At 69.9% G+C, this 57,671-nt stretch carries 47 protein-coding genes and 3 pseudogenes (2 of these 50 only partly in view); 32 read left to right on the plus strand and 18 right to left on the minus strand.

The features are described 5' to 3' along the window. The 5 genes from ABZ321_RS25560 to ABZ321_RS25580 form a co-directional block, all read left to right on the plus strand. On the plus strand, positions 1–641 hold the 3' portion of the coding sequence (locus ABZ321_RS25560; RefSeq protein ID WP_354895365.1) for a polysaccharide pyruvyl transferase family protein. It extends 472 nt beyond the left edge of the window; 641 of the gene's 1,113 nt are visible here — the last part of the coding sequence; its start codon lies beyond the left edge, outside the window; it ends in the stop codon at positions 639–641. Next, the gene (locus ABZ321_RS25565; protein ID WP_354895368.1) at positions 638–2,077 is read left to right on the plus strand and encodes an FAD-dependent oxidoreductase; all 1,440 of its coding nucleotides are present in this window, start codon (positions 638–640) and stop codon (positions 2,075–2,077) included. Before ABZ321_RS25560 ends, ABZ321_RS25565 begins: the two co-directional genes overlap by 4 nt. Before the next feature lie 79 nt (positions 2,078–2,156). After that, positions 2,157–3,158 (plus strand): hypothetical protein, encoded by a 1,002-nt coding sequence (locus ABZ321_RS25570; RefSeq protein ID WP_354895371.1) that lies wholly within the window; start codon positions 2,157–2,159, stop codon positions 3,156–3,158. 887 nt (positions 3,159–4,045) lie between these two features. Then, a complete protein-coding gene (locus ABZ321_RS25575) occupies positions 4,046–4,693 on the plus strand; it encodes a 4'-phosphopantetheinyl transferase superfamily protein (protein ID WP_344503302.1) in 648 nt (215 codons plus the stop codon). Continuing rightward, a complete protein-coding gene (locus ABZ321_RS25580; protein WP_344503301.1) occupies positions 4,693–5,220 on the plus strand; it encodes an HD domain-containing protein in 528 nt (175 codons plus the stop codon). The genes ABZ321_RS25575 and ABZ321_RS25580 overlap by 1 nt, the downstream gene beginning before the upstream one ends. Here ABZ321_RS25580 and ABZ321_RS25585 read toward each other — a convergent pair. The 8 genes from ABZ321_RS25585 to ABZ321_RS25620 all read right to left on the minus strand — a co-directional run bounded on the left by ABZ321_RS25585 (position 5,205) and on the right by ABZ321_RS25620 (position 14,793). Continuing rightward, positions 5,205–6,572, minus strand: a complete 1,368-nt coding sequence (locus tag ABZ321_RS25585; RefSeq protein ID WP_354895374.1) for a rhamnulokinase family protein — start codon at positions 6,570–6,572, stop codon at positions 5,205–5,207. The genes ABZ321_RS25580 and ABZ321_RS25585 overlap by 16 nt on opposite strands. Further along, positions 6,569–8,554 (minus strand): bifunctional aldolase/short-chain dehydrogenase, encoded by a 1,986-nt coding sequence (locus ABZ321_RS25590; RefSeq protein ID WP_344503299.1) that lies wholly within the window; start codon positions 8,552–8,554, stop codon positions 6,569–6,571. Before ABZ321_RS25590 ends, ABZ321_RS25585 begins: the two co-directional genes overlap by 4 nt. After that, positions 8,551–9,729, minus strand: a complete 1,179-nt coding sequence (gene rhaI / locus ABZ321_RS25595) for an L-rhamnose isomerase (RefSeq protein WP_354895377.1) — start codon at positions 9,727–9,729, stop codon at positions 8,551–8,553. Before rhaI ends, ABZ321_RS25590 begins: the two co-directional genes overlap by 4 nt. Then, on the minus strand, positions 9,726–10,049 hold the full coding sequence (locus tag ABZ321_RS25600; RefSeq protein ID WP_344503297.1) for an L-rhamnose mutarotase: 324 nt from the start codon (positions 10,047–10,049) through the stop codon (positions 9,726–9,728). The genes rhaI and ABZ321_RS25600 overlap by 4 nt, the downstream gene beginning before the upstream one ends. Before the next feature lie 11 nt (positions 10,050–10,060). Continuing rightward, positions 10,061–11,113, minus strand: coding sequence for a rhamnose ABC transporter substrate-binding protein (gene rhaS, locus ABZ321_RS25605; protein ID WP_344503296.1), 1,053 nt, complete (start codon positions 11,111–11,113; stop codon positions 10,061–10,063). A gap of 53 nt (positions 11,114–11,166) precedes the next feature. Continuing rightward, complete coding sequence (locus ABZ321_RS25610) at positions 11,167–12,183, minus strand: ABC transporter permease (RefSeq protein WP_354895381.1); 1,017 nt, start codon at positions 12,181–12,183, stop codon at positions 11,167–11,169. Beyond that, positions 12,180–13,199 (minus strand): ABC transporter permease, encoded by a 1,020-nt coding sequence (locus tag ABZ321_RS25615; RefSeq protein ID WP_344503294.1) that lies wholly within the window; start codon positions 13,197–13,199, stop codon positions 12,180–12,182. Before ABZ321_RS25615 ends, ABZ321_RS25610 begins: the two co-directional genes overlap by 4 nt. An 82-nt stretch (positions 13,200–13,281) precedes the next feature. Beyond that, complete coding sequence (locus tag ABZ321_RS25620) at positions 13,282–14,793, minus strand: sugar ABC transporter ATP-binding protein (RefSeq protein WP_354895384.1); 1,512 nt, start codon at positions 14,791–14,793, stop codon at positions 13,282–13,284. Positions 14,794–14,908: 115 nt separating this feature from the next. On the opposite strand from ABZ321_RS25620, the gene ABZ321_RS25625 reads away from it, so the two are divergent. The 4 genes and pseudogenes from ABZ321_RS25625 (at position 14,909) to ABZ321_RS25640 (ending at position 19,421) form a co-directional block, all read left to right on the plus strand. Further along, a complete protein-coding gene (locus tag ABZ321_RS25625; protein WP_344503292.1) occupies positions 14,909–15,952 on the plus strand; it encodes a LacI family DNA-binding transcriptional regulator in 1,044 nt (347 codons plus the stop codon). 3 nt (positions 15,953–15,955) lie between these two features. Further along, a complete protein-coding gene (locus ABZ321_RS25630) occupies positions 15,956–16,681 on the plus strand; it encodes a (Fe-S)-binding protein (protein ID WP_344503291.1) in 726 nt (241 codons plus the stop codon). After that, positions 16,678–18,132 (plus strand): annotated as a pseudogene (locus ABZ321_RS25635) (LutB/LldF family L-lactate oxidation iron-sulfur protein); the annotation flags it as partial. The gene ABZ321_RS25630 and the pseudogene ABZ321_RS25635, both read left to right, overlap by 4 nt. A 668-nt stretch (positions 18,133–18,800) precedes the next feature. Then, positions 18,801–19,421: an LUD domain-containing protein gene (locus ABZ321_RS25640; RefSeq protein ID WP_354895388.1), complete on the plus strand. Its 621-nt coding sequence runs from the start codon at positions 18,801–18,803 to the stop codon at positions 19,419–19,421. A 649-nt stretch (positions 19,422–20,070) separates the two neighbouring features. Here the strand turns inward: ABZ321_RS25640 and ABZ321_RS25645 are convergent. The 4 genes from ABZ321_RS25645 to ABZ321_RS25660 form a co-directional block, all read right to left on the minus strand. Next, positions 20,071–21,000 carry a helix-hairpin-helix domain-containing protein gene (locus tag ABZ321_RS25645; protein WP_354895391.1) on the minus strand — a complete coding sequence of 310 codons (930 nt, stop codon included), beginning with the start codon at positions 20,998–21,000 and terminating at the stop codon, positions 20,071–20,073. A 136-nt stretch (positions 21,001–21,136) separates the two neighbouring features. Then, entirely contained in the window at positions 21,137–21,589 is a 453-nt protein-coding gene (locus tag ABZ321_RS25650) for a hypothetical protein (protein ID WP_354895394.1), read from the minus strand. A 32-nt stretch (positions 21,590–21,621) separates the two neighbouring features. Further along, entirely contained in the window at positions 21,622–22,137 is a 516-nt protein-coding gene (locus tag ABZ321_RS25655; protein ID WP_354895397.1) for a M15 family metallopeptidase, read from the minus strand. Positions 22,138–22,162: 25 nt separating this feature from the next. Beyond that, positions 22,163–22,978 (minus strand): cyclase family protein, encoded by an 816-nt coding sequence (locus ABZ321_RS25660; RefSeq protein WP_354895400.1) that lies wholly within the window; start codon positions 22,976–22,978, stop codon positions 22,163–22,165. 247 nt (positions 22,979–23,225) lie between these two features. Between ABZ321_RS25660 and ABZ321_RS25665 the strand changes: the two genes are divergently transcribed. The 3 genes from ABZ321_RS25665 to ABZ321_RS25675 all read left to right on the plus strand — a co-directional run bounded on the left by ABZ321_RS25665 (position 23,226) and on the right by ABZ321_RS25675 (position 25,353). Continuing rightward, on the plus strand, positions 23,226–24,092 hold the full coding sequence (locus tag ABZ321_RS25665; protein WP_354895403.1) for a DUF929 family protein: 867 nt from the start codon (positions 23,226–23,228) through the stop codon (positions 24,090–24,092). Positions 24,093–24,094: 2 nt separating this feature from the next. Next, a complete protein-coding gene (locus ABZ321_RS25670; RefSeq protein WP_344503283.1) occupies positions 24,095–24,559 on the plus strand; it encodes a vitamin K epoxide reductase family protein in 465 nt (154 codons plus the stop codon). A gap of 80 nt (positions 24,560–24,639) precedes the next feature. Continuing rightward, positions 24,640–25,353, plus strand: a complete 714-nt coding sequence (locus ABZ321_RS25675; protein ID WP_354895406.1) for a YcnI family protein — start codon at positions 24,640–24,642, stop codon at positions 25,351–25,353. Between the two features lie 145 nt (positions 25,354–25,498). On the opposite strand, the gene ABZ321_RS25680 is transcribed toward ABZ321_RS25675, so the two are convergent. After that, entirely contained in the window at positions 25,499–26,089 is a 591-nt protein-coding gene (locus tag ABZ321_RS25680) for a TlpA disulfide reductase family protein (protein WP_354895409.1), read from the minus strand. Between the two features lie 237 nt (positions 26,090–26,326). Here ABZ321_RS25680 and ABZ321_RS25685 point away from each other — a divergent pair. From ABZ321_RS25685 to ABZ321_RS25715, 7 genes and pseudogenes are all read left to right on the plus strand, one after another. Then, positions 26,327–26,650 (plus strand): annotated as a pseudogene (locus tag ABZ321_RS25685) (hypothetical protein); the annotation flags it as partial. Further along, entirely contained in the window at positions 26,632–26,778 is a 147-nt protein-coding gene (locus ABZ321_RS25690; RefSeq protein ID WP_354895411.1) for a helix-turn-helix domain-containing protein, read from the plus strand. The pseudogene ABZ321_RS25685 and the gene ABZ321_RS25690, both read left to right, overlap by 19 nt. Beyond that, a pseudogene (locus tag ABZ321_RS25695) lies at positions 26,778–27,786 on the plus strand (site-specific integrase); the annotation flags it as partial. The gene ABZ321_RS25690 and the pseudogene ABZ321_RS25695, both read left to right, overlap by 1 nt. Positions 27,787–27,856: 70 nt before the next feature. Next, a complete protein-coding gene (locus tag ABZ321_RS25700; protein WP_344503280.1) occupies positions 27,857–28,057 on the plus strand; it encodes a hypothetical protein in 201 nt (66 codons plus the stop codon). A gap of 712 nt (positions 28,058–28,769) precedes the next feature. Further along, on the plus strand, positions 28,770–31,292 hold the full coding sequence (gene fxsT / locus ABZ321_RS25705) for an FxSxx-COOH system tetratricopeptide repeat protein (RefSeq protein ID WP_354895414.1): 2,523 nt from the start codon (positions 28,770–28,772) through the stop codon (positions 31,290–31,292). Positions 31,293–31,533: 241 nt separating this feature from the next. Next, positions 31,534–32,019, plus strand: a complete 486-nt coding sequence (locus ABZ321_RS25710) for a TIR domain-containing protein (protein WP_354895417.1) — start codon at positions 31,534–31,536, stop codon at positions 32,017–32,019. Positions 32,020–32,160: 141 nt separating this feature from the next. Next, the gene (locus ABZ321_RS25715; protein ID WP_354895420.1) at positions 32,161–32,592 is read left to right on the plus strand and encodes an HIT domain-containing protein; all 432 of its coding nucleotides are present in this window, start codon (positions 32,161–32,163) and stop codon (positions 32,590–32,592) included. Here ABZ321_RS25715 and ABZ321_RS25720 read toward each other — a convergent pair. Then, the gene (locus ABZ321_RS25720; protein WP_354895423.1) at positions 32,584–33,021 is read right to left on the minus strand and encodes a hypothetical protein; all 438 of its coding nucleotides are present in this window, start codon (positions 33,019–33,021) and stop codon (positions 32,584–32,586) included. The two genes, ABZ321_RS25715 and ABZ321_RS25720, sit on opposite strands and share 9 nt — an antisense overlap. 312 nt (positions 33,022–33,333) lie before the next feature. On the opposite strand from ABZ321_RS25720, the gene ABZ321_RS25725 reads away from it, so the two are divergent. Beyond that, a complete protein-coding gene (locus tag ABZ321_RS25725; protein ID WP_354895426.1) occupies positions 33,334–34,818 on the plus strand; it encodes a toll/interleukin-1 receptor domain-containing protein in 1,485 nt (494 codons plus the stop codon). Between the two features lie 329 nt (positions 34,819–35,147). On the opposite strand, the gene ABZ321_RS25730 is transcribed toward ABZ321_RS25725, so the two are convergent. Both ABZ321_RS25730 and ABZ321_RS25735 read right to left on the minus strand, forming a co-directional pair. After that, complete coding sequence (locus ABZ321_RS25730) at positions 35,148–35,672, minus strand: NUDIX hydrolase (RefSeq protein WP_354895429.1); 525 nt, start codon at positions 35,670–35,672, stop codon at positions 35,148–35,150. After that, the gene (locus ABZ321_RS25735; protein WP_354895432.1) at positions 35,672–37,009 is read right to left on the minus strand and encodes a hypothetical protein; all 1,338 of its coding nucleotides are present in this window, start codon (positions 37,007–37,009) and stop codon (positions 35,672–35,674) included. Before ABZ321_RS25735 ends, ABZ321_RS25730 begins: the two co-directional genes overlap by 1 nt. 294 nt (positions 37,010–37,303) lie before the next feature. On the opposite strand from ABZ321_RS25735, the gene ABZ321_RS25740 reads away from it, so the two are divergent. The 11 genes from ABZ321_RS25740 (at position 37,304) to ABZ321_RS25790 (ending at position 46,236) form a co-directional block, all read left to right on the plus strand. Beyond that, positions 37,304–37,738, plus strand: a complete 435-nt coding sequence (locus ABZ321_RS25740; protein WP_354895435.1) for a hypothetical protein — start codon at positions 37,304–37,306, stop codon at positions 37,736–37,738. Then, positions 37,735–38,463: a hypothetical protein gene (locus ABZ321_RS25745; protein WP_354895438.1), complete on the plus strand. Its 729-nt coding sequence runs from the start codon at positions 37,735–37,737 to the stop codon at positions 38,461–38,463. Before ABZ321_RS25740 ends, ABZ321_RS25745 begins: the two co-directional genes overlap by 4 nt. A gap of 14 nt (positions 38,464–38,477) precedes the next feature. Further along, positions 38,478–39,275 carry an ABC transporter permease gene (locus ABZ321_RS25750; RefSeq protein ID WP_354895441.1) on the plus strand — a complete coding sequence of 266 codons (798 nt, stop codon included), beginning with the start codon at positions 38,478–38,480 and terminating at the stop codon, positions 39,273–39,275. A gap of 89 nt (positions 39,276–39,364) precedes the next feature. Continuing rightward, complete coding sequence (locus tag ABZ321_RS25755; protein ID WP_354895444.1) at positions 39,365–39,787, plus strand: DUF3307 domain-containing protein; 423 nt, start codon at positions 39,365–39,367, stop codon at positions 39,785–39,787. A 99-nt stretch (positions 39,788–39,886) separates the two neighbouring features. Further along, the gene (locus ABZ321_RS25760) at positions 39,887–42,049 is read left to right on the plus strand and encodes a cell division protein FtsK (RefSeq protein WP_354895447.1); all 2,163 of its coding nucleotides are present in this window, start codon (positions 39,887–39,889) and stop codon (positions 42,047–42,049) included. A gap of 137 nt (positions 42,050–42,186) precedes the next feature. Next, positions 42,187–42,477, plus strand: coding sequence for a hypothetical protein (locus tag ABZ321_RS25765; RefSeq protein ID WP_354895450.1), 291 nt, complete (start codon positions 42,187–42,189; stop codon positions 42,475–42,477). Next, entirely contained in the window at positions 42,474–42,800 is a 327-nt protein-coding gene (locus ABZ321_RS25770; RefSeq protein WP_354895453.1) for a hypothetical protein, read from the plus strand. The genes ABZ321_RS25765 and ABZ321_RS25770 overlap by 4 nt, the downstream gene beginning before the upstream one ends. Further along, on the plus strand, positions 42,793–43,659 hold the full coding sequence (locus ABZ321_RS25775; protein WP_354895456.1) for a bifunctional DNA primase/polymerase: 867 nt from the start codon (positions 42,793–42,795) through the stop codon (positions 43,657–43,659). Before ABZ321_RS25770 ends, ABZ321_RS25775 begins: the two co-directional genes overlap by 8 nt. Then, positions 43,656–44,909 carry a DUF3631 domain-containing protein gene (locus ABZ321_RS25780; RefSeq protein WP_354895459.1) on the plus strand — a complete coding sequence of 418 codons (1,254 nt, stop codon included), beginning with the start codon at positions 43,656–43,658 and terminating at the stop codon, positions 44,907–44,909. The genes ABZ321_RS25775 and ABZ321_RS25780 overlap by 4 nt, the downstream gene beginning before the upstream one ends. A 44-nt stretch (positions 44,910–44,953) precedes the next feature. Beyond that, positions 44,954–45,100, plus strand: a complete 147-nt coding sequence (locus tag ABZ321_RS25785) for a helix-turn-helix domain-containing protein (protein ID WP_354895589.1) — start codon at positions 44,954–44,956, stop codon at positions 45,098–45,100. Then, positions 45,097–46,236: a site-specific integrase gene (locus ABZ321_RS25790; RefSeq protein WP_354895462.1), complete on the plus strand. Its 1,140-nt coding sequence runs from the start codon at positions 45,097–45,099 to the stop codon at positions 46,234–46,236. Before ABZ321_RS25785 ends, ABZ321_RS25790 begins: the two co-directional genes overlap by 4 nt. Positions 46,237–46,663: 427 nt before the next feature. Here the strand turns inward: ABZ321_RS25790 and ABZ321_RS25795 are convergent, their stop codons facing one another. Together ABZ321_RS25795 and ABZ321_RS25800 are read right to left on the minus strand one after the other, a co-directional pair. Then, complete coding sequence (locus ABZ321_RS25795) at positions 46,664–50,995, minus strand: CHAT domain-containing protein (RefSeq protein WP_354895465.1); 4,332 nt, start codon at positions 50,993–50,995, stop codon at positions 46,664–46,666. 955 nt (positions 50,996–51,950) lie between these two features. Continuing rightward, complete coding sequence (locus tag ABZ321_RS25800) at positions 51,951–56,306, minus strand: hypothetical protein (RefSeq protein WP_354895468.1); 4,356 nt, start codon at positions 56,304–56,306, stop codon at positions 51,951–51,953. Positions 56,307–56,788: 482 nt separating this feature from the next. Between ABZ321_RS25800 and ABZ321_RS25805 the strand changes: the two genes are divergently transcribed. Next, on the plus strand, positions 56,789–57,671 hold the 5' portion of the coding sequence (locus tag ABZ321_RS25805) for an alpha/beta hydrolase (protein ID WP_354895471.1). 413 nt of this gene lie beyond the right edge of the window; only the first 883 of its 1,296 coding nucleotides appear in the window; its start codon is at positions 56,789–56,791; its stop codon lies beyond the right edge, outside the window.

Consider the following 57,671-nt stretch of genomic DNA (forward strand, 5'->3'; position numbering starts at 1 on the left):
TGACCGCCGACCCGGCGCTGCTGCTGACGCCGGAGGAGTTCGACGCCGGGCTGCTGAGCGACTCGCTGCCGCACGGGCGGCGGGTCGTCGGCATGAGCGTCCGCGAGCCGGGCCGCGCCGCACAGCACCTCGACGCCGACGGATACCACCAGCTGCTCGCCCACGTCGGCGACTTCATCGTGCACCGGCTCGACGCGTCGCTGCTGTTCGTGCCGATGGAGCGCTCCGACATCCAGCACGCCCACGCGGTGCTGGCCCGGATGACGGCGGCGGAGCACTGCCGGGTGCTGCACGGCGACTTCCGGCCGGGCCAGGTCCTCGGCCTCATGAAGCACCTGGAGCTGGCGGTCGGCATGCGGCTGCACTTCCTGATGTTCGCCGCGCTGGCGGGCGTGCCGCTGCTGGCGCTGCCGTACGCGGGGAAGGTCTTCGACTTCGCGCAGCGCATCGGCGCGCCGGTGCCCCGCGGGGTGGTCCGGGAGGCCGCCGGCCCGCTGCTCGCCCAGGTCGACCGGCTGTGGGACGAGCGGCCGCAGCGCCTGGACGAGACCGCGTCGCGGGTCGCGGCCCTCAAGCAGCGCGCCACGGAGACCGGCCGCCGTCTCGACGCCCAGCTCGAACGGACGAAGGTGGCGGCATGAGCGAGCCGGAACGCAACGAGGGCAACAACCTGACCGCGTTGGCGAAACCGGCGGACTCGCACCGCGTACACCTGCCGCCGAGGACAGCGGAGTACGGCGGGCACACCGAGGTGCTCGTCGTCGGCGGTGGCCCGGCCGGGTTCGGCGCGGCGATGGGCGCGGCCGCCGCGGGCGCCGACGTCGTGCTGGTCGAGCGCTACGGGTTCCTCGGCGGCAACGCCACCGCGGCGCTCGTCATGCCGCTCATGAGCTTCCACAACGAGATGAAGCAGGCCGTCGGCGGCGAGGACAACCGTCTGCTGCCGACCGACCACGGCGAGGGCGAGCCGGTCGTCGCCGGTGTGCTGTGGATGCTGCTGGACCGCCTGGTCAGAGCCGGTGGGGCGATCAGGCCGGCCCCGGACACCGGCTACACGGTGCCGTTCGATCCCGAGGTGTTCAAGCTCGTCACGTACGACATGCTCGGCGGCTCGGGCGTGAAGCTGCTGCTGCATGCGTTCGCCTCCGACCTGATCACGCTGCCGGACTCGTCGCGGGTGGTGTTCGAGACGAAGTCCGGCCCGGTCGTCATCGACGCCGACGTGGTCGTCGACTGCACGGGCGACGGCGACCTGGCCGCGTCGGCGGGCGCGCCGTTCGAGGTCGGCCGCCCCGAGGACGGCCTGACCCAGCCGATGACGCTGATGTTCCGGATCGGCGAGATGCAGCGCGACGGGTTCGCGTCGTACGTACAGGAGCATCCGGATCAATGGAAGGGCGTGCACGGCCTGTGGGACCTGATCCGGGCCGCGCGGGACGCCGGCGAGCTGGACCTGCCGCGCGAGGACATCCTCTTCTTCGCCACGCCGCACTCCGGTGAGGTGTCGGTGAACTCGACCCGCTTCGGCGGCCTCGGCATCAGCGTGTGGGACCTCACCCGGGCCGAGCTGGCCATGCACCAGCAGCTCGACAGCATCTCGCGGTTCCTGCGCACGAGGGTGCCCGGCTTCGAGTCCTCCTACGTCATCCAGAGCGGCGTGCAGGTCGGCGTGCGGGAGACCCGCCGCGTGCTGGGCGACTACCAGCTCACCGGCCAGGACGTCCTCGACGCGCGGAAGTTCTCCGACGTGGTGGCGCGCGGCGCGTACCCGGTGGACATCCACAACCCGAACGGCCCCGGCACCATCCTGCGGCGCCTCCCGCAGGGCACCTCCTACGACATCCCGCTGCGCACGCTGCTTCCCCGTGACGTGGACCGCCTGCTCGTCGCGGGCCGCTGCATCTCCGGCGACCACGTGGCGCACAGCTCCTACCGCATCATGCCGATCTCGATGGCGACCGGCCAGGCGGCGGGCGTGTGCGCGGCCCTGGCGGCGCGGGCCGGCAAGCCGCCGAGGGAGATCCCTGTCACGCAGGTTCAGCGTGTACTGCGAGCGCAAGGCGCCTCGCTGAGCTGACCGTACCGACGGCATCACGCTGCGTCCATTTCGAGGGAACGGGGTCGCTCCGATCCGCACGATGCGTCAGGATCGATCCATGGTTCTGGCTGTCTCGCACCGGCCGCAGTCCACCACGCGCCGCGACCTCGCCGCGGCGCTCGCCACGCTGTGGCTCACCAGTGGCCTGTACCTGGACGGCTGGGCGCACTCGCACGTGCCGGAGCTGGAGACGTTCTTCACCCCGTGGCACGGCGTGCTCTACAGCGGCTATGCGGCGCTCGCCATCGCCATCGTGCCGTCCGTGCTGTGGCGCGGCCGCCCGGCCGGCCCGGTCCGCGACTGGGTCCCCGCGGGCTACGGCCTCGGCCTGCTCGGCGCCGTCCTCTTCGCCGTCGGCGGCGTGGTCGACATGACCTGGCACACCCTGTTCGGCGTCGAGGTCAGCCTGGAGGCCCTCCTCAGCCCGCCGCACCTGCTCCTCCTCACCGCCGGCACGCTCATGATCACCACGCCGGTCCGCGCCGCCGCCGCCCGCCGCGCCGCGCCTTCCCTCGCCGGCGACCTGCCCGTCCTCCTGAGCCTGCTGAGCGCGGTCGGCGTCGCGGCCTTCTTCCTCAACTACCTGTCGCCGTTCACCGACGCGCCGGCCGCCTTCAACGGCTTCCGCAACGGGCAGGCGTTCGGGCTCGCGCAGTACCTCGCCTTCACGGTGCTCGTCGTCACCGCCTGCCTGTTCGCCTGGACCCGTCTCGGCCGCGTCCCCGCCGGCCTGGTCACGGTCGTGGTGGCGGCGGCCTCGATCCCCGACGGCGTGTTCAACGACTTCGCGCACCTCGCCGCCCAGCTCTGGCCACTGCTCGGCGCCGTCCTCGCCGACCTCGCCGTCCAGTGGGTCGCCGCCCAGCGCCCCGACCTGGTGCCGGTCACGCTCGGCGCCCTGGTCCCACCGCTGATCTGGTCCACGCACCTGATCGGCGTCCAGCTCTCGCTGGGGGTGGCCTGGACGGAGGAGCTGTGGTCGGGCGTCGTCGTCCTGACCGCCCTGGCCGGCGCCGCACTCGGCGGCCTGTCAGCCCCATCGACCCGGCCCGCCGCCTGAGCCCGCCGCCGATGCTCCTCGGCTGTGGACCGTCCGGTGCCGCCGGCGCAGCCTGTTCGTAGTCGGCGGCGGCGGGACATGGGCGATGCTCAAGCAAGGCTCGTCGCGCTCGCCGGGGCGGACGGTGACATCGGCTGGAAACGCCCAGGTCGACTCGACCATCGTCCGCGGCCGGTGCCCGAACTTCGACCGTGTCGAAATGCTCGCCCGGCTACGTGCCGTCCCCGACAGTCATGATCCGCGAGACAGAACCCTGTCACTTCGTCCCGCGGATCCGGCACCGAGATCGCTTCGCCGGCAGCAGGGAGCGTGCTGCACGGCGGGACCGGCATGTTCCTCGGGCTGGACGTGGGCAAGGGCGAGCACCACGCGGTGGGCTCGGCACCGGACGGCAAGCGGGCTGCACGACGCGCCGCCGCCGACACCGAGGCGAGCACGCAGGCGCGTCCCACGAAGCCGGCCTCTGCTCGTGGTGCAAGGGGCCGGCGGTCGACTGTGCGTGAGCCGGGCTTCGGCGAGGATTTCCAGGCCCATGTAGCGGCGGTCCTCGCTCCATTCGTCGGCTTGTTCAGCGGGGACAGCGCCGATGAGGCGGATGATCGCGGCGCGGGTTGTCCCAGTCACGCAGCCGGCAGCCGTTGCGCGCTTTGGTCAGTTCGAAGGATCAAGCGGTGACCGTCTCCATATCCGCAACCACGGCCGGCCCGCAGGATCGGCTCCGCGTCCTCCTCGAAGGGCCTGCCCGCCTGGATCCGCCCGTCCTGGAACGGGATTGATGCGCACCCTCGGTGCCCGGCGTCGGGGTCAGGGGCGGCGCGACAAGGTTGTGGCTGGCGGGCAGGACGAGCGCGGCGGGGAGGGGTGGCGGCGGGGTAGAGTTCCGGGTCGTGCGGGACCTGTTGCCAGAGATCGTCGTCGTTGAGGTGGCTGGGGAGGACGACTGGACGGGGGTGCTGCTGCCCGACGAGGCGGCCGGGTTGTCGCCGCGGGCGGTTGACGGGCGGCGGCGGGAGTACACCGCGGGGCGGGTGTGTGCACGGCGGGCGCTGAGCCGGGTCGGGGTGCACGGGGCGCCGGTGCTGTCGGCGCCGAGCCGGGCGCCGGTGTGGCCGGCGGGGACGACCGGGAGCATCACGCACACCAAGGGTTACTGTGCGGTCGCCGTCGGGCGGGCGCCCGAGCTGCGCGCGGTCGGGATCGACGCGGAGCGCAGGACGGTGCTGCCGGCGAACATCGTCGCGTCGATCTGCCTGCCGGAGGAGATCGCCTGGTGCGCGGAGCGGGCGGATGAGCCGTGGTGGCCGGCGGTGCACTTCAGCGCCAAGGAGACGGTGTACAAGATGTGGTCGCCGATCATGGGGACGTGGCTCGACTTCCACGACGCGAGGCTGAGCATCGACCCGGTGAACGGGACGTTCGAGGCGGCGATCCTGCCGGAGAAGCTCGACCAGGAGCCGGGGGCGCCGGCGGTGTTCCGGGGCCGGTTCGCGGTGGAGCCCGACCTGATCCGCACCGCCGGCTACATCACGCGATGATGGACGACCTGCGCCCGCTGCCGGCGGAGGTGGCGGCGCTCCTGCGGCGGGTCGGTGCGCCGCCGCGGCTCGCCGCGCACCTGCGGCTGGTGCACGACGTCGCTGCGCAGCTCCTCGACTGGCTGGCGGCACACGCGCCCGGGCTGGTCGTGGACCGGGCGGCGGTGCTGTTCGGGGCGGCCACCCACGACATCGGCAAGACCCTGCACCCGGAGGAGCTGGCGGGCCCCGGCAGCGCGCACGAGGCCGCCGGCGCGCGGATGCTGGAGGAGTTCGGCGACCTCGCCAGGTTCGCGGCCAACCACGCGCGGTGGGACCGGCCCGACGCGACCCCGGAGGAGCTGCTGGTCACGCTCGCCGACAAGGTGTGGAAGGGCAAGCGGGTCGACGACCTCGAACGCCGCGTCGCCGGCCTCCTTCCGGGCGAGCCGTGGGAGGCGTTCATGGCGCTCGACGACGAGCTGACCCGGATCGCCGACACGGCCGACGAACGCCTGGCCTTCCAGAACGCCTACCCCACGGCCTGAGCGGCGCGGGGCTCGTACCGGCGAGAGGACCGCAGCAGGGCGCGCATCGACGGCAGGTCGGCGGGGATCAGGCCCAGGGCACGGGCCTGGACGAGGATGTTGCCGAGGGCGCCGGCCTCGACCGGGCCGGCCTCGACGGGCAGCTCGCAGGCGTCGGCGGTGAGCTGGCACAGCAGGGCGTTCTGCGCGCCGCCGCCGACGAGGTGGACGACGTCGACGGGGCGGCCGGTGAGGCGCCGGGCGTCGTCGATCGCGCGGCGGTACGCGAGGGCGAGGCTGTCCAGGATGCAGCGGGTCATCGCGTACGGGTCCGCGGGCGCCGGCTGGTCGGTCTCCTTCAGCGCGGCGGCGATGCGGGCCGGCATGTCGCCCGGGGCCAGGAACCGCGGGTCGGTGGCGTCCACGACGCTGCGCCGGGCGGGCGCCGCGGCCGCGCCCGACAGGAGGTCGGACAGCGTGACAGCGGGTCCCCAGGCGCGCATGCACTCCTGCAGGAGCCACAGGCCCATGACGTTGCGCAGGTACCGCACGGTGCCGTCGACGCCGGTCTCGTTGGTGAAGCCGGCCTCGAAGCTGTCGGTGGTCAGTACCGGCGACGGCAGCTCGACACCGACGAGGGACCAGGTGCCGCAGGAGATGTACGCGAACCGGTCCGTGCGCGCGGGGACGCCCACGACGGCGGAGGCGGTGTCGTGCGAGGCGACCGTCGTCACCAGGGTCTCGGGGGCGTGCAGCATCGGCCCCGCGACGGTGCCGGGGTCGCGCAGCGGCGGCAGCAGCGACGCCCGGATGCCGAGCCGCGCCACCAGCGGCAGGTCCCAGGCCCCGCCGCCGGCGGTGAGCAGGCCGGTGGTGGACGCGTTGGTGCGTTCCGCGCCGATCGTGCCGCTGAGCCAGTACGTGATGAGATCCGGGATCAGCAGCAGCGTGCGCGCGGTGTCGAGCTGTGCGGTGCCGCCGGCCGCGAGGAGCTGGAACACGGTGTTGAACGGCTGGTTCGCGATCCCGGTCGCCGCGTAGTGCGCAGCGGCCGGGACCGGCGAGACGACCGTGTCGGTGCGGGCGTCGCGGTAGTGGACGGGGTTGCCGAGGAGCCGGCCGTCGCCGTCGAGCAGCCCGTAGTCGACGGCCCACGAGTCGACGCCGACGGACTGGACCGGGCCGGCCGCGTCCAGTCCGTCGAGGATCCCCTGGTACAGGCCGAGGATGTCCCAGTGCAGGGTGCCCTGGACCTGCACCGGGGTGTTGGCGAAGCGGGCGACCTCGGTGAGGTGGACGGTGCCCGACCCGACCGAGCCCACGATCACCCGGCCGGACGAGGCGCCGAGGTCGACGGCCGCGAGGCGGTTCATCGCAGGAACGCCGCGGCCACGCCCGCGTCGACCGGGACGTGCAGGCCGGTGGTGTGCGACAGCTCGCCGCCGACCAGGGCGAACACGGCGTTCGCCACGTGCGACGGCAGTACCTCCCGCTTCAGGATCGTGCGCTGGGCGTAGAACGCGCCGAGCTCGGACTCCGGGACGCCGTAGACGGCGGCGCGCTGCGCGCCCCAGCCGGAGGCGAAGATGCCGGAGCCGCGGACGACGCCGTCGGGGTTGACGCCGTTGACCCGGATCCCGTGCTCGCCGAGCTCGGCGGCGAGCAGCCGCACCTGGTGCGCCTGGTCGGCCTTGGTCGCGCCGTACGCGACGTTGTTGGGCCCGGCGAAGACGGCGTTCTTCGAGGCGATGTAGACGATGTCGCCGCCCGTGCCCTGGTCGATCATGACGCGGGCGGCCTCGCGGGCGACGAGGAACGACCCACGGGCCATCACGTCGTGCTGCAGGTCCCAGTCGTCCACGGTGGTTTCCAGCAGCGGCTTGGAGATGGACAGGCCGGCGTTGTTGACGACGAGGTCGACGCCCCCGAACGCGAGGACCGCTTCGGCGAACGCCGCCTTGATCGCCGCCTCGGACGTCACGTCGACGGTGACGGCCACCGCCTTGTCGGAGGTACCGATCTCGGCGGCGACCGCGGCGGCCGCATCGGTGGCCCGGTCTGCGACGACCACGCAGGCGCCCTCCGACGCCAGCCGCAGCGCGATGGCCCGCCCGATCCCGGAGCCGCCGCCGGTCACGAACGCGACCCGCGACGCGAGCGGCCGGGGCGCGGGGCGGCGGGCGAGCTTCGCCTCCTCCAGGGCCCAGTACTCGATCCGGAACTTCTCCGACTCGGGGATCGGCGCGTAGGTCGACACCGACTCGGCGCCGCGCATCACGTTGATCGCGTTGACGTAGAACTCCCCCGCGACCCGCGCGGTCTGCTTGTCGGCGCCGAACGAGAACATCCCGACGCCGGGCACCAGCACGATCGCCGGGTCCGCGCCGCGCATCGCCGGCGAGTCCGGGGTGGCGTGCCGCTCGTAGTAGGCCGCGTACTCGGCGCGGTACGCGGCGAACTGTTCTTCCACGGAGGAGGATGTCAGCACGAGCGGCCGCACCTTGGTCCGCAGGAAGTGGTCCGGGCACGAGGTCCCCCGCGCTGCGAGGTCCTCCAGGGCGGCCCGCGACACGAAGTCCAGCACGACGTCGGTGTCGGTGAAGTGCCCGACCTGCGGCCGGTCGCTGGACGCCAGCCCGCGCAGCACCGGCATCAGCTCCGCCGCCCGCGAGCGGCGCTCTTCCAGCGGCAGCGGCGGGTGTACGACCGGCCCGAACGGCTCCGGTCGGCCACGGGCGGCGAGGAACTCGGTCGCGGTCCGGATGATCTCCAGGGAGTTCGCCTCGCACTCGTCCGACGTGGCGCCCCACGCCGTGATCCCGTGCCCGCCGAGGATGACGCCGATCGCCTGCGGGTTGGCCCGGTGGACGGCCGCGATGTCGAGGCCGAGCTGGAAGCCGGGCCGCCGCCACGGCACCCACAGCACCCGGTCGCCGAAGCACTCCTTCGTCAGCGCCGGCCCGTCGGCGGCGGTGGCGAGGGCGATGCCCGCGTCCGGGTGCAGGTGGTCGACGTGCGCGGCCTCCACCAGGCCGTGCATGGCGGTGTCGATCGACGGTGCGGCCCCGCCACGGCCGTGCAGGCAGTAGTCGAACGCGGCGACCATCTCGTCCTCGCGCTCCACCCCCGGGTACACGCCGGTGAGCGCGCGCAGGCGGTCCAGGCGCAGCACGGCGAGGCCCGCCTCGGTGAGCGTGCCGAGGTCGCCGCCGGATCCCTTGACCCACAGCACCTCCACGTCGCCGCCGGTGACGGGGTCCGCGGCGAGGCCGACGGCCGAGGTGTTGCCGCCGGCGTAGTTGGTGTTGCGGGGGTCGGCGCCCAGGCGGCGGGAGCGGGCGATGAGGTCCTTCACGCGCCCCACCCGGCCTGCGTGCCGCCGACCCGCTCGGCGCGGACCTTCTCCAGGTACCCGGACCGCTTGTACGCGCCGATCGGGTCCGGGTCGAGGCCCATGTCCTCCCGAACCGAGCGCAGCAACGGCCGCACGTCGGTGTTGTACGCGTCCATGAGGACCTCGTTGGCGCCCAGCACGTCGCCCTCCAGCTGCGCCGCGCGCAGGGCGGCATGGTCGACGAGCAGCGCCTTCGCGGTCGCCTCCTGCACGTTGAGCACGGACCGGATCACCGCCTGGATCTTCGGCTCCAGGTTGTGGCACTGGTCGAGCATGAACGCGATCCCCTTCCCCGTCAGCGCGTCGTCGAGCACGATCTCGTGCATGATCCGGAACAGCTGGAACGGGTCGGCGGCGCCGACCATCAGGTCGTCGTCGGCGTAGAAGCGGGAGTTGAAGTCGAAGCCGCCGAGCTTCCCGGCCCGCAGCAGGACCGCGACGATGAACTCGATGTTGGTGCCGGGCGCGTGGTGCCCGGTGTCGATGACGACCTGCGCCCGCTCCCCCAGCGTGAGGCAGTGCGCGTAGGCGGTGCCCCAGTCGGGCACGTCGGTCATGTAGAAGGCCGGCTCGAACAGCTTGTACTCCAGCAGCATCCGCTGGTCGGGCCCGAGCCGGTCGTACGTCTCGCGCAGCGCCTCGGCGAGGCGGTCCTGCCGGGTCCGCACGTCGTCCTGGCCGGGGTAGTTGGTGCCGTCGGAGAACCACAGCTTCAGGTCCCGCGAGCCGGTGCGGTCCATCACGTCGACGCACTCCAGCAGGTGCCCGATCGCCTTGCGGCGGATGCCGGGGTCCGGGTTGGTGACGCTGCCGAGCTTGTAGTCGTTGTCCTGGAACACGTTGGTGTTGATGGTGCCGAGCGCGACGCCGAGGTCCCGGGCGTGGCGGGCGAGGTCGGTATAGTCGTCGACGAGGTCCCACGGAATGTGCAGCGCCACGGTCGGCGCCACGCCGGTGAACCGGTGCACGGTCGCCGCGTCGGCGAGCTTCTCATACGGGTCCCGGGGCACGCCCTCCTGCGGGAACACCTTGAACCGGGTGCCCGAGTTGCCGTATGCCCAGGACGCCGTCTCGATCCGCTGGCCGCGCAGCTGGGCCGCGACACGCGTGCGCGTCTCCGGGGCGAGCTCTGTCATTGCAACGCTCCAAGCTGGTGGTCGAGGTTGAACACCTCGTCGAGGACGACGAAGTGCCGACCGTTGATGAAGAACTCCGCCATCTCCGCCTGCCAGCGCCGGTCGACGTCGGTGGCGTCCATGGCGGCCTGCGCGGCGGCGAAGTCCTCGGTGAGGAGATAGCCGACGAGCAGGCCGTCGTCGCGGAGGAAGAGCGAGTAGTCGTGCCAGCCCGCGTCCCGCAGCGCGGCGAGCATCTCGGGCCAGACGTGGGCGTGGCGGCGCCGGTACTCATCCAGCCGATCGGGTTTGACCTGGAGGGTGAAGCAGACCCGACGCACGCCGAACCCCCTTAGAAGTTGAACTGGTCCACGTTGGAGGCGTTGAACGTGAACGGGTCACCGAGGAGGATGGTGCCGTCCTTGCCGACGGTGAACTCGCCGAGCTTGCCGGCCTTGAACTTGTCGCCCTCCTTGCCCTTGATGACGCCGGAGGCGAGCGACGCGCCCGCGTAGGCGGCCAGGTAGCCGAGGTCGGCCGGGTTCCACAGCGCGAACGCCTTGACGGTGCCGTCCTTGACGTAGGCCTTCATCTGGTTCGGGGTGCCGAGACCGGTGAGCTGGACCTTGCCCTTGTACGTGGAGCCGGACAGGTACCGGCCGGCGGCGGCGATGCCGACGGTGGTCGGCGAGATGATGCCCTTCAGGTTGGGGTGCTTGGCGAGCAGGCCCTGCGCCTCCTGGAAGGACTTCTGGTCGTCGTCGTCGCCGTAGACGGTGTCGACCAGCTTGAGCTTGCTGTACTCCGGCTTCGCCAGCTCGGTCTTCATCATCTCGATCCAGGCGTTCTGGTTCGTGGCGTTGGCCGTCGCCGACAGGATCGCGATCTCGCCGCCGTCGGCGCCGATCGCCTCGGAGATGAGCTTGATCTGGACCTTCGCGATGCCCTCGGAGGTCGCCTGGTTGATGAAGAGGTCGCGGCACTCGGGCTTGGTGTCGGAGTCGTACGTGACGACCTTCGCGCCGGCCTTGCGGGCCTCGTTGAGGGCGCCGCAGATGGCGTCCTTGTCGTTGGCGGACACCGCGATCACGTTGGTGCCCTGCTGCGACAGCGTGTTGATGTAGCTGACCTGCGCCGACGGGCTGGCCTCGGACGGGCCGGTCTCGGTGTAGGAGCCCTTGAACTCCTCGACGGCGACCTTGCCGCCCTTGTTGTCGGAGGTGTCGAAGTACGGGTTGTTGACCTGCTTCGGCAGGAACGCGACCTTCAGGCCGCTCTTGATGGTGTCGGAGGTGGCGGTGCCGGTGTCGCCGGTGCTGCCGGTGTCGGAGTCCTCGGCGCAGGCGGTGGTGCTGAACGCGAGCGCGGCGGCTACCGCGACCGCGATGAGCTTGCCAGCTCTCATGGGATTGAATCCTTTCAGCGGGGGTCGCGCGGAAACGGGGGTGGGGGGTGTCGTTACGTGGTGCGCCGCCGGCGCAGGCGCTCGCGCGCCATGCCGATGACGTTCGGCCCGACGACCGAGGCGATGAGCAGCGAGCCGGTGATGATGGTGAGGGTGTTCGCCGGCACGTTCGCCAGTTGCAGGGCGTTGCGCAGGGTGCTGAGCAGCAGGACGGCGCCGATGACGCCGATCATGCCGCCGCGGCCGCCGAAGATGGAGACGCCGCCGAGCAGGACCGCCGCGACGACCGCGAGCTCCAGGCCGTTGCCGTTGTCGGCGCGGGCGCTGGCGAACCGGAACGTCCAGAAGACCCCGGCGAGCGACGCCATCGTGCCGGTGGCGACGAAGAGCCAGAACTTGGTGCGGGCGACCGCGATCCCGGCGAAGCGGGCCGCCTCCGTGTTGTTGCCCATCGCGTACAGGCCGCGGCCGACCGGGGTGGCGTGCAGCAGCACCCCGAACAGCACCGCGAGGACCGCGACGACGATGATCACCCACGGGATCGTGAGGCCGGGGATGGGGTCGATCGCGGCGTCGGTCCAGGCGACCGGGTAGTCGGCGACGGCCTTGTCGCCGAGGACGACGTACGCGAGCCCCCGGTACAGCGCGAGGGTGCCGATCGTGACCGCCAGCGACGGCAGCCCGAACACGGTGACGAACAGGCCGTTGACGGCGCCGAGGACCGCGCCGAGCAGCAGGCACAGCGCGATCAGCAGCGGCAGCGACGTGACCCCGTGCGCCCACAGGTCACCCATGACGGCGCAGGTGAGGCCGAGCGTGCTGGCGACGGACAGGTCGATCTCGCCGGTGATGACGACCAGGGTCATCGGCAGCGCGATGATCGCGATCGGCACGACCTCCAGGGTCACGAACCGCCAGAACCGCGGGCTGGCGACGCCGTCGATGGTGGCGGCGCCGATGACGGCGACCAGGACGAGGGCCACGAGGACCACGACGTCCCAGGAGACCACCAGGCTTCTTCTCCCGGGCGCGGCCGGCGCGGCCTTGGCCGTGGTGCTGAGCTCGGTCATTTGCCCGGGCCTCCCTGCAGGCTGCGTGCGACGCGGAGCGACAGGACCCGGTCCAGGCCGATCGCCGCGAGGATGAGCGCGCCGATCGCGGCCCGCTGCCAGAACGGGTTGATGCCGAGCACCGGCAGGGCGCTGGCGATCGTGGTGAGCAGCACGGCACCGAGCGCCGCGCCGTAGACCGAGCCGCTGCCGCCGAAGATGGCGACCCCGCCGACGACGACCGCGGCGACGACGTTGAGCTCCAGGCCGAGGCCGGCGTTGGCGTCGAGGGTGCCGAACCGGGCGACGTACAGCACCCCGGCGAGCCCGGCGAGCGCGCCGCTGGCGGTGAACGCGGCGAACACCCGCCGGCCCACCCGGATGCCCGAGAGCCGCGCCGCGGCGGGGTCGGAGCCGATCGCGTACAACTCCCGCCCGCTGCGATAGGAGCGCAGGTAGAACCCGGCGCAGAGGACGACGACGACCGCGAACAGGGTCAGCACCGGCACGCCGAGGACGGTGGCGGTGCCCATGCGCAGGAACCCGTGCGGGATGTCGGCGGCGTTGATCTGCTTGCCGGTCGCCCACCGGTAGTCGATGCCGCGGAAGACGTACAGCGTGCCGAGCGTGACCACCAGCGCCGGCACCCGGGCGGCGGCGATGAGAGCACCGTTGACCGCGCCGCACACCGCCCCGAGCGCCGTGCCGGCCAGGAGCACCACCGGGATCGGCAGCCCGGGATGGTCGAGGAACAGGGTGCCGGTCGCGAACGCCGACAGCCCGAGCACCGAGCCGACGGACAGGTCGACGTTGCGGGTGACGACCACGATCGCCTGGCCGGTCGCGAGGATCGCCAGGATCGTCGAGCCGAGCAGCAGGTCCTTGACGCTCTGCGCGTGCAGGAACCGCGGGTTGCTGATCGCGGTGCCGCCGATGAGCAGCACCAGCGCCACGAGGATGCCGAGCTCGCGGACCAGGAACACCCGGTGGGTGAGCTTCGAGGTCTTCACCTCTGCTCTGTCGAGCACGGCGGTCATGCCGCCACCTCCGCTGCGCTCCGGCGTCGGCCTGCCCCGAACCTGCCACATGATGACCGGCCCGAGCCGCTTCGCTGGCCGGTCATGACGCCTGTCCTGTCGCCGCCAGCATCACGGACTCCTCGTCGGCTCGGGTACGGGGGATGTCGGCGGCGAGCCGCCCTTCGTGCATGACGAGGACCCGGTCCGCCATGCCGAGGACCTCGGGCAGCTCGCTGGAGACCATGAGCACGGCGACGCCCTGGTCCGCAAGCTCGCTGAGCAGCCGGTGCACCTCGGCCTTGGTGCCGACGTCGATGCCGCGGGTCGGCTCGTCGACGATGAGCACCCGCGGCGCCGTCGACAGCCACTTCGCCAGGACGACCTTCTGCTGGTTGCCGCCGGAGAGGGTGGCGACCGGGTCGCTCAGCCTGGCCGCCTTCACCTGCAGCCGCTCCGTCCAGGTGCGGGCGTCGTGGCGCTCCGACGGGCCGAGGAGCAGCCCGATCCGGCTCAGCGACCAGCGCCGCGGCAGGGTCGCGTTGCGCTCCACCGACAGCTCCATCACCAGGCCCTGCTGCCGGCGGTCCTCGGGCACGAGCGCGAGGCCGGCGGCGATCGCCGCGGACGCGCTGCCCTTCTGCAGCGGCCTGCCGTCGACGCGGACCTCGCCGGCGTCGTGCCGGTCGATGCCGAAGACGGCGCGGATCACCTCGGAGCGGCCGGCGCCGACGAGCCCGGCGAGGGCGACGATCTCGCCGCTGTGGACGGTGAACGACACGTCCTGGAAGACGCCGGCACGGGTGAGCCCGTCGACCTCCAGCCGGGCCTCGCGGACCTCGGCGGTGCGCTGCGGGTACATGGTGGAGACCTCGCGGCCGACCATCCGCCGCACGACCTGGTCGACGGTGAGCGCGTCGGCGGGGTCGGTGGAGACCCACTGGCCGTCGCGCATGACGGTGATCCGCTGGCAGAGCGAGAAGACCTCGTCGAAGCGGTGCGAGATGAACAGCACCGCGGCCCCGGCGTCGCGCAGCGACCGGGCGACGGCGAAGAGCCGCTCGACCTCGACCCCGGACAGCGCGGCGGTCGGCTCGTCCATGACCAGGATCCGGGCGTCGAACGACAGCGCCTTGGCGATCTCGACCAGCTGCTGGTCGGCGATCGACAGCCCGCGGGCCGGCCGGTCCGGGTCGAGGTGCACGCCGAGCCTGGCGAACAGCTCGGCGGACCGGGCCCGCATCGCGGCGGTGTCGACGCGGCGCAGCGAGCGCAGCGGCTGCCGGCCGATGAAGATGTTCTCCGCGACGGTCAGGTCCGGGAACAGCGTCGGCTCCTGGTAAATGACGGCGATGCCGGCGTCGCGGGCGTCGGCGGGGCCGCCGAGCCGCAGCGGCTGCCCGTCGAGCGTGATCGTGCCGGTGTCGGGGGCGTGCGCGCCGGCCAGGATCTTCACCAGCGTCGACTTGCCCGCGCCGTTCTCCCCGACGAGGGCGTGCGCCTCGCCGCCGCGCAGCTCCAGGCGCACGTCGCGCAGCGCGGCCACGGCGCCGAACGACTTGCTCACGCCCTCGAGAACCAGCACCTCGCCGTCCTCCCTTGTGAAACGTTTCATACAATGACTACAGTGACGGTAGAAGCAGACCGTCGATGGCGTCAAGAGTTTCAATGGCGTTACCGGTTTGATACACCCTCTTCGAGTTGACACGTTTCAGAGGTACGGGAGATCGATGTCCACCACGACCGGCATCAAGGAGGTGGCCCGCCGCGCGGGCGTCTCCATCGGCACCGTCAGCAACGTGCTCAACCGTCCCGAGCTGGTCGCCTCGTCGACCCGGCAGCGGGTCCTCGACGCCATCGCCGAGCTGGGCTACGTGCGCAACGACTCGGCGCGGCAGCTGCGGGCCGGGCACAGCCGGCAGATCGCGCTCGTCGTGCTCGACGTGACCAACCCGTTCTTCACCGACGTGGTCCGCGGCGCGGAGGCGGCCGCCGAGGAGCACGGCGTCATGGTCGTGGTCTGCAACAGCGGCGAGGACGCCGGACGCGAGCATCGCCACCTCGACCTCCTCGAGGAGCAGCGGGTCCGCGGTGTACTGATCACGCCCGTCGACGAGTCGCCGAACTCGCGCCTGGAGCTGCTCATCCAGCGCGGCACCCCGGTCGTGCTGGTCGACCGCGGCACCGGCCGGCACAGCCGCTGCTCGGTCGCGGTCGACGACGTGCTCGGCGGCCGGCTCGCCGGCGAGCACCTCGTGGAGCAGGGCCACCGGCGGATCACGTTCGTCGGCGGGCCGGCCTCCATCACCCAGGTCCGGGAGCGGCACGCCGGGATCTCCGCGGCCGTGGCCGGGAAGGCCGAGCTCTCGGTGGTCCCCACGCCCAACCTCACCGTCGCCGCGGGCCGGGCGGCCGCCGCCGAGATCGACGCCGCGGCCGGCTCCACGGCGGTCTTCTGCGCCAACGACCTCGTCGCGCTCGGCGTGCTGCAGGGCCTCACCCAGCGGGGCATCCGCGTGCCGCAGGACGTGGCGATCGTGGGATATGACGACATCGAGTTCGCCGCGGCGGCCGCGGTGCCGCTATCCTCCGTGCGACAGCCTCGGGAACAGCTCGGTCGCACCGCCACGGCCCTGCTGCTCGAGGAGATCGAGGACGACGGCCGCCATGAGCACCGCCACGTGGTGTTCCAGCCGGAGCTGATCGTCCGCGAGTCGAGTGGCCGGCCCCGCACCCGCCGGTCATCTCAGCGGGATCCTCTGAAAGGGCGGTGATCGATGCGTGTGGCACTGTTCGTGACCTGTCTCGCCGACGCGATGTTTCCGCAGGTCGGCCGGGCCACGGTCGAGCTGCTGGAGCGGCTCGGCCACGAGGTCGTCTTCCCCGAGGCGCAGACCTGCTGCGGCCAGATGCACATCAACACGGGCTACCAGCGCGAGGCCGTCCGCCTGGTCGAGCACCAGGTCGACACGTTCGCCGGCTACGAGGCGATCGTCGCGCCGTCGGGCTCGTGCGTCGGCTCGATCCGCCACCAGCACGCGGCCGTCGCCCGCCGGGCCGGCCGGGTCGCGCTGTCGCACCGGGCGGAGGAGCTCGGCGAGCGCACCTATGAGCTGTCGGAGTTCCTCGTCGACGTCCTCGGCGTCACCGACGTCGGCGCCCGCTTCCCGCACCGCGTCACCTACCACCCGACCTGCCACTCGCTGCGCATGCTGCGGGTCGGCGACCGGCCGCTGCGGCTGCTGCGCGCGGTCCGCGACATCGACCTCGTCGAGCTGCCCGGCGCCGACCAGTGCTGCGGCTTCGGCGGCACGTTCGCGCTGAAGAACGCCGACACGTCCGCGGCCATGCTCAGCGACAAGCTCCGCAGCGTCCTGTCCACCGGCGCCTCGGTCGTCTCGGCCGGCGACTCGTCCTGCCTCATGCACATCGGCGGCGGCCTGTCCCGCCTGTCCACCGCTGCCCGCCCCGTGCACCTCGCAGAGATTCTGGCGGCGACATGACCTCCGTGTTCCTTGGGATGCCGGTGTACGCGCCGCGAGGTGTCGGCGCGTTGCGTGGCTCAACGTCCTTCCCGGTCGCGGCCCGGACGGCGCTCGCCGACGACCAGCTGCGGCGCAACCTGGGCCATGCCACGAGCACCATCCGCGGCAAGCGCGCCGCCGTCGTGGCCGAGGTGCCCGACTGGGAGGAGCTGCGCCTCGCCGGTGAGGCGATCAAGGGCTACGTCATGGCCAACCTCGACACCCTCCTCGTCCAGCTGGAGGAGCAGGTGACCGCCCGCGGCGGCACCGTGCACTGGGCCCGCGACGCGGTCGAGGCCAACGCGATCGTCCTCGACCTGGTCCGCGCGGCCGGCGCCACCGAGGTCGTCAAGGTCAAGTCGATGGCGACGCAGGAGATCGGGCTCAACGAGGCGCTCGCCGAGGGCGGTGTCACCGCGTGGGAGACCGACCTGGCGGAGCTCATCGTGCAGCTCGGCGACGACAAGCCGTCGCACATCCTGGTCCCCGCCATCCACCGCAACCGCACCGAGATCCGCGACATCTTCCGCCGCACGATGCCTGCCGCCGCCTCGCTCTCCGACGATCCGCGCGAGCTGGCGATGGCCGCCCGCGCGTACCTGCGCGAGAAGTTCCTGACCGCTCGGGTCGCGGTGTCGGGGGCCAACTTCGCGGTCGCCTCGACCGGCACCCTCGCCGTCGTCGAGTCCGAGGGCAACGGCCGCATGTGCCTGACCCTCCCGCAGACCCTGATCACGGTCATGGGCATCGAGAAGGTCGTCCCCACGTGGACCGACCTGGAGGTGTTCCTGCAGCTGCTGCCCCGCTCGTCGACCGGCGAGCGGATGAACCCCTACACGTCCCTCTGGACCGGCGTCACCCCCGGCGACGGCCCGCAGGACTTCCATCTCGTCCTGGTCGACAACGGCCGCACCGCCGTCCTGTCGGACCCTTCGGGCCGGGCCGCCCTGCACTGCATCCGGTGCAGCGCCTGCCTCAACGTCTGCCCCGTCTACGAACGCACCGGCGGCCACGCCTACGGCTCCGTCTACCCCGGCCCGATCGGCGCCGTCCTCAGCCCCCAGCTCACCGGCGTCGAGGACAACGCCTCCCTCCCCTACGCCTCCAGCCTCTGCGGCGCCTGCTTCGACGCCTGCCCCGTCCGCATCGACATCCCCTCGATGCTGGTACACCTGCGAAACCGCCACGTGGAAGCGCGCGCCGCTTCCCCGCTCCCCTCCCCCGAGGCCATCACCATGGCCGCCATGTCCTGGGTGATGTCCCGCCCGGCCCGCTTCCGCAGCGCCGAACGCCTCCTACGCCTCGGCCGCCTCCTCGGCCGCCGCACCAACCACATCACGACCCTGCCCCCACCCCTCTCCGCGTGGACCACCTCCCGCGACCTCCCCCGCCCCCCGGCCCAGTCCTTCCGCGACTGGTGGCGCACCCGCCCCGCACCACCTTCAGATGCCCGGCCCACCTCGCCCGCCGACCCCAACTCACCCGCCAACCCCGGTCCCGGCCTGTCCGCTGCCCCCGGTCCTACCTCGCCTCCTGCCCCCCGCTCCAGCCCGCCTTCTGACGCCCACCCCAACTCACCCGCCAACCCCGGTCCCGGCTCTCCTCCTGACCCCCGCTCTGGCCCACCTCCTGTTGCCCAGCCCGATCTGCCCGCTGACGCCCATCCCGGCCCGGCTCCTGACTCCCTGCCCGCCGCCCCCCACCCCGGCTCGCCATCAGACGCCCGGACCGGCTCGGCTTCTGACGCCCAGCCCGGCTCGGCTTCTGACGCCCAGCCCGGCTCAGCCTCTGACGCCCAGCCCGGCTCAGCCTCTGACGCCCAGCCCGGCTCGCTTGCCGACCCCCAGCCCAGCTCGCCTGCCGATCTCCTTCCGGGCTCGCCTGCCGACCTCCGCTCCGGTCCGCCTTCTGAACCGCTTCCCGAGCCGTCATCTGATCCTGGTCCCGGCCCCGCTTCTGACCTCCGCTCCGATTCGCCGGCTGATCCCCGGCCGGGGTCGCCCGCTGATGGCCGGCCGGGGTCGCCCGCTGATGGCCGTCCTGGCGAGTCTTCTGATCAGCGGCGTGACCTCCCCCATCTCGATGCGCAGGAGGGCCGATGACTGACGCCCGCGCCGACGTGCTGGCTCGTATCCGGGCCGCGCTCGGGCCCGACCCGGCCGTGCCCGCCGTGCCACGGGACTACCAGCGCGCCGGGGCGGTGCCGACCGGCTCCCCCGAGCTGCTGTCCCTGCTCGCCGACCGCCTGACCGACTACAAGGCCACGGTCGTCCCCACCACCCCCGCCACGCTCGAGACCGACCTGCGCGCCGCCCTCGCCGCCACCATGCCTCCCGGCGGCCGGCTGATCGTGCCGCCGGCCCTGCCGTTCGAGCTCCCCGGCGCCCACGTCGACGACGGCACCCTCACCCCCGCCGACCTGGACACCTTCGCCGGCGTCGCCACCGCCTGCGCCGCCGCGTGCGCCGAGACCGGGACGATCGCCCTCGACGGCAGCCCCGACCAGGGCCGCCGCGCGATCACCCTCGTCCCCGACCGCCACTTCTGCGTGGTCCGCGCCGACCAGGTCGTCCGCACCGTTCCCGACCTGCTCGCCCGCCTCACCCCGACCCGCCCCCTGACCCTCATCAGCGGCCCCTCCGCCACCAGCGACATCGAACTCAACCGCGTCGAAGGCGTCCACGGCCCCCGCACCCTGGTCGTCCTCCTCGTCCACTAGCACCCCCGCCGCACCCAGAACCACCCCCGACCCAGCTGAAGCAGCCCCCAGCGCCGGCGAAGCTCCGCCCGACCCGACCGAAGCTCCTCCACAAACTGCGTCGACCGGGGCGGCCCTCGGCGGAAGTGCGTCGAGCACGAGATCGATCGGGAAGAGTGCCAGCTGGACCGCCGCGACCCGCGTGCGGGCGGCTGGTCGGCGCGATCGTCGGTGAAGACACGCAACGTGCGGGACCACAACAGCCGGCCGGGCAGTGGACCAGTCAGCAGGCCGGGCAGCGCGCGAAACCGCAGCAGTGGGCCGGGCAGTGGGCGGAGCCACTGCAGCAGGCCGGTCAGCGGGCTGGGCTGCGAACCGGGCTGCGGTGTGTGGCCTGTTGGACGGTGGCGGGCGGAGGCGGGCCAGCTTCACGGCGTGTCGGGCTGCGAGTCCGTGCGTGCGCGCCTCAGCGAACTCGGCCCTGGCCCGCCGGCGTTCCTCGCGGCGACGGGCGTGCTGGCCGGCCACCACATCAGATCGACACGTCTCAGACAATGGCAGAGCGAACATGCGCCGCCTCCCCCGATTGGCGCTGCCCCACCATTCTCCCTCCCGCGCAACGCCGAATCCAGTCGCGTCACGCTGTGCGATGGAGCCGGCACACGCCGGATCAGTACCGGCGAGGGGGTGTGAGGGTCAGGCGGTGCTGGATGCGGTCGAACTGGTGCGGGGACAGCTGGGCGGTCGTGGCGAACTCGGAGAGGCTGGTGAAGCCGCCGCGGCGGTGGCGTTCGGAGAGGACGTACGCGACGCGGGCGGCGTCGAAGTCGTCGAGGGTGGCGAGCAGCGTGGCGTCGGCGGTGTTGACGTCGACAGACGCGGCGGTCGGCGTCCAGGGTGTCGGGGCGGGCCACGGGGTGGTGGAGGTCGACGGGATCGGGTCGACCGTGAACTGCTGCGACGTGAACCCGCCGGACTGGGCCGGAAAGCCGGCCGACGGCGTGGCCTGCGGACCGAAGCCGGCGGGCGGCGTCGCCTGCGCGGGGAAACCGGCCGCCGGCGTCGCGTACGGATTGAACCCGGCGGGCGGGGTCGCCTGGGCAGGGAAACCGGCCGGCGGCACGGAATACGGCACCGCGGACGCCGGACCCACCGGCGAACCGAACGCCGCAGGCGAACCGAAGGCGGCCGGAGACCCGAACGCCGCGGGCGACCCGAAGGCGGCTGGGGAGCCGAAGGCAGCGGGGGAGCCGAACGCCGCCACGGCGCGGCGCTGCTCCAGCCAGCGGAGCCAGTACACGTTGAGCACGAACGAGTGCACGACGCACACCACCCACAGCACGAGCCAGAGCGCCGCGAAGCCACCGCCGCTGGAAGGATCGTCCGGCACCGTGGCCTTCTCGGACAGCACGACCATGGCGGTGCCGATGAGGAGGTACCCGACGCCGCAGCCCCACCACGCCGGCTTCCGGGCGCGCAGGCCGACGAGGACCAGGCCCGCGCCGCTGAAGCAGCCGAACCCCAGGATCGAGATGAGGACCCACCAGCTCTGCAGGAGCTTCCAGCCGAAACTCGGGCGGGCGGCGGGTGCCGGATACATCAGGTCCTCCTGTCAGGCCGGGCGGCCAAATGCATCGACGCTGGTCGCCCCGCGAACACTAACAGCGGGCGGCCCAGGCCGTTGCCCACAGCACCGCCCACCAGAACGACGATCGGGAACACACAGCCGACCGGAGTCAGGACGCACCCGTCCAGACCCACGCCGACGTCCACAGCGCGGTGGTGAAGGCCGCGCCGACCAGGACCAGCATCGTCCAGGCGCGTAAGCGGAGGGCGCGGCGCAGGCCGGAACGCTCGGCGGGCAGCGCGAACACCCGGGTCGGCCAGTGCCGCCAGGACACGTCGGCGAACACGGCGGCGGCAGCGCAGTACAAGAGCAACACCGCGATGAAGACGGCACTGCCCGTCAGTGTGAGGATGACGGCGGCCGTGGCCAGCAGGGCGGCGACGATCGGGACGACCTTCCAGCGGTTGCCCTGGGCGAGCAGCGTCAGCAGCTCCTCCAGCTGGTCGTCGCCGAGCCCGGCGCGGGCCAGCTTCGGCTGGACGACCAGCAGGCTGTAGCCCATCGAGCCGCACCACATGGCGGCCAGGCCGAGATGCGCGGTGAGCAGCAACGACAACACCATGCCCGGCAGAGTAACCGCCGGGTACGACAACTTCAGGCGGTGAACTTCCAGTGCCACGGCTCGCGGGGCGTGTTCTCGGTGAAGCCGAAACGGCCGCCGTTGGCCCGCATCCAGGCCTGCGCCTTGGCGTCGAGGTCCAGGTCGACGGCGAGGCCCCAGCCGTGGTCGCTGGTGCCGGGCTTCGCCGCCAGGCCGCCCTGGGAGTAGAGGCCCTTGCGGCGGGCGAGGTCGACCTGCTCGTCATAGCTGCGGTACGAGTCGGTGATCCCGATCTTCACGCCGTCGCGCTGCGCCGCGCGCAGGAGGCTCTCGAGCGCGGCCGCGGCCGGGGCGGCGAGGCGGTGCCCGGTCGAGCCGACCTCGGCGAGCGCCGTGACGGGGATGCGGCCGTTCTCGTAGCGGTCCTGCAACGACGTCGCCGCCGACAACGCGGAGGCGAAGGACGACTCCGGCGCGGCCTGTACAGCAGGAGGCGGGGTCAGGGCGGCGAGCTGCGAGCGGATCTCTGCCATCCGGGTGGCGATGCCGGTGATGCCTTCCACACGCACCGCATCGGCACCCGGAGGCGCGACTTTAGTGAGGAAGGACGCCGTAGATGAGCGCGGTCGACCCGGAGCCCTTCGCGTTGATGAAGCCGCCGCACAGGATCGACCCGCCGGTCGCCGGGAACTTGGCCAGGTTGGCCAGGATCTCCAGGCTGATGCGGTGCCGCCGGTACACCAGCAGCGACGCCCTGAAGTCGGGGTCAGTGCCCAGGTCGGGGCCGAACGTGTCGATGCCGGTGCCGCCGTTGCGCCCGATCCGGCCGGTGTCGATGAACCACTGGACCGTCTCGGGTGCGAAGCCCGGCTGGTGCAGGACCCCGTCGGCGTCGAGGTTCGGGAACGCGTCGGTCCCCCACTTGTACTCCCAGCCGGTCCACATGATGATCATCGACTCGTCGGGGATGCGGCCGTGCCGGCGCTCCCACTGCTTCACGTCGTCGACCGTCAGCGCGTAGTCGGCGTTGCGGGCGCACTTGTCCCGCACGTCGATCTTGACCGCGGGCAGGAACAGGTCGTTGGGGTCGAGGTCGTCCGCCAGGGGCTCGCCGGCGTTGAAGTGCCCGGGTGCGCCCCAGTGCGTGCCCGTCGCCTCGCCCTCGCGGACGTACTGCAGGTAGTAGCCCTCGTTCTCGATGGTGGCGATGGTCTCCAGCTCGAACGCCGGATCGCCGGGGTAGATGTTGGTCGTCGCCGGGTCGTTGACGTGCGACAGGCTGATCAGCCGGGTCTTGCCGGGCTTCAACGCTGGGCCCCCGCTCTCGCCGGCCGCCGCGGTGCCGGCCAGGCCCGCGGCGCCGGCGACCGCACCGCTCGCCGCCGCTGTCAGAAGATGTCGTCGCTGCATGGTCGTTTAGCCCCTCGCGTCCGTGTCCAGGTGCCGACAAGCCACATTGCACCGCCGCACCGGCCCGCGCAAGATCTGCCGCTGTACCCGGCGTGGCGAGACCTTCGACCCAGTGCGACGGACGCGCGTCTGCCTAAATTCAGCCACGGAGGGAACCAACGGGCGGGTCCGATACGACTAATAGACAGACGAGTGGGGGTTGCGCGTGTCGAAGCGCCAGCGGGACTCGCGCGAATACGCGCGACGGATGCGACTGATCCAGGAGCGGGCGACCGCCAGGCGGGGCAGGATGCGCAAGGCGACGGCCGCGATCGCCGCCGTCCTGGTCGTGTTCGCGGTCATGATCGTGGCCAAGCTCGGCGGCGCCGGAGGGCCCGAGACCAAGCCCACACCGGCCTTCCCCACCGGCGAGGCGGCCGCCGCGATCGTCGCGCAGTTGACGTCCGTGCCGCCCGCGGTCCTCGACCAGGTCGGCGTCGGATCCGCCGAGATCCTGCCGAAGGCGGTCACCGGCCAGCCGGTGCTCACCGAGGGCGGCAAGCCCCTGGTGCTGTATGTCGGCGCCGAGTACTGCCCGTTCTGCGCCGCGCAGCGCTGGCCGGTGGTCGTCGCGCTGTCCCGGTTCGGGACGTTCAGCGGCCTGACGATCACCGCTTCGGCGTCCGACGACGTGTACCCCGACACGCCGACGGTGTCGTTCCACGGCAGCACGTACACCAGCGACGTGCTCACCTTCCAGGGCGTCGAGACCAGCGGCAGGACCCGCAAGGGCGGCTCGTACACGCCGCTGGACCAGCTGACCCCCCAGCAGGCGCAGCTGGTGCAGAAGTTCAACGCCCCGCCCTACGTGGACGCGAAGTCCGCCGGATCGATCCCGTTCGTCGACTACGCCAACCAGGCGATCACCTCCGGCGCGACGTTCAGCCCGGACCTGCTCGCCGGCATGACCGCCGAGCAGGTGACCAAGGCGCTGTCCGACCCCGGCAGCGAGATCGCGAAGGCGGTCAACGGCAACGCCAACGCGATCACCGCCGTGCTGTGCAAGGTGACCGGCGGCAAACCGGCGAACGTCTGCACCTCCCAGGCCGTGACCGCCTTCCAGGGAAAGGTCTGAGCATGACCGAGACCACCACCGACCAGCTGGTGCAGCGGTGGGTGCCGCCCGTTTCGCTGGTGCTGTCCGTGCTCGGCCTGGGCGTGTCCGCGTACCTGACGTATGAGCACTTCACGTCGTCGACGACCCTCGCCTGCCCGGACACGGGAGCGCTCAACTGCCTGAAGGTCACCACCAGCGAGCAGTCCGCGGTGTTCGGCATCCCCGTGGCGGTGCTGGGTCTGCTGTACTTCGTCGCCATGCTCGCCCTGTCGGCGCTGTGGCGGACACCCCGACGGGACGTGCGGCTCGCCCGCCTCGCCTGTACCGGCGTCGGCGTGCTGTTCGTCGTCTGGCTCGTCTACGCGGAGCTCTTCACCCTCGACGCGATCTGCCTGTGGTGCACGGCGGTGCACGTCCTGGCGATCGGCCTGTTCGCCGTCACGGCGCTCGGCACGGCGTATGCCGACCCGGCGGACTTAGCGTAGAACCGCGGGGAACTTTCCGGCGGTCCGGGGCGACTACCCGGTTGACCTTGTCGTTCCTGCCCGAGAGGACAGCCCGCATCATGCGCCTGACCCACGTGGTCCGCGCGGGTGTCGCCGTCGCCGCGGCCGCCGCCGCTGCACTCGCCTTCCCCGCCGCCGCCTCCGCTCACGTCACCGTCAACCCCAACACCGCCACGCAGGGCGGCTACACCAAGGTGACGTTCCGGGTGCCCAACGAGCGCGACGACGCCTCCACCACCAAACTCGAGATCGCGCTGCCCACCGACAAGCCGATCGCGTCGGTGTCGCTCAAACCGCTCCAGGGCTGGACCGCCGTCGCCGAGACCAGCAAGCTCGCCACACCGATCAAGACCGACGACGGCGAACTCACCGACGCCGTCTCCAAAATCACCTGGACCGCGTCAGCCGGCGCGGAGATCAAGCCCCACCAGTTCCAGGAGTTCGACGTCTCCCTCGGCCCCCTGCCGACCACCGACCAGATCGTCTTCAAGGCCCTCCAGACCTACTCCACCGGCGAGATCGTCCGCTGGATCGACGAGCCCGCCGCCGGCGCCGAGGCCGAGCACCCCGCCCCCGTCCTCAAGCTCACCAAGAAGACCGACGCCACGGCATCCGGGGCCTCCGCGGCACCTGCCGCTTCGGTCGCCGCGAAGGACGATGGCGGCGGCAGCGGCGACGGTACGGCCATCGGCCTGGGCATCGCAGGCCTCGTCGCCGGCCTGGCCGGCCTGGTCGTCGCCGTCCTGGCCCTCCGCCGCTCCCGGACGTCCTGAGGACAGCACCCCCGCTTGATCGAACAGCGGATCCGGTCACCACCACGACCGGATCCGCTTTTTGATCACCGCAGCCGCCGGCTCACAGGTGGCCCTGGGTCACAGTGGGAGCCAGTGCCCTGAGCGCGGAGCGTTTGGCTGCCAGTCACCCGGTTGCCACCGACTCCGCGGCGAGGGCTCGAACAGCGGCCTCGAGTTCGGTGCGGGTGACTTTGCGGCGAGCGACGGCTGCCACGTTGCCGGCCCGGTCAAGGACGACGGTGTTCGGGAGCGTGCGGGGCGAGATCGCGGGAAAGATCAGCGGAATCTCACCGGCCGGATCGAACAGGCTCGGGTAGGTCAATTGGTAGGCGTCGACAAACTTCCTGGCCGCGTCGCGGTCATCGTTGATGTTCACGCCGAGCATGCGCACGCTGAGGCCAGCCGTGGCATCGGCGACGGCCTGCAGGTCCGGTGCTTCGTCACCGCAGGGCGCACACCAGGACGCCCAGAAGTTGACGACCACGACGGAACCACGCCATTCGGCGAGGCGGAAGGCGCTGGTGTCGAGGAGTTGCCCGGTCAGCGCCGGCGCGGCCTGACGGCTCGCCGGCGGAACTTGGACGATGGCGGCAGCGGAGGGACGCGCTGCGACGTCCCCCGGGCCGCTTGTGGTGGCCGTGTCCTGCAAATACCACGCCGCCGCCAGGCCAACTACGACGATTGTGCATGCAACAACGCGATGATGTGCGGACACCATGCCCCCTTGGAGGTCGACACACCTCTCGAATTTCGTGTAGACGGTAGCCGATCCCTGCCTCTCATCTGAGCCGCGCCGCCGGAACGCACGCCGTCGATCGCCTCCGCGTCCGGATCACGCTCGGTGCAGCGCCGGCAGCTGTACGAGTTGGACACCGGCGAGCTCGTCCGCTGCCCGCCGAAGGACGGCTCGCCCCGGACGGTGTTCGCCCCCTCGTGGCTGGCCGATCTGGTGAAGGATCTCGACGGCCCGGCCACCGATCACGCCGTCGGCGAGACCCGCGCCAAGCTCCTGCGCTGGCTGCGCGGCAACCCTGGCAGCCGACCCAAGGTCATCGCCGAAGGCACCGGCCTCGACAACGAGCTGGTCAAGAAGACCCTGCAACGCATGCTCGCCGACGGACAGGTCGCTGCCGATGCAGGCGGCCGGTACCGACTTCCCCGTGCGGCCGGGGACACCCTCGCAGGAAGCGTCCCCGGTGTCCCCGAAGTCCCCGGCGCTGCCGTGAACAGCAGTGACGCTACCGCGTCCCCGAAGCGATGGAGATGCTCAGCATGAGCCGCAGCGTCCTGTACGCACAGATCCGCGCCGGGCGCCTGCGCACCGGGCAGCAAGGCCGTACCCGCCTTATCCCGGCATCGGCGATCGCCGAGTACGTCTCCCTGCTCGAAGACGAGGCCGCCTGATGGCGGGCAAGCGCCGCGAGCGCGGCGAGGGAGCACTGTACTGGGACGAGGCGCGGCAACGGTGGATCGCCGAGGCGGACGTCGGCTACTCGCCCGCGACCGGCCGCCGGATCAGGCGGCGCGGGGTCGGCAAGACCAAGACCGAGGCCAAGGAGCGGCTGAAGAAGGCAGTGGAGGCATACGAGGCCGGTCTGACGGTCGACGCCGCTCGCCTCACCGTCGCCGACGCGGTGGAGGACTGGCTCACGTACGAACTCCTACCTGTGCCGCCCTCATCTGGTGCCGTACCTCGGCGCCCGGAAGCTCAAGGACCTGACCGCCACGGACGTCGACCGGTGGCTCGCCGACCGGCGAAGGTCCTGAGCACGGCGACTCTGGGCAGCCTGTTCTCGTGCCTCAATGGAGCAGGGCACCGCGCTGTTGGAAGCGGCCAGGGACACGCCGCTGTATGCCTACGTGGTGCTGTCCCTGCTCACCGGGTTGCGTATCGAAGAGGTGCGGGCGCTGCGCTGGGAGCTGCTCGACCTCAAGGGACGGCCGGACGACACGCCGCCGGTCCCGCCGTCGGTGTCGGTCTGGCGGTCCGACCGGGTGGGCGGGGACACCAAGACCCCGAAGTCACGGCGCACGCTCGCCCTGCCGGCACTCTGCGTCTACGCGCTTGACCTGCACGGCCAGGAGCAGGACAAGGCGCGGCGGCGGGCTGGCGACTCATGGCACGAGACCGGCCTGGTGTTCGTGTCGGCCGTCGGTACGGCGCTCGACGCCGCGAACGTCCGGCGATCCTTCCGCCGGGTGGTGAAGGCGGCCGGGCTGGCGGCCGACGACTGGACACCGCGCGAGCTACGGCACAGCTTTGTGTCGATCGCGTCCGCACACGGGATGACCCTGGAGCAGATCGCCGACCTCGTCGGGCACGCGGGGACGAGGGTCACGGAGGCGGTCTACCGCCACCAGCTCCGCCCGGTGCTGCTGAATGGCGCCGAGGTCATGAACCAAATGTTCGGCTTGCCTGGTGGGACGGCCGCAGCACGTAAGCCCCTGGACAACCACAGCGGTGGCGAGATACTAGAACCAAATGATGAAGGCTGACAGCTCGCCGCCTTCCCGTAACGCCGGGTTCGTCGCCGGATTCGGCGTCTATCTCGCGCTGGACGTGACGTCACCCCTCTGGCTGCCTGGATACCCCGACTGGCAGAAAGCTCCGGCAGCCGCATTGGTCGCCCTCGCCGTGGGCAAGATCGTTCAACGCATCGCTCGTCGATTGAAAGACCGATGACGGTGATGGCGTCGCGGCGCCTCCGGGCCGCTGCCGCGCCGTAGACCCCCTGTTAGACCCCTGCATACCAAAAGGCCCGTTCTCGATCTCCGAGAACGGGCCTTTTTGCTGGTGGGCGATACTGGGTTTGAACCAGTGACCTCTTCCGTGTCAAGGCTTCCCTGAGTCCGCCCTGCCTGCATGGACAGGCGATCGGCCTGACGCGAGTGACTGTCGGCGTCCGCCAGCGTCCGGCCGCGTGCGCGGCAATCGGCACTCAGTTGGGCACTCATCGAACCCTCACCAGACCTGAGAGAGCTTGGGGCTGAGAGCACCAACACCTCTGCGTCACCTGCGCAGTATGGTCGCCGCGCCAGTTACGACCTCTTCGGTGTGAACGCATGATCGGCTGCATCTGATCAGGACTGCCAGACCAGCTGAGCTGCTCAAACAGTCCACTGGATTACGCAACGGTCCGCCTGCGTGCAGGGCTGTTGCCACTCACTCTGTCACTTCGGGCCATCGGCGGACGGCGCGGGCACACGGACCCCTGCGTCTGCCGCAGTTGCCTTCTCAGCCCATCGATCACAAGTCGAGACGCCGCACGACCCAGCTGTGTAGGGAGCAGCCCCAGGATGGCACCGAACTGCGATGAGGCATTTGGCTGATGTCGTGCTGGGTATGTGTGCGCGATGCTGTCCGGGTGGGCGGGAAGAGAAAGCGTTCGGATGGCTTGGATCTGTTCGTCTCATATGCGGGGCCGGACCGTGCGTGGGCTGAATGGATGGTGTGGCATCTGCGGGCGGGCGGGTACACGGTCGAGTTGGATGTATGGGACTGGGCCGCTGGGGACAACGTGGTACTGCGGATGAGCGACGCGCTCGACCGGGCCGATCGAGTGCTTGCGTTGTGGTCGCCGACGTACTTCGAACGCGACCGGTTCACCACCGACGAATGGACTTCGGTCATGGGACAGCGGCCCGACGGGACGGGGCAGCGTCGGCTGGTGCCGATCCGGGTGGCCGAGGTGATCCCGCCGTCGGTGCTGGCGCCGCTGGTCTACCGTGACGTGTTCGGCTTGAACGAGGAGCAGTCGAAGACGGTGCTGCTGGACGCTGTGCGTGGGCCACGTGACGCAAGTGGGCGTCCGGAGTTTCCCGGCACCGGTAAGCGCAAGCCGCCGCGGGATGCCGCGCCGCGGCTGCCCGGGGTGCTGCCGACGGTGTGGAACGTACCCCGCCGCAACACGGCCTTCACCGGCCGGGCCGCCCACCTAGTGGAGTTGCGCCAGCAGTTGTGTCGTGGGAGCACAGCTGTGGTGCAGGCGCTGCACGGGTTCGGCGGGATCGGCAAGACGACGTTGGCGATCGAGTATGCGCACCGCTTTGCTGGCAGCTATGAGCTGGTGTGGTGGATCAACGCCGAGCAGGCGGCCCTGATCGGTGAGCAGTTCACCGCGCTGGGCACGGAGGCGGCCTGGGTCTCCGGCGAAGCCCCGACCCCCAATCCTGTGGCGTTGGTGCTGCAGCGTCTGCGTGTGGAGACTGGCTGGCTGCTGATCTTTGACAACGCTGAGAACCGCGCCGATCTGCTGCCCTGGTTGCCGCAGGGCGCCGGACATGTCTTGATCACGTCCCGCAACCCGGGCTGGGATCAGGCCGCCCGTCCGGTGCCGCTGCCGGAGTTCACCCGCGCTGAGTCGACGGCGTTGTTGCGTGCCAGCGTGCCGGCCCTTGCCGAGGACCGCGCCGATTGGCTGGCCGACCGCTTGGGCGACCTGCCGCTTGCGATCGCCCAGGCGGCGCAGACCCTGGCTGACACCGGCCTGACTGTGTCTGACTACCTTGATCTGCTGGACAAGCAGACCGTCGAGATTCTCTCCGATGGCACTCCCGTCGGCTATCCGGTGCCGTTGGCCGCGGTGGTCCGCACCGCCATGCAACGCCTCACCGAAAAGGACTCAGCCGCCGCTCAGCTGCTGCAGCTGTGCGCGTTCCTCGGCCCCGAACCGATCCCGACCGACCTGTTCACCGACGCCCCACCCGCCACCCTCCGCCAGCCGTTGGCCGGCGCCGCCGCGTCGGTGCTGGCGCTGGCCCGCATCATCCGATCGATTGGCGGTTATGGGCTGGCGAGGATCGGCGAGGGCACGCTGCAACTGCACCGGCTAACCCAAGCCATCATCCGCGACATCATCGCCCCCACCGACCGAGAGCACCTCCGCGCGGCGGCGGAGGAGATCGTGGCCTCCACCGCCGACCTCGACGACGGCAGGAATCCCGAGCACTGGCCACGGTGGGCAGCCCTGCTACCCCACATCCTGGCCCTGGACCCGGCCACCAGCGACAACATCCAGTTTCGCGAACTCGCCTGCCACGCAAGCTCATACCTGATCTCGCGCGGCGACATCGAGGCCGGACGCGAGTTCGCCGATCAACTCCACGCCACCTGGGTGCAACGGCTCGGCCTCGACGACCCGCAGGCCCTCTTCGCCGCCACCAACGTCGCGGGCGCAAACAACGACCTTGGCAGATACGCTGACGCCTATCGCCTCGACCGACAGATCTATGCTCGCCGCCGAGCGCTCCTCGGTGACGACCATCCCGACACCCTGGTCTCGGCCGGTAACCTTGCTGGCACCCTCAGAGACCTCGGGCGGCACGGCGAAGCCCTCGCCCTCAATCAGGACACGTACGCCCGTCGTCGTCGAGTCCTCGGCGAGGACCACCCCGACACCCTGATCTCAGCTGGCAATCTTGCTGGCACCCTTAACCACCTTGGGCGGCGCGGCGAAGCCCTCGCCCTCCATCAGGACACCTACGCCCGCCTCCGCCGGGTCCTCGGCGACGGCCACCCCCACACCCTGACCTCGGCCGGCAATCTTGGCAACACCCTTGACCGCCTTGGGCGGCACGGCGAAGCCCTCGCCCTCAATCAGGACACCTACGCCCGCCTCCGCCGGGTCCTCGGCGACGACCACCCCGACACCCTGACCTCGGCCGGCATTCTCGCCTCCACCCTTAGCTACCTTGGGCGGCACAGTGAAGCCCTCGCCCTCCGCCGGGACACCCACACGCGCCTCCGCCGAGTCCTCGGCGACGACCACCCGAGAACCTTACAGTCCGCCAAAGGCCTCGCCCGGACGCTGCACCGCCTCGGTAGGACCTACGACGCCCAGCATCTGGAAAAATGGATCAGACGGCACACGCCACCACCGGATCAAGCTATAGCAACTGGCGAAGACCGCGATCGGTGACCATCGACGCGGGCTTTCCGTCTCCGTTGTTCGACGCGATTGATATGTCGTCCCCGGAAAACCTCCGCTCCTCGCATCGACTGAACACGTCCGATCTGACCGTCCGGGCTGCCGGAATGGCATGGGGCATCCCAGGCCCGTTAGTGTGTTGGCCGAGAGTCGGCCATCATCCATAGCAGTCAATTGTGACCTTATGTGGCGTTAGCGGCGAAACGAGCCCTTACGCGGAGAGGGATAGCTGGTGCCGAAGTCGGTCTTCTACAGCTTTCATTACGAGCGAGATGTGCACCGCGTTCAGCTCGTGCGCAATATAAACGCACTAGAGGGGCAACGCATCCTGAATCCCCAAAACTGGGAGGAGGTCAAGCGGAGAGGCGGGCGTGCCATTGAGGAATGGATCCATGGCGAAATGTCTTACAAAAAGGCGGTCATCGTGCTCATCGGCCGAGACACTGCCACCCGGCCATGGGTAATCTACGAGATCGAAAAGGCCTGGAGAGACAAAAAACCACTTCTGGGCATACGAGTTAACGGCATCTCGTCCTTCGGTCAAGTTGACAGCGAGGGTGCGAACCCGTTCGAGCGGGCGAACGTGGGACCAGGCATTCCCCTCTTCGACCCCACTGCTAGAGATTGGTATGGCCGGATTGACTCAGCGCAGACATACCGGAACCTTGCTTTCAATTTGGAGTCGTGGTCAGAACAGGGCAAGGTACGTCAATGGTGAATAGCCGACCGAGCCCGGTCTTGTGCGGAAGCGCCCACAAGCTGGCCGCTGATGTGTGGAACGGCGACTTGCGCTACGTGCGATACTCTCTATTGGCGAGCGGCTACGTCACGTCAATGAATCGTTGGAAAGTGGTCCGAAATGACCACTGACCCGGCTTGCGAGTTCTGTGAAATTGTGGCCCGCAGTGCCCCGGCTCGGATTGTGTTTGAGGACGAGGACAGCCTGGCATTCTTTCCATTAAATCCCGCCAGCCCGGGTCACACTCTAGTCATACCGCGGGTACACATCCCAGACATCTGGTCCCTATCGCGCGATCAGGCATCGCCACTGCTTGACACTACACTCAAGGTGTCGCGAGCCATTCGAACAGCCCTAAGACCCGATGGCCTCAATATTATCAATTCCAATGGAGCTGCGGCCACTCAGACGATCTTTCATATTCATGTGCATTTGGTCCCGCGTTGGCATAGTGACCATTTCGGGAACATCTGGCCGCCAAGTAGTCAACGGACCGACGACACCGGGGACGACGTTGCGGAAGCGATACGGCAGGCAATCGAGTCAGGATAGATCCGTTGCGACCCCAGCACCGATAAAGGCCAGGTCTATTGCGACAAGGGGAAGGTAGAAGGCGCACATAGTTGACGAGAGCGCCACGGAGCGCCACGAGTTTGAGCGTAGAAAATGGCCGACGTTCATAGAGAACATCTCAAGTGCACTGTCAGGCCGACGAACCTCGTCATACAAGCACCGAAACGCTCGCTCTTGACGCAGGAAGAATGCGTCAAGGTACCAGAACGCTAGGATGGGAACAAGCGCTGCTGTAGAGACACCCCAGTTCAGTTTGCTGGCCGTAACTGCGAAAAAGGCAGCACTGATCGTGAGTGCCCAGCCTTTCACCAGGAAGGAGCTCGTCCCAAGGCGCGAAACGACTGCTTGGATAAACTCCAAATGCTTGATGCGCTCCGCGCTGAATTCACTTGTCGCCGCATTCGGCATTGCAGCTCCTTCTGATATATGGCATTGCCGTTAAATCATATGGCATTGGCGCTCGGCGGGTATGTCATGTTTTGGGCAACTTGCTAGACTTCGGACTCCCGTCAGGCGCCGAAGTCGAAAGCCCTTGCCGGATTCGACCTGATTTGTTCGATTCTAACTACCTGTGTGTATAAGTTGGCTACTTGCAGCCTTGCATGAACGCCACCCCAGTCTCACGGTTGCGGCGTGTCGCGGCAATCGAGCGGTCGTCGGCATGGCAGAATCGCCGCCGTACCATGCGCCTTAGGTCTGAACAACGTAGGAGTGCATCGGATGGATCCCCGTACCGAAGGCCATGCGTTCATCTCATACGTCCGTGAAGACGTCGCTCACGTCGACAGGCTTCAGCGGATTTTGCAGGCCGCGGGCATCCGGGTATGGCGTGACACTGAAGACCTCTGGCCGGGCCAAGATTGGCGCCTAGAAATTAAACGGGCGATCAACGAGAACAGCCTGATCTTCTTGGCGTGCATTTCCGACAACTCCAACGCCAAGGAGACTTCATACCAGAATCTAGAATTGGTGCTTGCCGCCGAACAGATGCGATCCAGGCTGCCCGGCAAGCAGTGGTTAATTCCGGTACGCTTTTCCGATTGCGTGGTACCCGATTATGACTTGGGAGCCGGTCGGTCACTCAAGGACCTCCAGAGGGTCGATCTATTTGACGAACTCTGGGACACGGGATCACCGCGGCTAGTTGCGGCAGCACTTGAAATCCTCAAAAACCGATCACCGATGGTTAATCTACATGTGCCCACACCACCAAAAGCTACCGCGCCCGTCTCGAACGTTGCGCACTTGAAGTCTGTGCTCCTCGAACCTAATAGGCAAATTGAGTTAGAGGATCTCGTGGTTGGGGTCCTAGGGGAAGTGCGCCAACGTCTTGTTGGTGATGAGTTTCCGGTGGATTCGCCATCCTTAACGTCCGGCATAGAGGGCGCACGCTACCTGGTCAGTCAGGCACGTCAGTATGAGGCGGCAGTCACGCCGCTTCTAGAACTGTTAATTGCAGGGTGCACCTGGGGCCGTGAAGAGCATGAACCTCTGTGGGCAAGAGTTATGCAGGGAATCGCAAATGCTGATCGAAGGCGAACCGGTAAGACCGCCCTCATTCACCTGCAGTCCTATCCGCTCGTGGTCCTGACCTACGGTGCGAGCCTTGCAGCTTCGATTCGCCAGAATTTCGGTGCTCTGCGTGCGGTTGCAGTAGACCCAAAGCGTCGTAACGAAACTGGGTCGTTTCCAGTTGTAAACTTCATCAGTCCGATGGATTCATTCTCGGAGTCAGAACTGGCCGCCAACATTTTGGCTTTCGAAGATGACGAGACCATTAATGTCGACGACGAATTTGTCAATAAACTTATTCAAAGGCGGCGCGGGAAGCGCTACACGCCCATTTCCGACCATCTTAGTGTCTTACTACGGTCACACTTCGCCGCTTCGCTAGCCGACGAAGATGAATACATTGAGGAGTTCGATCGACTGGAGGTTCTGCTGGCATTGCTTGCCACGGATTCGAGGATTCGGGCAAAGTTGAAAGGTCAGTTTGTCCGCGGCGGTTGGTACGGATCCTTTACCTGGCGGCATAGATATGCGGAGAATCCGATAGAGCAGCGAATGCAGGATGAGTTTCAAGAGCAGCAGCAGGCATGGGCTCCACTGAAGGGCCGGTTGTTTGGTGGTGCACCCGATCGCGCTTCTGAGGCGTTTCGGATGTACACCCCTGACGCTGCTCAGGTGCGGAGACAAAGGTACTGAAAAGACGGATACAGCCATTTAATGGCACAGTTTGACCCTGTCAACGCATGAACGGATCGTGTCGGCCGGGGCCTCCATCGCAGGATCAATGCAGTACGGTTGGCTTCCGATGGAGACGCAAAGCGACTTGAACGATCTGCCTGCCGACTGGTGGACAGCTGAGGACTGTGCGCGGTTCTTGGGCATCACACGCAGCACGTGGGCCGCTTACGTGGCGCGTCAGCAGGCACCGCAGCCTGAGCGGAAGTTTGGGCGCTCGCCGGTTTGGCGACCAGCGACGGTTAGGGCGTGGGCGGAAGCCAGGCCGCGCCGCCCCACGGCATAGACGCCTACTTGGCTACGTCAGCCAGCATGTACAGCAGCGCGACGAGCGTCGTGCCGGTCACGATGTCACGCTTGTCGATCAGGCGGCGGATGTCCTCAAGCGGTACCCACTCGACGCGTTCGGACTCGAAGCCGTCAACTGGTGGGCCGATGTACTCGGCCGAGTCTGCGCGGAAGATGTGGTGCTCAGAGTTCATGAGGCCCGGCGTGGGCTGCGTGTAGATCAGTGGGTGGAGAGGCCCGGGACGCCAGCCCGTCTCTTCCTCGACCTCGCGGGCCGCTGCGACGGCCGGTTCGTCGTTGCCGATGGCGCCGACTGGGATCTCGTAGGTCCACGTGTCAGTGATGAACCGGTGACGCCACAGCAGGAGCACCTTGCCGTCGACTATGACGACGGCGCCGGCGCCTGGGGCGCTGCGGATGAGGCGGTGGTCGAGGTGTCTGCCGTCGGGCAGTTCGACGTCGGCGGTCAGCACGTGCACCCACTGGTCTTGGTAGAGCGTGCGTTCGGAGTTGACCTGCCAGCGCATCAGAACCCCCTCAGTTGGGCGTCGGTGTCGGCCCGGTCGAGAAACTCCGCCACCGCTGGCACCCTAGCGTGTGGCCGGAGCGCGGTCGTCACCTGCGCGACGCGGTCGCGGATGCGGCCGGATTCCATGCCTTCGGCGTAGTCGAGCATCTGGGTGCCGACGTGCACGGCCTGGTCGACGTCGCCGCGCTGGGCGACGATAAGCGCGAGGCCGGCGAAGCGGTGGACGCGGCCGCGTAGGTGCGTGCCGCCGGCTGTCCGGACGGACTCTTCCGCGTACGCCTGGGCGGCGCTGAGGTCGCCCAGGCGCCGCAGCGCCTCGGCGACCTGTGTCTCGATGAGGCCCGGCTGCACGTACGACGCTTCGGCCGGTTCGTCGGTCGGCTTGATGCGGCCCGCCGTCCACTCGGACTCGGCCATGTGCCGCTGGCAGTCGGCGCTCTGCCCCATCCGCGCGTACGCCTTCCCGGCAAGCGAGTGCAGATCTGCGGCGAGGGCGTGGCTGAGATGCCCCCGCGCCGCGCGCAGTGCCGACTCGGCGTACTGCACGACGAGCCGCGGTTGGTTGTTGTGCAACGCGTGCGTGCTCATCAGGGCTACGACGTACGCGCCGAATGCCTTGTCGCCGCTGGCTTTCGCCATGCGCAGGGCGCCGAAGAGGTACCGCTGGGCGAGCCCCTGTTGATCGGCGTCGTACGCGCAGACCCCGGCAAGAGCCGCCAGCCCGCCGGCCGCACGGAGCAGCTCGCGGCCGGTGCGGTTGTCGTAGGCGTTGCGCAGCAGCGGCGCCGCGTGTTCGTTCAGGGCCGCCACGAGGCGCGGCCGGACTGGCACGCCGCCGACCCGCCGGTACATCTCTTGATAGCGGGCGCGCAGCTGGCGCAGGCGCTGCACGTCGGCGGCGCCGACCTGGGCGTGACCGTCGCGTGAGACGTTGAGGTCGTCGGGTGGGTTCTCCCACTCCCAGACCGGCGCGATCGCGTCCGTGCCGGTGGCTGGTGGGCCGCCGGCCTTGTCCCGCTGGTCGCCGCGCCAGAGCGCCGATGCGCGCTCGACCGCCTGCGCGAGGGGCATCCCAACCGGAGTGGGCTTTCGCCGCTCCATGCCGATGTCGGCCAGCGCGACGGGCGCGTTCAGTGCTTGGCCGATGACGCGGCAGATCAGCTCCGGGCCGGGGTCGCGGGGCACGGCACCGTCGCGGATCCAGCGGGCGACGGACGCGTGGTCGTACCGGAGCCCATGCGACGCGCCGAGCAGGTTGACGCGGCGCGCGAGGCCCGCGTTCGAGAGGCCGGCGCGCTCGATGAGCGCTGCGAGCAGGAGATTCGCTTCGGCCATGCTCCGGAGCGTAGGGAATCCGTGACGCTCAGGGAACCCCGTCGATCGATTCACACAGGGTGTGAGACGAGTGCCACGTCGCGCACGGCTCACACCCTGTCGACCAGGTCGCCGCCGCGGTTCTCTTGTGGCAGGCGCTGATCGACCGGGCGCCAATCGATCAAGTACCAGCTCAATGGCACGCCACGCGGTTGCGAATACAGCACTGGCGCTGTACGGTCGCAATCACGAATACAGCACTGGCGCTGTATTCGAGGAGACCGGCAGACGCCGGCACGATCTGGAGGTTCTGGAGTGATCACACAGACGGAGCGGGGCGCCGACGTCCTGCCGCTGCTTGCGGTGCCCGGCATTGCGGCGTACTTCGGCCCGGAGCACGTCCTGGCCGACGTCGCCGCGCGGCACTGCGAGGCGCACCGCTCGCCTTTCACGCGTGGCGTGGCGTGCGGCGCGTGCTGGGAGCTGGCGATCCGCGACGACGAGCGGTTCGCGGTCGAGTTCGACCTGCCCCGCGAGCTGGAGGCGGACCCGGACTACATCGATGAGATTGCCGTCGACCTCGCGTGCGGCGGCGAGCGAGTGGCGCTGACGCCGGCCGAGCTGGTCGTCGCGGTCAACCGCCTGCGGCGCCGCTCGGTGAGCCTCTCTCGGATCGCCCTTCGCCTGCACGTGGCCTACGGCGCGGTCGTCCGGATCGTCCGCGAGACGAGCAACGAGGTGGCGGCATGAACACCCCGAAGGCGAGGACGTGCACCGCGCGGGAGCACGGCGCAATCACGCTGGACGTGCGCATCAACGTCGGCAGTGTCCGCGTGATCGTGGAGGACCGCGAGTACGCCGAGGTGACCCTGATCAGCCCCGAGGGCAACGAGTCGGCCGCCCGCGCGGTCGAGCGCGCCACGATCGATGACCACGGCGACCACCTCGCTGTGCGGGTGCCGAACCTGGAGCCGACCACGGCCCGCCAGCACTTCGGCGGCGTCACCCAAGTCGTCGGGCACAATCTGGGCGTCGTCGTCGGCGTCGTGTACGGCGACGTGGTGTCGATCGGCGGCATGTCCGGCGGCACGGTCGTCGGGGGTGTCGTGACCGGCGGCGTCGGTCCGCTGGTGGGCATCGTGGCGCGGCTGCCGCTGGGTAGCTCGCTGCTCGCCGAGACGGTCAGTGCGTCCGTGGATGTGTCCGGCACCCTGCTCCGCGCCGTCGTGGAGACGGTGTCCGGCGCGGTCCACATCGACACGGTGAGTGCTCCGGACCTGTCCACCGTCTCCGGCCGCATCGCGATCGACCGCCTGATCGGCGACGGGTTCGCCAAGACGATCTCCGGCGGCATCACGGTCGCCGCGACCGACCGATGCAACCTCCGCGCCGAGTCCGTGTCCGGCTCCATCCGCGTGACCGGCCCGATCGCGCTCAGCGCCCACACCGTGTCCGGCCGCGTCCTCAACCACTGAAGGAGCAGCACCCAATGACCACCGCCACCGCCCCCAGCGCCTACCCCGCCCCGATCGAAGCGCTCATGCCGCAGGCCCGCACCCTGGCCGACAAGCTCGGCGAGATCCCGTCACGGAACGCGCTGATGAAGGAGTTCCGGATCGGCGCGCCGAAGGCCAACGCCATCCGCGAGGCCCTCACCGACGAGCGCACCGAGATGCCCCCGGCGCGAGCGCTGCACGTCGTGCCGGACCTGGAGCCCGACACCGACACCCCCGACCCCGAGGCGCCGCCGGTCACCGAGGCGATCGAGACGCCGCCGCAGGCCACGGGTGACGGACACCCGGACACCAACATCACCGCGTCGACCGCCCCGGCCGCGCCGCTCACCGAGGCACCTGCCCGGCGCAAGCCGCCGTCCTGGCCGGTCTGGGTCCTGGCCCTGCCCGCGTTCGTGGCGATCTGGTCCGGGTGGGTCGGCCTCGGTGAGCTGACCGGGTTCGGCGTGATCCACCCGCTGCCCGGCATCGCCGACGGGTTCAGCATCAACACCGCGATCACGCTCCCGATCGGCGTGGAGGCGTACGCCGCCTACGCCCTGGCCGTGTGGCTGTCCGACGCCTACGGCCCGGCGGTGCGCCGGTTCGCCCGCTGGTCCGCGATCGGCTCCCTCGTGTTCGGCTGCGCCGGACAGGTCGCCTACCACCTGCTCAGCGCCGCCGGAGTCACCGCCGCGCCCTGGTGGATCACCACCGCCGTTGCCTGCCTGCCCGTCGCCGTGCTCGGCATGGGTGCCGCGCTCGCCCACCTGATCCACGCCAACCGCGACTAGCTCCGCCCGGTGCGCGGCCTCCGTGGCCTAGGAACCCTCGGCCGCGCACCGGTCCCCATCCCTCCATCAGGAGTCAGGAGACCCCCATCATGGCAACTCCGACCGACGCCGGCACCCTCGCCGCTGTCTTCGTCGCCCTGTACGCCGCTCACCAGGTCGCCGACCACTGGATCCAGACGCAGCACCAGGCCGACCACAAGGCCGACACCGGGTGGCGGGGGCATCTCGCCTGTGCCGCGCACGTCGGCACGTACACGCTGACCGCCGTCGTCGCCCTGGTCGCGATGCTCGCCGTCACCGGCGCCGCGCTGCACCTCGGCTGGACCGCTGCCGGGCTGAGCGTCTCGGCGGTCACCCACCACATCGCCGACCGGCGCGCGCCCCTGCGGCGCATGGCCGACGCGCTCAAGAAGTCCCCGGCGTGGCTGGAGCGCGGTGGCGGTCTGTACGCCCTCGACCAGTCCTGGCACGTCGGCTGGCTGTTCATCGCCGCGCTGCTCATCAGCGCCTGAGGCACCACCAGTTCGCCCGGCGCGCGGCCTCCGTGGCCTAGGAACCCTCGGCCGCGCACCGGTCCCCATCTCTCCATCAGGAGTCAGGAGATCTCCAGCATGACGAGCAACGACCCGGACCGCGAGCACCCGAACGGGTTCGACTGGTCCAAGTACGAGTCCGAGGTGGCCGACGTTGCCGACGTGGTCGACCTCGGCGCCGCCCGCGCCCGCCGGGACGGCACCAGCGCCGACAGACACTTCGACGTGCCGCTCGATGACGAGCCGCAGCCCGGTGGCGTCTTGGTCGACGCGCCGCCGGCCGATCCGAAGGGCCGCCGCCCGATCATCCCGGGCAGGCTGCTGGGCTGGCAGAACTTCAAGGCGACCGTCCGCGACATCGCGGAGGACGCGTTGCACCGCGCCGGGTACCACGCCGTGCGGGCGCCCTGGTACGCGCTGCAGGCCGGGTTCTGGGCCACCGTCGGCCTGTTCAAGGTGGTCGGTCGTCAGTTGCGGTGGTGGTGGCTGTCGGAGCAGTACGGGCTCCGGCAGGCCGCCGCCGACGCGAACGACCCGGCGACCTGGTACAAGCTGCACCGCGAGGTCAAGGCCACCCGCGCCTGGCGCGGCATCGTCCTGGCCGCCGAGGTCGCCGCCGCCGCGATCGGCGGGCCGGTCGCCTACGCCCTCGCGCCGTGGTGGGTGACCGGGCTGGCCGCCGCCGGTATCGTCTGCGGGCTGGCCCGGCTCGGCCGCCCGCAGGACAAGCCGATCCTTCGCCCCGCCGTGGTCGCAGGGCGGTACCGGCGGGTCAACCCCGACATCATCCTGCGCGCGTACTACGCCGCCGGGCTGGGTCACCCGGACAAGCCGAACCAGCAGGTCACGTTCGGGTCCACGATGTCCCGTGACGCCTCCGGTTCCGGCTCGCAGGTGGTCATCGACCTGCCGTACGGCAAGACGTGGGAGCACGTTCTCAACGCCAAGGGCGCCATCGCGTCCGGCCTGGACGTCAGCGTCAACCAGGTGTTTCTCACCCGCGACCCGTCATCGCACCGGCGGCACGTGCTGTTCGTCGCCGACCGCGACCCCCTCGCCATCCCGGCCGGGAAGACGCCGCTGTTGGACGGCAAGGTCCGCGACATCTGGACGGAGGCGCCGTTCGGCCTCGATGAGCGCGGCCGGAAGGTCGGTCTGCTGCTGATGTGGGTGTCGGTGCTGGTCGGTGCGCAGCCCCGTAAGGGCAAGACGTTCGCGACCCGGCTCCTGGCGCTGTTCGCTGCACTCGACCCGTACGTGCGGCTGATCATCGTGGACGGCAAGATGTCGCCGGACTGGGACAAGTTCCGCCTGGTCGCGCACCGCATGGTGTTCGGTCCGGTGCCCAACAGCCGCGACAACGACCCGGTCGAGCACCTCCTGGAGGTGCTCCGCGAGGTCAAGGCGCACATCCTGGAGGTCAACGACTTCCTGTCGACGCTGTCCACCGCGGAGTGCCCGGAAGGGAAGATCACCCGGGAGCTGTCGCGGAAGTACCCGCAGCTCGCGGTGTGGATGCTCGTGATGGAGGAGTTCCAGGTCTACTACGAGCTGGACAGCCAGGAGCAGAACAAGGAGATCGCTGCCCTGCTGTCCTACATCATGGCCGTCGGCCCCTCGGCCGGTGTGATCCTGCTGTCCTCCAGCCAGAAGCCGTCCGGTGTCGGCGCCGGTGACGTCGGCCGCCTGTTCAACCGATACCGCGACAACCACGCCGTGCGGTTCGCCCTCAAGTGCGGCAACCGGATCGTCTCCGAGGCGATCCTTGGCGGTGAGGCGTACTCGGAGGGCTACGACGCCTCCGCGCTGCCGAACGGGCCGCAATACCGGGGCGTCGGCTACATGTACGGCGCCAGCGATGACACGCCGACCGTCCGGACGTACCTCGCCGACCACAGCGACGCCGAGAAGATCCTCACCGCCGCCCGGAAGCACCGGCAGGCCGCCGGCACGCTGTCCGGCGCCGCGATCGGCGAGACCATCACCCGCGACATGCGCGACACCCTCGCCGACGTCCGCAGCGTGTTCCTCGCCGGGGAGAACGGCCTGCACTGGGCAACCATCGCCGCCCGCCTCACCGAGACGCTGCCGGAGCACTACGCCGACATCACCGCCGACGCGATCTCCGCACAGCTCCGCGACCGTGTACCGAGCGTGAACGTCAAGGTCCGCGGCGAGGTCCTCAAGGGCGCCCGCGTGTCCGATGTGGACAGCGCGATCCAGCGCCGCAAGAGCGCCTGAACGGTAGCGGCGGCGCCGCTACCCGGTAGCGCCGCCGCTACCCACCCCGCTACCAACCTGGCCAGCCGCTACCCACCGAGGTAGCGGGTAGCGCCAGCAGCCCTCTGCACCCAAAAACAGCCTCTGGAGGCCGTTCCGTGCACACCCTCGCCGCTACCGCTACCAGCAACGCCGCCGCAAGCGGCCTGCTGATCCTCCTCCTGACCATCGTGACGCTCGGTTACCTCGCCGCGTGCTGGATCTGGCCGTTCGTCGCCTGCCGGCGCTGCTCCGGCACCGGCAAACGCCGCGCCCTGATCGGTCGCGCGTTCGGCCTCTGCCACCGCTGCGACGGCACCGGCCGCCAGCTGCGCCCCGGCCGCCGCGCCATCAACTACCTGCGCACCGTCCGCGCCAACGACCGCAACCGCACCGGCGGCACCCGATGACCCGTCTCACTCGACGCGGACGCAACGGGCTCAACGCCCTGCGGCACACCGAATGGTGCGCCGGAGGCCACCGCTGCAACCTCGGCGAGCACCGCGCCGACCCCCTCGTGGTCGACGTCGAGGGCCTCGGCCGCGCGCTGCTGACCCGCGTCCGCGCCGCCGATGGCCGGGAGCACGCGGAGGTGACCCTCACGGTCGCGCTCGCCGCTGCTGAGCCGTACGCGCGCCGCCAGTTGCTCGACCTGGCCACCGACCTGACGCACGCGATGGAGCGGGCAACCCGCGCCAGCGTCCGACCCACGGGAGGCATCCGCAATGGCTGACTCACAATCGTTGCTACGCAACGCGATTGACCACATCGAACGTGGCTGGCCGGTGTTCCTGCTCGGCCGCAGCAAGCGCCCGATCGCCAACTGCGACGGCTGCCGGACCGCCGGGCCGGGCCACGACCGCGACGCCTGCCCCTGCATGTTCTGCCACGGCCTCTACGCCGCGACGCTCGACCCGCAGCGCGTCACCGCGATGGTTGCCGCGCAACCTGACGGGCTGCTCGCGATCCGCACCGGTGCGGTCGCCGGTCTGGTCGTGGTCGACATCGACCCGGGCCACGGCGGCGCTCTCGACCCGGCGCTCATGCCGGAAACGGCCTGTGTGGTCACGGGAAGCGGCGGATGGCACCTGTACTACCGCCACCCGGGAACGACCGTCCTGAACAGTCAGGGACGCCTCGGTGAGGGCATCGACGTGCGGGGCGACGGCGGGTACGTCGTGGCGCCGCCGTCGATCCACCCGCGCACCGGCCGCCCGTACCGCTGGATCGGCGACCGGCCGGTGGTTGAGATGCCCCCGCCCCTCGTGACGGCCTGCCGACCCGCGCCGGCCGCCGAGGCGTCGGCGAGCACGACCAGGGCGACGAGCTCCACGCCGGCCGGGGGCATCTCATCACCCGACGCGCTGCTGCGCTCCCTGCTCGACACCATCCGCCGCGCGCCGAAGGGCCGTCGCCGCGCCACCCTGTACGGCTCTGCCCGGGGCGTCGCCCGGATGGTCGCGGCCAACGCCATCAGCACCCATGACGCGCTCAACGCCTTGTACGACGCCGGAATCAGCGCCGGACAGACCGACCGCGAGACCCGCGCCGCCATCACCGGCGGCTTCCGAGACGAAGGAGTTGCAGCGTGACCACCGAACCCGTTGACGGCGCGGCGATCCTCGACCGGCTGCACGCCGCCGTCACCCGCTACGTCGTGCTTCCCTCGCCCGAGGCGGTCGACGCCGTCGTGCTGTGGATCGCCGCGTCGCACGCCATGCCCGCGTGGGCGCATGCCCCGCGGCTTGTCATCCGCGCGCCGGAGAAGCGCTGCGGCAAGTCCCGGCTCCTCGACGTCGTGGAGGGCACCAGCTGCAACCCGCTCATCACGGTCAATGCCTCACCGGCCGCCGTCTACCGTGCCATCGGCACCGACGAGCCGCCCACGCTCCTGGTGGACGAGGCCGACACCATCTTCGGCGGGAAGAACGCCGAGGCGAACGAGGATCTCCGGGGTCTGCTCAACGCTGGGCACCAGCGCAACCGGCCCGCGATCCGCTGGGACAGCAACGCGCACCGCCTCGAAAAGATCCCCACGTTCGCCATGGCCGCACTCGCCGGGATCGGCGCCATGCCCGACACCATCGAGGACCGCGCCGTGGTCGTGCGGATGCGCCGGCGAATGGCGGGCGAGTCCGTGGCGCCGTACCGGCACCGCCGCGACGGTCCGGTACTGCGGAAGGTCGCCGTCGAGCTGTTCCAGTGGCTCCGGGGGCATCTCGACACCCTCGAAGGTGCAGAGCCCGACATGCCCCTCGAAGACCGCGCCGCCGACACGTGGGAGCCGCTGATCGCGGTCGCCGACCTCGCGGGCGGCAGCTGGCCGGCGCGCGGCCGGGCCGCCGCGACCGTCCTCACCGCCGAGGCCGAGGACACCGGTCACGTCTCGACCCGCGTCCGGCTCCTGGCCGACATCCGGACCGCGTTCACCACCCTCGGCGACCCGGGCGCCGCGACCACCGCCGAGCTGCTCGCTGCGCTCAACGACGACCCGGAGGGACCGTGGCAGGGCTTCGGCCCGGCCGGGATGACCGGCAAGCGCCTCGGCGACCTCCTGCGGGAGTTCGGCATCAGCTCGGCCACCATCCGGTTCCCCGTCGGGCAGGCCAAGGGCTACCACCGCGAGGCGTTCGCCGACGCCTGGAAGCGCTACTGCCCAGACCGAACCGTCCCACCCGTACCAGCATCGTCTTCCCAGGTCAGCGACGGTACGGATGCCGACCCCGGTACGGGTCAAGCCGTACCGGCCAAACCATCCGTACCGGCCGTGAGCAGCGAAAACGAGCCTGGGACGGATGGGACGGGTACCCCCGCCATCCGACGCATCGGAGGTGTCGCGTGACCACCGTCGCCACCCGCAAAGCGCTCTGGAAGATCCCCGAGGCGATGGAGCAGCTCAGCATCAGCCGGACCGTCATCTACGAGCAGATCCGCGCCGGCCGCCTCCGCACCGTGAAGCAGGGCCGCGCCCGGCTCGTGCCAGACAGCGCGATCTCCGACTACGTCGCACTACTCGAACGGGAGGCCGCGTGACCGCGCGCAGAGGTCGGGGCGAGGGAAGCCTCTACTGGGACGAAGACCGACAGCGGTTCATCGCCGCCGTCGTGGTCGGCTACACGCCGGCCGGGAAGCGCATCGTGCGCCGGGGGAGCGGGAAGACCAAGACCGAAGCGCGAGCCAAGCTGAAGGAGGTGCTCCGAGACCACGAGGACGGCCTGGCGATCGCGCCGCAGAACTACACCGTGGCGGATGCCGTCCGGGACTGGCTGGCCTACGGCCTCAACGGGCGATCAGAGGCGACCGTGACGAAGTGCACGGGGATGTGCAACACCCACATCATCCCCGACCTGGGCGCCCGGAAGCTGCGTGTCCTCAGCGCGAGCGACGTCGACAAGTGGCTCGCCGCCAAGGCCAAGACGCTCAGCACGGCGACCCTGCAGAACCTGCACAACTACCTCAACCGGGCGATCACCAGGGCTATGGCCCGGGACAAAGTGAAGCGCAATGTCGTAGCGCTGTGTGGCGTACCGACCGGGCAACCGGGCCGTCCGTCGAGGTCGCTCACGCTCGTGCAGGCGAACGCGCTGCTCGAAGCCGCCAAGGGCTCGGCGGCAGAGGCGTACATCGTCACGTCCCTGCTGACCGGCGCGCGTACCGAGGAACTGCGGGCGCTCACGTGGGCGCACGTCGACCTCGTCGGCCTGGACGACGTCGACCCGCCGATCCCGCCATCCATCCAGGTGTGGCGGTCGGTCCGGCGAGGCGGAGACACGAAGACCAAGAAGTCCCGGCGCACTCTCGCCATCCCTGCCCGGTGCGTCGTGGCGCTCACCGCGCATCAGGCGAAGCAGCGCAAGGACCGGCCGGACTGGCAGGAGACCGACCTGGTGTTCTCGACGTCGAGCGGCGCGGCGCTCGACGCGGCCAACGTCCGGCGCGCCTTCCGGACGGTCGCGCGGAAGGCCGGGCTGACGGATCACAACTGGACGCCGCGCGAGCTACGGCACAGCTTCGTGTCGCTGCTGTCCAGCGGGGGAATGCGGATCGAGGAGATCGCCGATCTCATGGGTCACGCCGGCACGCGGGTGACGGAGGCGGTCTACCGCCACGAGCTACGCCCGGTCCTACTGAACGGGGCGGTGGCGATGGACAAGATCTTCGGAGCGTAGGCACTCAGTTGGGCACTCAGGCAAAAGCAGAGGGCCGGTCGACTGTGTCGACCGGCCCTCTGACCTGCGTGGGCGATACTGGGTTTGAACCAGTGACCTCTTCCGTGTCAACTTTGCCCGGACTGGCCGGTTGACCTGCCGAAACAGTGTTCCGGCAGGTCAACCGGGTGCAGTAGACGACTGTTGCCGACCGTTCGGCGCCGTTGACACCCGTTGGTTGCACCCATCAGATGGGCCGTGTCGGTGGCCAGTTCGGGGAGCACACGATCGACGTGATCGCTTCTGGGTGCCGTGTCATTGTGAAGTGCTCCCGTAGTGCAGCGGCGGCACCGTTTCCACCAGCACAAACGTCTTCAAGCCGGGGAGCGTGCGCTCCCAGCATCGGTGCCTTTTCCACGGTCCTGCCGGGTCGGTAGTGGTCTGAAGGTTATGGGCAGGGCTGGTCGGTGTCGGTCGGGTTGGTTGGGTTGGTGAGTCGGGTAAGGACGGCGGTGGTGATGGCGGTATCGGTAGGGTCCAGCCCGGTCTGGAGGGTGTTCGGGTCGCGTTGCCCGGCGATGATGTGCCGCAGTGCGGCCGCGAGCGCCGCCCACTCCTCGCGGCTGGCCAGGTCGTCCAGGACGGGGTCGAGGTCGGCTGCCGCGGTGTGGTCGCCGTTTGCGGCGGCGACCACCGCGGCGATGATGGCGGGCCACGGTTCTTGGATTGTCGGGTCATTGTTCGGGGTTTCGGCGGGTTGGGGTGGTTGGAGGGTGATGCGGCCAGTAACGGCGTCCAGGGCGCGGGTGACGATCGCGGTGTCGATCGGGTCGAGACCGGTCAGCAGAGTGTCGGGGTCGCGGTCGCCGTTGAGGATGCGCCGGAGCACTGCGGCGAGGACGGCCCAGTCTCGATTGGCGGCAGTGCGGGTGAGAAGTTCGTCGAGGGCGGCGGCCGCGTCCTGGTCGCCGTGGACGGCGGCAACCAAGGCGGCGAGCCTCGGCTCCCACCGGTCCAAATGTAGTTGCAGGTCGGAGGCCTGGTCGGTGGGCACGTTGCGGGCGGCGTGGAGCACGGTGTTGAGGGCGTGTTGGGCGGTGTCCGAGTCGCCGGCCAGCGCGTCGATCAGGTCGGCGAACCGCACGCCCTCCACCTGTTCGACCGTGGTGGTCAGGTTGGCGAGCGTCGCGGGCACCGCCGCGTCTGGTAGTTCGCGCAGCTCTCCCGCGAGTGCCCGAACGATGGCGGCGAGCTCGTGGGTTTGTCCGGTGAGCTGCCTGATGACGGCGGCGGCGAGACGGTGAGCGAGCTGACCGGCCGGGTCGGCGCCGGCCCGGCTCAGGTAGTTGGCCAGGTTGTAGTGAGAGACGGCGATGTCACCCGGATCGGGTTGGGTGTAGGTGAGGCGGAACGCGGCATGCTCCAGGCCGATCGCGTCGTCAAGGTGGCCGCGCTTGTCGGCCAGGTCGGCGCGGGCGCTGAGGGTCTTGGCCAGGTTGGGGATGTCCTGGTGCTGTTCGAACACCTGCTGGCAGGACAGCAGCAGTTCCTCGGCGTCGTCGAGGCGTCCGAGGCGGATCAGCGGTCCGTACTCGGCGAACCTGGCGACGGCGATGGCGTGCTCACCGGCGCCCCGGGCACGCGCGCTGGCGACGGTGCCGACGTTGAAGTCCAGCGCCTCCTGCCAGCGTTCCAGGGCGATGGCGGCGAGAACGCCGAGGTTGAGCAGCACTTCCCGCACGGTGAACGGGTCAATCACGTCGTCGGCGCCGCGCTGCGGTGGGAGTTGGTCCATCTCGGCAATGAGTCGGCGGACCTCGGTCAGGACCTGCTCCGGCTGGCCCAGCAGGTAGACGATTTGCAGCCGGCGCGCCTGGTTGAACAGTTGGGTCCAGCGGCCGTGTCCGGCTTGGCGGCTGTGCTCGGCGGCCTGGTCAGCCAGGTCGAGCGCCTCACCCAGCCGCCCCGAACCGCTGCACAGGTTCACGAGCTCCCAGGCGACAGCAGCGGCAAGCCGGTGGTCGTCCGCTGCGACGGCTTGGGCCAGGACGGTGCGCAGCAGCCGCTCACCCTCCACCACGTCCACCCGCATGACGGCACGGCCCAGCGTGCCCAGGTCCTTGGGTTTGCCGGTAGCGGCGGCGATGCGGTGCAGGTGAGCGGCGGCGACCTGCGCGATCCCCGCCGTGACGTCACGCAGGAGGGCTTGGTCGACCGCCCACGCGGCGGTGTCCCATTCGGTGAGGCGGAGCAGGTAGGGTGCGGCGGCCAGCCCAGCCCGCACCACCGTCTGGGTGTGCTCGCCACCCTGCTGCCGCTGCTGCACCTGGATGAGGCCGGTCCAGAACGCGGCGAGCACGGTGTCGACCTCGGTGCGCACGCCGGGTGGAGTGGCCGCGCGGACCGTCTCGGCCACCCCAGGATGCAACCGGAACCGCCACAGCGGCACCGCGGCACCGTCGGCATCGATGTTTCCGATGGTTTCCAGTTCCACCAGGGCGGCGGTCAGCAGCGGCGTCAGCGTACCGATGAAGGCCGGCGCGAGATCGGCCAGCTCCAATTGCCGGCGCAGTTCGGGCCAGACCGGTTCGGCCACGATGGAGAGCCGGTCGTCGTCCTCGGTGCCGGCCAGCAGCTGTAGCAACAACCGGGGTGCCTCGGGCAGGGTATGCATGGCGGTGGCGGTCCAACCGGCCAACACCTGCATGAACCCGGCATCATCCAATGCGGACTCGCCGTCGGTGAAGAACGCCGCCAAAGCCTGCCCGCTGCTGGTGGCGTGTTCGACGGCGTCGAGATGCCGGGCCAGGGTGGCCTCGTCGGCTGCGGCCCGATCGGCCAACTCCAGCAGTTTTGGGTGGCCCTGCACGAGGTGCAGGACCCGCCGCACCCGCGCCCGGTCCGCCTCCACTACCGCGGTGGTGCGTTCGGGGCCGGGTTCGGCGTGCAGCAATCGCCGCAGATTCGGCAACTCCCGCGCCAGCAGCACCCCCTCATCCCGCGACAACGCATGCACCGCCTCCACCACTACGCCCGCCGACAGTCCGGTCGGCGGGGTGCGGCTGGTGAGCACGACCCGGGACTCACCACCATGCCCGGCAAGAGTGGTGATCAGGTCGGCCCAGCGCGGATCCCGCCACCCACCATCCGCAGTCAGCAGCGTCTCCAAGTTGTCCAACACGATGAGCAGACCGTTGTCGCGCAGCAGCGCACGCAGTCGCGGCAGGAACCGGCGTAGCCCGTCCGCTGTGCCGATCTTGTCGACCATGGTGAAGCCCCGGTCACCGAGCTGAGCCTCCAACGCCAGGGCAAGACTGGTCAACGCGGTGGGCCACTCCTCCTCCCGCAACGGCGCCTGCCACCACACCGGCTGATCGAAACGATCCTGATGCCGGTACGCCAACTCCAACGCACACGCCGTCTTCCCACCCCCCGCCATCCCATGCAACAGCACCCCACCCCGCCCACTACCGGAAGCGAGGGCCTGGCTGGCCCGGATCATCACCGCCGTGCGGCCCACGAACCGCTCCGGCTCGGGAAGGAAGGCGGCCATCCGCGCCTCCGCCGGGTCGATCGGGGGGCGCCCGCGCGGCGGGGTCAGCACCATCCCGGCCGCCGGACCCAGCAGCGTCGGAGTGGCGATCGACAACGCCGGCCGCGACGCCGACGGACGCTCCCCAGCGGCTGCCGGCACCGCCCGACGTAACGCCACATCCACCGACAGATCCAGCTCGAACAACCCCTCGTACAACGCCGACGTCAACGCGATGGCAAAGTCGTCGACCACCGGGTAGCGCATCGCCACCACCGCACACCCCACCTGACCCGCCACCAGCCGAGCCAGACCGGTCACCGCATCCAGTGCATCCGCGGAAGCCAGTTCGGCGTCGGCGGCTTCCTGCGCCGCATCAGCAGCCTCATCCAGCCGCAGCCAGCGCAGCGTCTCCGCCGTCGTCGCCGCAGCGGACTGACACGCCGACAACACCGCCAACCGCAACCGACCCCGCGCCGGCCGCAACAACCGCACCAGGTCCCCGGCCTCCACGCCGTCCGCGCTGCCGTCCTCAGCCTCCAACAGAATCAGCCCACTACCGCCATGCCCAGACAGGTGCAACACATCCGGCCCACCACCGGCCGCCACCCGCCTGCCCAGCAACTCCCGGGTCACCCCGTACTGCAACACCTCCAGTTCAATGATCCGCCGCGACCGCGCCGCCAACGCACGCACCTGCCTCGCAAGCTCAAACCGCTCCCGCCGCAACGCCAGCGCCGTGCTCTGCGTCGGCAGGCTGAACACTGCCACCATCCGCAACCGGTCCACCGCAGGCCAGCTCGGCGGACCCGGAACCGACCCGCCAGCCACCGGCGACCCGCTGACGTCGAAGACCAAGCTCACGTCACCCCGCCTGGCGAGGGCCACACCACCCACATGCGCCAACTCCAACGGCGCATACAACAGAAACCCCACCGCATCCGGAACCTGCACCCGCACCGTCACCGGCGCCGCCGCCGCAATCGCCGCACCCACCGACCGGCCGAGAATCCGCTCACCAACCCACCGACCCAACCGGTCGACCCACTCCGCCTCCGACTCCACCCGCCGATCCGGCACCGCATTCCAGCGCAGGAACCGATACAGATCCCGGAACGCCTCCGCCTCACGCTCGCTTGCAAGCGCACCGAAATCGACGAGGTGGTCGGCCAGCGGCGTCCCGGAACGTTCGTCGGTCAGCAGCCACCGCCACCGGGAACCGCGAACCACATCGACCGCCCGCAACATCAAACCCACCACACACCCCCGGTCCGACACGTCCCGAAACACCGAACGTAACCGCGGGCATACCATGCGGATCAACCCCCGAACGGGCAGACACACCCCATCGCCACGACACCCACGAACAACGAACGATATCCAACAACGACGATCAACCCTCCGAATCGTGCGAACACCCCACGCGAAACGAGTACCCGGACGACACAACGCACGAGCATCGCGCACCCACCACAACGAGCGCTTCCACCGTCCAGAAGCGGTCACCTATGGGAGCGGTACTTCCACCGCCCGGAAGCGGTCACTCGTGGGAGCGGGACTTCCACATCCCGGAAGCGCTCACCGTCACCGAACAGTTCACCGAGGTCAGAGGCGACCTGCCGGGCTCTTCCACACTCCGGAAGTCGGCACGACTCCATGCCCGGCGGTGCGGAGAACACCGCCGGGCTGGCCACGTCGCGTAGGAAGTTGTCGCCCCACACGATTCGATCATGCGACTCCGACCGGACTTCCGTAGCGGAGAAGCGCCCGGGGAACGGACACGGAAGGTTGTCACCCTCGACCACGCCTCCGACCTGCGGTTCAACGCCGTTGAGCGTCGTTGAGCGCTGTTCGGCGCGGTTGAGCGACAACCTCCGTGTCAATTTTGCCCGGGTTGGTCGGTTGACCTGCCGAAACGGTGTTCCGGCAGGTCAACCGGGTGCAGTAGGCGACCGTTGTCGACCGTTCGGCGCTGTTGGCGCCCGTTGGTTGCACCCGCCCGATGGTCCGTGCTGGTGGCCGGTTCGGGGAGCACAGCGATCGCCGTGATCGTTTGTGGGTGCCGTGTCGTTGTGTGGTGCTCCCGTAGTGCAGCGGCGGCGCCGTCTTCACCAGGGCAAACGTCTTCAACGCGGGGAGCGTGCGCTCCCCCGGCATCGGTGTCTTTCCGCGGTCCTGCCGGGGGTCGATGCTGGTTTGAGGGTTATGGGCGGGGCTGGTCGGTGTCGGTCAGGTCGGTTGGGTTGGTGAGTTGGGTGAGAACGGCGGTGGTGATGGCGGTGTCGGTGGGGTCCAGCCCGGTTTGGAGGGTGTTCGGGTCGCGTTGCCCGGCGATGATGTGGCGCAGTGCGGCGGCGAGCGCCGCCCACTCGTCGCGGCTGGCCAGGTTGTCCAGGACGGGGTTGATGTTGGTTGCGGCGGTGGTGTTGCCGTTTGCGGCGGCGACGACCGCGGCGATGATGGCGGGCCACGGCTCTCGGGTTGCCGGGTCGGGGTTCGGGGTTTCGGCCGGTTGGAGGGGTTGGAGGGTGATGCGGCCGGTGACGACATCCAGGGCGCGCGTGACGATCGCGGTGTCGATCGGGTCGAGGCCGGCCAGCAGGGTGTCGGGGTCTCGGTCGCCGTTGAGGATGCGCCGGAGCACGGCGGCGAGGTCGGCCCAGTCTTGACTGCCGGCAGCCTCGGTGAGGAGTTCGGCGAGGGCGGCGGCCGCGGCCTGGTCGCCGTGGACGGCGGCAACCAGGACGGCGAGCCTCGGCTCCCACTCGTCCAGGTGCGCTTGCAGGTTATAGACCTGGTCGGTGGGCAGGTTGTGGGCGGCGTGGAGGACGGTGTTGAGGGTGTGTTGGGCGGTGTCCGGGTCGCCGGCCAGCGCACCGATCAGGTCGGCGAACCGGACACCCTCCACCTGTTCGACCGTGGCAGTCAGGTCGGCGAGCGTTGCGGGCACCATTGTGTCCGGCAGTTCACGCAGCTGTCCCGCGAGTGCCCGAACGGTGTCGATGAGTTCGTGGGTTTGTCCGGTGAGTTGTCTAATGATGGCGGCGGCGAGGCGGTGGGCGAGTTGGCTGGCCGGGTCGGCGCCGGCCTGGCTCAGGTAGAGGGCCAGGTTGTGATGAGAGACGGCGATGTCATCCGGGTCGGGGTGGGTGTAGGTGAGGCGGAGCGCGGCGTGTGTCAGGTCGATCGCCTCGTCACGGTGGCCGCGATTGTCAGCCAGGTCGGCGCGGCCGCCGAGGGTCCTGGCCAGGCTGGGGATGTCCTGGTGCTGTTCGAACACCTGCTGGCAGGACCGCAGGAGTTCCTCGGCGTCGTCGAGGCGTCCGAGGCGGATCAGCGGAAGGTAATCGGCGAACCCGGCGAAGGCGACGGCGTGCTCACCGGCGGCCCGGGCACGCAGGCTGGCGACGTTGCCGGCGTTGAAGTCCAGCGCCTCCTGCCAGTGTTCCAGGGCCCGCGCGGCGTGCACGCCGAGGTTGAGCAGCCCTTCCCGCACGGCGAACGGGTCAACCGCGTCGTCGGCGTCGCGCTGTGGCGGGAGTTGGTCCATCTCGGCGATGAGTTGGCGGACCTCGGTCAGGACCTGCTCCGGCTGGCCCAGCATGCGGACGATTTCCAGCCGACGCGTCTGGTCGGCCAGTTGGGTCCAGCGGCCGAGTCCGGCCTGGCGGCTGTGCTCGGCGGCTTGGTCGGCCAAGTCGAGCGCCTCACGCAGCCGCCCCGAATCGCGACACAGGTTGACGAGGTCTGTGACGGCAACAGTGGCGAGCCGGTGGTCGCCCGCTGCGACAGCTTGGGCCAGGGCTGTGCGCAGCAGCCGTTCACCCTCCACCACGTCTACCCGCATGACGGCATAGCCCAGGACGGCCAGGGCCTTCGGTTCGCCGGTGGCGGCGGCGATGCGGCGCAGGTGGGCGGCCGCGATCTGGGCGACCCCCGCCGTGGCGTCGCGCGCCAGGGCTTGCTCGACCGCCGAGGCGGCGGTGTGCCATTCGGTGAGGCGGAGCAGGTAGGGGGCGGCGGACAGCCCAGCCAGCACCACCATCTGGGTGTGCTCACCACCCTGCCGCCGCCGCTGCTGCGCCCGCATGAGGCCGATCCAGAACGCGGCGAGTTCGGTGTCGATGGCGGTGCGCACGCCGGTCGGGGTGGCCGCGCGGACCGCCTCGGCCACCCCAGGATGCAACCGGAACCGCCGCAACGACACCGCGTCACCGCTGGCCTCGGCGTCTTCGATGGTTTCCTGTTCTACCAGGGCGGCGGTCAGCAACGGCGCCAGCGTGCCGGCGAAGACCGGCGCAGGATCGGCCAGCTCCAACCGCCGGCACAGCGCGGGCCAGACCCGCTCGGCCACGCCCGAGAGCCGGTCCTCGTCCTCGGCGCCGGCCAACAGCTGCAGCAGCAACCGGGACGCGTCAAGCAATGTGTCCATGGCGGTGGTGGTCCAACCGGCCAGCACCTGCATGAACCCGGCATCGTCCAGCGCCGACTCACCCTCGGCGAAAAACGCTGTCAGGGCCTGGCCGCTGCCGGCCTGCCCGCTGGTGGCGGCGCGTTCGACAGCGTCGAGATGCCGGGCCAGGGTCACCTCGTCCGCCGCGGCCCGATCGGCCAACTCCAGAAGCTTCGGGTGGCCTTGCACGAGGTGCAGTACCCGCCGCACCCGCGCCCGATCCTCCTCCACCGCGGCGGTGCGTTCCGGTCCGGGTTCAGCGTGCAACAGCCGCCGCAGATTCGGCAACTCCCGGGCCAGTAGAACCCCCTCGTCCCGCGACAGGGCGTGTACCGCCTCCACCAACACCCCCGGGGGCAACCCGGTCGGTGGGGTGCGGCTGGTGAGGACCACCCGGGACTCGCCACCATGCCCGACCAGGGCGGCGACCAGGTCAGCCCAGCGCGGATCCCGCCACCCACCGTCAACGGTGAACAGGGTCTCCAGATTGTCCAACACGATCAGCAGACCGTTATCGCGCAGCAGCGCACGCAGCCGAGGCAGGAAACGGCGCAGCCCGTCCGCTGTGCTGATCTTGTCGACCATGGTGAAGCCCCGGTCGCCGAGCTGGGCCTCCAGTGCCAGGGCGAGGCTGGTCAACGCAGTCGGCCACTCCTCCTCCCGCAGGGGCGCCTGCCACCACACCGGCTGATCGAACCGATCCTGATGCCGATACGCCAACTCCAACGCACACGCCGTCTTCCCACCACCCGCCATCCCACACAACAACACCCCACCCCACCCACTACCAGAAACCAGAGCACGGCTGGCTCGGGCCATCACCGCCGTACGGCCCACAAACCGCTCCGGCTCGGGCAGGAAGGCAGCCATCCGCGCCTCCGCCGGATCGATCGGTAGCCTCCCGCGCGGCGGGGTCAGCACCATTCCAGCAGCCGGGCCCAGCAACGTCGGGGTGGCGATCGACAACGCCGGCCGCGATGGCGACGGCCGCTTCCCAGCCGCCGCGGGCAGCGCCCGACGCAACGCGGCATCCACCGGCAGGTTCAGCTCGAAGAGTCCCTTGTACAACGCCGAGGTCAACGCGATCGCGAAGTCGTCGACCACCGGATACCGCATCGCTACCACCGCACACCCCACCCGATCGGCGACCAAGCGGGCCAGACCAGTCACCGCCTCCGGCTCACCGGCAGCGCTCAGCTCGGCATCAGCAGCCTCCTGCGCCGCGTCCGCGGCCTCATCCAACCGCAGCCACCGCAACGTCTCCGCCGTCGTCGCCGCAGCCGACTGACACGCCGACAACACCGCCAACCGCAACCGACCCCGCGCCGGCCGCAACAACCCCACCAACTCCCCGGCCTCGACCGCATCCGCACTGCCGTCTTCGGCCTCCAGCAGGATCACCCCGCTGCCACCATGCCCGGACAGATGCAACACATCCGGGCCACCGTCGAACGCCATCCGCTCTTCAAGCAACTGGCGGGTCACCCCGTACTGCAACACCTCCAACTCGATCACCCGCCGCTCACGCGCCGCCAGCGCACGGACCTGCCTGGTCAGCTCGTACCGCTCCCGTCGCAACGCCAACGCCGAACTCTGCGTCGGCAAACTGAACACCGCCAACATCCGCAACCGACCCACCACAGGCGCATCCGTCGCACCCGGAACCGTCGCCCCAGCAGCCGACGACTCACGAGCCTCGAAGACCAGGCTCACATCACCACGACGGGCCAACGGCACCCCACCCACGTGCGCCAACTCCAACGGCGCGTACACCAAGAACCCCACCGCGTCGGGGATCTGCACCAGCACCGTCACCGGCGCCGCCGCCGCGATTGCGGAACCCACCGACCCGCCCAGAACCCGCTCACCGATCCATTGACCGAGGCGGTCGACCCACGCCGACTCCGACTCCACCCGCCGATCCGGCACCGCATTCCACCGCAGGAACCGATACAGATCCCGGAACGCCTCCGCCTCCCGGTCATCAGTGAGGGCGTCGAAGTCGACCGGGTGATCGGCCAGCGCGGCACCGGTCCGTTCGTCGGTCAGCAGCCACCGCCATCGGGAACGACCGACCACATCGACCGCCCGCAACAGCAAACCCACCACGCCACCGCCGTCCAAACACATCGGAAAAGACTGACCGTAACCGGCAGCGCACCCTACGGTTCAACCCTCGAACGGACAGAACCACCCAACCGCATGACATCCAACAACGACGATCAACCACCCCAATCCCGCGAACACTGCGGACGAACCAGCACCCGAACGGCACACCGCACCACCACGCACGAAAAACGCGCACCCACCGCGGCGAGCACTTCCACATTCCTGAAGCACTCACCGCCGCCGAACAAGGTCTTCAACGTGGGGAGCGTACGTTCCCTGGCATCGATGTCTTTCGACGGTTCTGCCGGGGGTCGGTGGTGGACTGAGGGTTATGGGCGAACGCTGGCACGCCAGGGCCTGGTTCCCATGGAGGAAGTCACGTGGGTCCCTGTCGAGGTAGGAAGTCGGCCGGAATGGCGTCCCCGGTTCGAGTGCTGGGGGGATCGACAGCGGTGCCGGGCATGCGCTTCAGTGACACGGTGGACGCTACCCAAGAGGCCCTGCTGCTGGTCGACACCCTCGCGCGGCTGTGGCCCGATCTCGTCCGTCTCGCCGATACCGACGTGGACGGGTTCGAGGCGGCTGTGCTGCCGGCGCTGCGCGAGGTCGATGCCGCACTCGACGGCGGTGACGCTGATGCCGTGACGCGGGCACAGGCCAGCGTGTTCGCCGCCTTCACGTCGTACCCGGCTGCGGAGACCCTGCTTATGCAGGAGCTCGCCGCGATGATCCACGATGTCACCCGCGGGGCGCGTCCGCCGTTGCTCCCGGGTGCGGTCAAGCAGGACCGATACCTGGACGTGCCTGTCTGCTACGCGACGGATCGGCGACCGACCGGCAAGGCGGACCCGGGCGACCGGTTCGGCGGCGAGCGCGGCACTGGCCTCGTGTTCGGTGTCGCCAATGTCAGCATCCCGGACGACCACCGCATGGGTGCGCTGGAGAAGCCGGGCCTGTGGCGACTGCGGTTCCGTAAGGACCCCGGCCGGTTCGTGACGGTGCTGGCCGTCGAGCCGGCGCAGCGGGCGCCGTTCGTCGAACGGGTCCGGGCGGCGGTCGCGGGCACGGCAACACCCGACGTGCTGATCTTCGTGCACGGTTACAACGTCACCTTCACCGACGCCGTCCGGCGGGCCGCGCAGGTCGCCTACGACCTGCACTTCGAGGGCGTGCCGATGCTGTACAGCTGGCCGTCGAAGGCGTCCGTCCTCGGATACGGTGCGGACGAGAACAACGTAACGTGGACCGCTCCGCACTTCGCAGAGTTCCTGCGGCTCGCCATGACCGAGCTGGGTGCGCGGCGGGTGCACGCCGTCGCCCACAGCATGGGCAACCGGGTGCTCCTCGCGGGCCTGGTCGACC

It is taken from the genome of Dactylosporangium sp. NPDC006015 (assembly GCF_040614215.1).
Classification (GTDB): domain Bacteria; phylum Actinomycetota; class Actinomycetes; order Mycobacteriales; family Micromonosporaceae; genus Dactylosporangium; species Dactylosporangium maewongense.

Excerpts from the sequence above, each read along its gene's own strand:
- ABZ321_RS25565 (WP_354895368.1), top strand. The coding sequence starts at position 638 with ATGAGCGAGCCGGAACGCAACGAGGGCAACAACCTGACCGCGTTGGCG.
- ABZ321_RS25570 (WP_354895371.1), top strand. The coding sequence starts at position 2,157 with ATGGTTCTGGCTGTCTCGCACCGGCCGCAGTCCACCACGCGCCGCGAC.
- ABZ321_RS25580 (WP_344503301.1), top strand. The coding sequence starts at position 4,693 with ATGGACGACCTGCGCCCGCTGCCGGCGGAGGTGGCGGCGCTCCTGCGG.
- ABZ321_RS25585 (WP_354895374.1), bottom strand. The coding sequence starts at position 6,572 with ATGAACCGCCTCGCGGCCGTCGACCTCGGCGCCTCGTCCGGCCGGGTG.
- rhaI (WP_354895377.1), bottom strand. The coding sequence starts at position 9,729 with ATGACAGAGCTCGCCCCGGAGACGCGCACGCGTGTCGCGGCCCAGCTG.
- rhaS (WP_344503296.1), bottom strand. The coding sequence starts at position 11,113 with ATGAGAGCTGGCAAGCTCATCGCGGTCGCGGTAGCCGCCGCGCTCGCG.
- ABZ321_RS25610 (WP_354895381.1), bottom strand. The coding sequence starts at position 12,183 with ATGACCGAGCTCAGCACCACGGCCAAGGCCGCGCCGGCCGCGCCCGGG.
- ABZ321_RS25615 (WP_344503294.1), bottom strand. The coding sequence starts at position 13,199 with ATGACCGCCGTGCTCGACAGAGCAGAGGTGAAGACCTCGAAGCTCACC.
- ABZ321_RS25620 (WP_354895384.1), bottom strand. The coding sequence starts at position 14,793 with ATGAAACGTTTCACAAGGGAGGACGGCGAGGTGCTGGTTCTCGAGGGC.
- ABZ321_RS25625 (WP_344503292.1), top strand. The coding sequence starts at position 14,909 with ATGTCCACCACGACCGGCATCAAGGAGGTGGCCCGCCGCGCGGGCGTC.
- ABZ321_RS25630 (WP_344503291.1), top strand. The coding sequence starts at position 15,956 with ATGCGTGTGGCACTGTTCGTGACCTGTCTCGCCGACGCGATGTTTCCG.
- ABZ321_RS25640 (WP_354895388.1), top strand. The coding sequence starts at position 18,801 with ATGACTGACGCCCGCGCCGACGTGCTGGCTCGTATCCGGGCCGCGCTC.
- ABZ321_RS25645 (WP_354895391.1), bottom strand. The coding sequence starts at position 21,000 with ATGTATCCGGCACCCGCCGCCCGCCCGAGTTTCGGCTGGAAGCTCCTG.
- ABZ321_RS25650 (WP_354895394.1), bottom strand. The coding sequence starts at position 21,589 with ATGGTGTTGTCGTTGCTGCTCACCGCGCATCTCGGCCTGGCCGCCATG.
- ABZ321_RS25660 (WP_354895400.1), bottom strand. The coding sequence starts at position 22,978 with ATGCAGCGACGACATCTTCTGACAGCGGCGGCGAGCGGTGCGGTCGCC.
- ABZ321_RS25665 (WP_354895403.1), top strand. The coding sequence starts at position 23,226 with ATGCGACTGATCCAGGAGCGGGCGACCGCCAGGCGGGGCAGGATGCGC.
- ABZ321_RS25670 (WP_344503283.1), top strand. The coding sequence starts at position 24,095 with ATGACCGAGACCACCACCGACCAGCTGGTGCAGCGGTGGGTGCCGCCC.
- ABZ321_RS25675 (WP_354895406.1), top strand. The coding sequence starts at position 24,640 with ATGCGCCTGACCCACGTGGTCCGCGCGGGTGTCGCCGTCGCCGCGGCC.
- ABZ321_RS25690 (WP_354895411.1), top strand. The coding sequence starts at position 26,632 with ATGGAGATGCTCAGCATGAGCCGCAGCGTCCTGTACGCACAGATCCGC.
- ABZ321_RS25700 (WP_344503280.1), top strand. The coding sequence starts at position 27,857 with ATGATGAAGGCTGACAGCTCGCCGCCTTCCCGTAACGCCGGGTTCGTC.
- ABZ321_RS25715 (WP_354895420.1), top strand. The coding sequence starts at position 32,161 with ATGACCACTGACCCGGCTTGCGAGTTCTGTGAAATTGTGGCCCGCAGT.
- ABZ321_RS25720 (WP_354895423.1), bottom strand. The coding sequence starts at position 33,021 with ATGCCGAATGCGGCGACAAGTGAATTCAGCGCGGAGCGCATCAAGCAT.
- ABZ321_RS25725 (WP_354895426.1), top strand. The coding sequence starts at position 33,334 with ATGGATCCCCGTACCGAAGGCCATGCGTTCATCTCATACGTCCGTGAA.
- ABZ321_RS25730 (WP_354895429.1), bottom strand. The coding sequence starts at position 35,672 with ATGCGCTGGCAGGTCAACTCCGAACGCACGCTCTACCAAGACCAGTGG.
- ABZ321_RS25735 (WP_354895432.1), bottom strand. The coding sequence starts at position 37,009 with ATGGCCGAAGCGAATCTCCTGCTCGCAGCGCTCATCGAGCGCGCCGGC.
- ABZ321_RS25745 (WP_354895438.1), top strand. The coding sequence starts at position 37,735 with ATGAACACCCCGAAGGCGAGGACGTGCACCGCGCGGGAGCACGGCGCA.
- ABZ321_RS25750 (WP_354895441.1), top strand. The coding sequence starts at position 38,478 with ATGACCACCGCCACCGCCCCCAGCGCCTACCCCGCCCCGATCGAAGCG.
- ABZ321_RS25755 (WP_354895444.1), top strand. The coding sequence starts at position 39,365 with ATGGCAACTCCGACCGACGCCGGCACCCTCGCCGCTGTCTTCGTCGCC.
- ABZ321_RS25760 (WP_354895447.1), top strand. The coding sequence starts at position 39,887 with ATGACGAGCAACGACCCGGACCGCGAGCACCCGAACGGGTTCGACTGG.
- ABZ321_RS25770 (WP_354895453.1), top strand. The coding sequence starts at position 42,474 with ATGACCCGTCTCACTCGACGCGGACGCAACGGGCTCAACGCCCTGCGG.
- ABZ321_RS25775 (WP_354895456.1), top strand. The coding sequence starts at position 42,793 with ATGGCTGACTCACAATCGTTGCTACGCAACGCGATTGACCACATCGAA.
- ABZ321_RS25785 (WP_354895589.1), top strand. The coding sequence starts at position 44,954 with ATGGAGCAGCTCAGCATCAGCCGGACCGTCATCTACGAGCAGATCCGC.
- ABZ321_RS25795 (WP_354895465.1), bottom strand. The coding sequence starts at position 50,995 with ATGTTGCGGGCGGTCGATGTGGTTCGCGGTTCCCGGTGGCGGTGGCTG.